At 63.4% G+C, this 57,671-nt stretch carries 25 protein-coding genes and 4 pseudogenes (2 of these 29 only partly in view); 5 read left to right on the top strand and 24 right to left on the bottom strand.

Features of this window, described 5'->3' with window-relative positions:
- The 3 genes and pseudogenes from BLR63_RS09975 to BLR63_RS32185 all read right to left on the bottom strand — a co-directional run.
- A protein-coding gene (locus BLR63_RS09975; protein WP_231998157.1) for a non-ribosomal peptide synthase/polyketide synthase crosses the window boundary here: on the bottom strand, nt 1-13,005 show its 5' portion. Its footprint begins 1,140 nt before the window's first position; only the first 13,005 of its 14,145 coding nucleotides appear in the window; it begins with the start codon at nt 13,003-13,005; its stop codon lies off the left edge, out of view.
- A 10-nt stretch (nt 13,006-13,015) separates the two neighbouring features.
- Nucleotides 13,016-16,342 carry a non-ribosomal peptide synthetase gene (locus BLR63_RS09980; protein ID WP_010564294.1) on the bottom strand — a complete coding sequence of 1,109 codons (3,327 nt, stop codon included), beginning with the start codon at nt 16,340-16,342 and terminating at the stop codon, nt 13,016-13,018.
- 3 nt (nt 16,343-16,345) lie between these two features.
- Nucleotides 16,346-30,375, bottom strand: a pseudogene (locus BLR63_RS32185) (non-ribosomal peptide synthase/polyketide synthase).
- A 150-nt stretch (nt 30,376-30,525) separates the two neighbouring features.
- On the opposite strand from BLR63_RS32185, the gene BLR63_RS31135 reads away from it, so the two are divergent.
- Nucleotides 30,526-30,693: a hypothetical protein gene (locus BLR63_RS31135; protein ID WP_156791900.1), complete on the top strand. Its 168-nt coding sequence runs from the start codon at nt 30,526-30,528 to the stop codon at nt 30,691-30,693.
- Here the strand turns inward: BLR63_RS31135 and BLR63_RS10000 are convergent.
- The 11 genes from BLR63_RS10000 to urtA form a co-directional block, all read right to left on the bottom strand.
- Nucleotides 30,685-31,857 carry an MFS transporter gene (locus BLR63_RS10000; RefSeq protein ID WP_010564292.1) on the bottom strand — a complete coding sequence of 391 codons (1,173 nt, stop codon included), beginning with the start codon at nt 31,855-31,857 and terminating at the stop codon, nt 30,685-30,687. The two genes, BLR63_RS31135 and BLR63_RS10000, sit on opposite strands and share 9 nt — an antisense overlap.
- Nucleotides 31,858-31,897: 40 nt before the next feature.
- A complete protein-coding gene (locus BLR63_RS10005) occupies nt 31,898-33,253 on the bottom strand; it encodes an MATE family efflux transporter (protein ID WP_010564291.1) in 1,356 nt (451 codons plus the stop codon).
- Nucleotides 33,254-33,323: 70 nt separating this feature from the next.
- On the bottom strand, nt 33,324-34,283 hold the full coding sequence (locus BLR63_RS10010; protein WP_010564290.1) for an AAA family ATPase: 960 nt from the start codon (nt 34,281-34,283) through the stop codon (nt 33,324-33,326).
- Between the two features lie 3 nt (nt 34,284-34,286).
- Nucleotides 34,287-35,330 (bottom strand): aliphatic amidase, encoded by a 1,044-nt coding sequence (locus tag BLR63_RS10015; RefSeq protein WP_010564289.1) that lies wholly within the window; start codon nt 35,328-35,330, stop codon nt 34,287-34,289.
- Nucleotides 35,331-35,345: 15 nt separating this feature from the next.
- Nucleotides 35,346-35,693 carry an FmdB family zinc ribbon protein gene (locus tag BLR63_RS10020; RefSeq protein ID WP_010564288.1) on the bottom strand — a complete coding sequence of 116 codons (348 nt, stop codon included), beginning with the start codon at nt 35,691-35,693 and terminating at the stop codon, nt 35,346-35,348.
- Nucleotides 35,694-35,695: 2 nt separating this feature from the next.
- Nucleotides 35,696-36,925: a formamidase gene (fmdA, locus tag BLR63_RS10025; protein ID WP_010564287.1), complete on the bottom strand. Its 1,230-nt coding sequence runs from the start codon at nt 36,923-36,925 to the stop codon at nt 35,696-35,698.
- Between the two features lie 229 nt (nt 36,926-37,154).
- The gene (urtE, locus tag BLR63_RS10030) at nt 37,155-37,844 is read right to left on the bottom strand and encodes an urea ABC transporter ATP-binding subunit UrtE (protein WP_010564286.1); all 690 of its coding nucleotides are present in this window, start codon (nt 37,842-37,844) and stop codon (nt 37,155-37,157) included.
- Nucleotides 37,845-37,854: 10 nt separating this feature from the next.
- Nucleotides 37,855-38,613 carry an urea ABC transporter ATP-binding protein UrtD gene (urtD, locus tag BLR63_RS10035; RefSeq protein WP_010564285.1) on the bottom strand — a complete coding sequence of 253 codons (759 nt, stop codon included), beginning with the start codon at nt 38,611-38,613 and terminating at the stop codon, nt 37,855-37,857.
- Complete coding sequence (gene urtC, locus BLR63_RS10040; RefSeq protein ID WP_010564284.1) at nt 38,610-39,764, bottom strand: urea ABC transporter permease subunit UrtC; 1,155 nt, start codon at nt 39,762-39,764, stop codon at nt 38,610-38,612. The genes urtD and urtC overlap by 4 nt, the downstream gene beginning before the upstream one ends.
- Before the next feature lie 10 nt (nt 39,765-39,774).
- Nucleotides 39,775-40,692 (bottom strand): urea ABC transporter permease subunit UrtB, encoded by a 918-nt coding sequence (gene urtB, locus BLR63_RS10045; protein ID WP_010564283.1) that lies wholly within the window; start codon nt 40,690-40,692, stop codon nt 39,775-39,777.
- Nucleotides 40,693-40,861: 169 nt separating this feature from the next.
- Complete coding sequence (gene urtA, locus BLR63_RS10050) at nt 40,862-42,070, bottom strand: urea ABC transporter substrate-binding protein (protein ID WP_010564282.1); 1,209 nt, start codon at nt 42,068-42,070, stop codon at nt 40,862-40,864.
- Nucleotides 42,071-42,317: 247 nt separating this feature from the next.
- Between urtA and BLR63_RS10055 the strand changes: the two genes are divergently transcribed.
- Both BLR63_RS10055 and BLR63_RS10060 read left to right on the top strand, forming a co-directional pair.
- The gene (locus BLR63_RS10055) at nt 42,318-45,701 is read left to right on the top strand and encodes an ATP-binding protein (protein WP_010564281.1); all 3,384 of its coding nucleotides are present in this window, start codon (nt 42,318-42,320) and stop codon (nt 45,699-45,701) included.
- Entirely contained in the window at nt 45,676-46,341 is a 666-nt protein-coding gene (locus tag BLR63_RS10060; protein ID WP_010564280.1) for a response regulator, read from the top strand. The genes BLR63_RS10055 and BLR63_RS10060 overlap by 26 nt, the downstream gene beginning before the upstream one ends.
- 36 nt (nt 46,342-46,377) lie before the next feature.
- Here the strand turns inward: BLR63_RS10060 and BLR63_RS10065 are convergent, their stop codons facing one another.
- From BLR63_RS10065 to BLR63_RS10100, 9 genes and pseudogenes are all read right to left on the bottom strand, one after another.
- Nucleotides 46,378-47,469, bottom strand: a complete 1,092-nt coding sequence (locus tag BLR63_RS10065; RefSeq protein ID WP_416376010.1) for a methyl-accepting chemotaxis protein — start codon at nt 47,467-47,469, stop codon at nt 46,378-46,380.
- Between the two features lie 201 nt (nt 47,470-47,670).
- Nucleotides 47,671-47,943: pseudogene (locus BLR63_RS32550) on the bottom strand (PAS domain-containing protein); the annotation flags it as partial.
- Nucleotides 47,944-48,303: 360 nt separating this feature from the next.
- The gene (locus BLR63_RS10070) at nt 48,304-49,407 is read right to left on the bottom strand and encodes a response regulator (protein WP_042946636.1); all 1,104 of its coding nucleotides are present in this window, start codon (nt 49,405-49,407) and stop codon (nt 48,304-48,306) included.
- A complete protein-coding gene (locus BLR63_RS10075) occupies nt 49,400-52,207 on the bottom strand; it encodes an ATP-binding protein (protein ID WP_010564277.1) in 2,808 nt (935 codons plus the stop codon). Before BLR63_RS10075 ends, BLR63_RS10070 begins: the two co-directional genes overlap by 8 nt.
- Nucleotides 52,208-52,637: 430 nt before the next feature.
- On the bottom strand, nt 52,638-53,597 hold the full coding sequence (locus BLR63_RS10080) for a quinone oxidoreductase family protein (RefSeq protein WP_010564276.1): 960 nt from the start codon (nt 53,595-53,597) through the stop codon (nt 52,638-52,640).
- A gap of 30 nt (nt 53,598-53,627) precedes the next feature.
- Nucleotides 53,628-53,801: a DUF1427 family protein gene (locus tag BLR63_RS10085; protein WP_010564275.1), complete on the bottom strand. Its 174-nt coding sequence runs from the start codon at nt 53,799-53,801 to the stop codon at nt 53,628-53,630.
- A gap of 70 nt (nt 53,802-53,871) precedes the next feature.
- Nucleotides 53,872-54,656 (bottom strand): annotated as a pseudogene (locus BLR63_RS10090) (AraC family transcriptional regulator).
- A 106-nt stretch (nt 54,657-54,762) separates the two neighbouring features.
- Complete coding sequence (locus BLR63_RS10095; RefSeq protein WP_042946629.1) at nt 54,763-55,215, bottom strand: DMT family transporter; 453 nt, start codon at nt 55,213-55,215, stop codon at nt 54,763-54,765.
- A 4-nt stretch (nt 55,216-55,219) separates the two neighbouring features.
- A complete protein-coding gene (locus BLR63_RS10100; RefSeq protein ID WP_010564272.1) occupies nt 55,220-55,708 on the bottom strand; it encodes a DMT family transporter in 489 nt (162 codons plus the stop codon).
- A 118-nt stretch (nt 55,709-55,826) separates the two neighbouring features.
- On the opposite strand from BLR63_RS10100, the gene BLR63_RS10105 reads away from it, so the two are divergent.
- Entirely contained in the window at nt 55,827-56,759 is a 933-nt protein-coding gene (locus tag BLR63_RS10105; RefSeq protein ID WP_010564271.1) for a LysR family transcriptional regulator, read from the top strand.
- 126 nt (nt 56,760-56,885) lie between these two features.
- Nucleotides 56,886-57,230: pseudogene (locus BLR63_RS10110) on the top strand (type II toxin-antitoxin system VapC family toxin); the annotation flags it as partial.
- Between the two features lie 53 nt (nt 57,231-57,283).
- On the opposite strand, the gene BLR63_RS10115 reads toward BLR63_RS10110, so the two are convergent.
- Nucleotides 57,284-57,671, bottom strand: the final stretch of a protein-coding gene (locus tag BLR63_RS10115) for an Nramp family divalent metal transporter (protein WP_010564269.1). The gene runs 932 nt beyond the window's last position; the window shows 388 of its 1,320 coding nt (coding positions 933-1,320); its start codon lies off the right edge, out of view — the gene reads right to left on this strand; it ends in the stop codon at nt 57,284-57,286.

Raw genomic sequence — 57,671 nt, forward strand, 5'->3', positions numbered from 1 at the left:
CAGACGCACCGGGTCGCGGTGTTCGCCCGGTGCCGCGATTACCACGCGGCTGCCGCTGATCAGCGGCCAGAAGCACTCCCACACTGACACGTCAAAACTCATCGGGGCCTTTTGCAACAGCACATCGTCAGCTTGCAACGCGTAAGTGTTCTGCATCCATTGCAGGCGCTGCGCCAAGGCTTCGTGGGTCACGCCCACGCCTTTAGGGTTGCCCGTGGTGCCTGAGGTGTAGATCACGTACATCAGGTTCTGGCCATTGACGGCCACCTGCGGGTCGGTCTCGGCGCAACCCTGCAACCACGCCTGATCGCCTTCCAGGCTTAGGCATTGCACGCCGTTGGCCGCCGGCAGGTTCAGATGCGACGGTGTCAGCAGCCACTTCACACCACTGTCCTTGAGCATGTAGGCAAGGCGAGCTTCGGGATAGTCTGCATCAAGCGGTACATACGCACCGCCAGCCTTGAGTATGGCCAACAGCCCCACCAGCATGTCGAAGGAGCGCTCCAACGCAATGCCCACCAGCGAATCCGGTCCAACACCCTGCTTGATCAGTCCGTTCGCCAGACGGTTGGCACGCCGGTTCAATGCCTCGTAGGTCAACTGTTGCTCGCCAAAGATCGCAGCCGTTGCCTGCGGCGTACGGCGTACCTGCTGTTCAAATTGGTGCTGGACGAGAGGGCAAAGGGTGTCGTCAAGCGGCCCTTTGCCTTGCTCCATCAGGGCCTTGTGTTCAGGCTCCGTCAACATCGTCAACTGCGCCAGGGGTGCCTGGGGCTTGGCGACCAGTTCTGCCAGCAAGTGCAGCAGGTGCTGGTTGATACGCTCGACCGTCGGGGCCTCCACCTCTGCCAGGTCATAGCTGTAGTGCAGCGTGAGCGTTTCACCGACACCGACGGCAATCGACAAGGGATAGTGCGTCTGTTCCCGGCTGCTCACATGGCCGAAGCGAACACCCTGCGGTGCCCCCTGCTCCAACACCGCTGATACGGGGTAGTTTTCAAACACCAGAATGGTGTCGAACAACGCCTCGCCACCCAGCCCCGCCAAGCGTTGCAGTTCGAACAAGGGCGTGTGCTCTTGCTCGCGCAACGCAAGGTTCTGTTGCTGGATCTGTTGCATCCATTGTGACGCTGGCATGTCCGGCCGAGGTGTTGCCACCACCGGCAAGGTATTGATGAACAATCCGACTTGCTGCTCCACCCCACGCAGCTCTGCGGGGCGCCCCGATACCGTGGCGCCGAAAGCAACGGTGTCCTGGCCGGTATAGCGTTGCAGCAGCAACAACCAGGCCGATTGCACCAGGGTGTTGAGCGTTATCTTCTGCCCCTGGGCAAAGGCCTTGAGCCGGGCCATCTGCGTGACATTCAGTTCATGGGCGTGCTCACCCAGGCCGGACGCGTCACGCTCCTTGTCGCGCGGCAGCGCCTGGAACAACCGCGTGGGCTCATCCAGCTCAGCCAACTGGCTTTTCCAGAAAGCTTCCCGCAGCGTTTTATCCTGGGCTTGCAGCCAGGCGATGAAATCCCGGTAACGCGCGACTTGGGCTGGCGGCACATGCCCGGCATACCGCTCCAGCACTTCGCCGAGCAATTGGGAGCTGCTCCAACCATCCATCAAAATGTGGTGGCTGGTGTAGATCAGGTGGCAACGCTGCGGCCCGGTATGCGCCAGCGCAATTCGCACCAGCGGCGGGCTCTCCAGGCTGAAGCCTTGCAGGCGTTGCGAGTCAGCCAACAGGTCCAACTGCTTGTTTTGATCGGCGCCCTCAGGGCACTCGGTTTCGATAAAGGGCAACCGGGCCTGGCGATGCACCACCTGCAAGGGTTGCTCAAGATCCCCGTGCCAGATAAAACCGGTACGCAGGATATCGTGATTATCCAGCGCAGCCTGCCAGGCCGCGCGGAAACGCGGGATATCCAGACCGTCCACATCCACGCGCATCTGGTTGACATAGTCACCCGCCTGCGGCTCGTACAGGGCGTGGAACAACATGCCCTGCTGCATCGGCGACAAGGGGTACACATCATCGGCGGCGGCCAACGCAAACTCGTCCAACTGTACCTGGCTGAGCCGGGCCAGCGGGAAGTCCGACGGCGTCACGCCCTGATGCGCGGCCAGGCAGCAATGCTCGATCAGCGCCTTGAGTTCCTGCTCATACGCATCGGCCAGGCGTTGTACTGTGGCCTCGCTGAACATCTCGCGGCTGAAACTCCAGCTCAGGTTCAGCTCACCGCCATACACCTGTCCGTTGATGTCCAGCCAGTTGCCCAAAGACGCGTGCTCGCTCTGGTCGGCGCCGGCACCTTCGCCCGTAGGGGTGAAGAAAGCGTGCGCGATATCGCCCTCGAAGCTGCCATCGAACTGGCCTAAGTAGTTGAAGGTGATCCTGGGTTGCGCCAACCCGCCCAGTGTCCGACGGGCCTCATCGTCTCCCAGATAGCGCAGCGCGCCGAAGCCGATGCCTTTGTCTGGAACGGCGCGTAACTGCTCCTTGATACGCTTGACCGAATCGGCCAGGGACGCAGCCGGGGTCAGCACCAGCGGGTACATGCTGGTGAACCAACCAACCGTGCGGGTCAGGTCGATATCATCGAACAGGTCTTCCCGACCGTGCCCTTCCAGCTTGACCGCCAGGAAGTCGCCGCCCGTCCAGCGCGTGATGACACGGGCCAGGGCGGTCAGCAGCAGGTCGTTGATCTGCGTACGGTAAGCCGCCGGGGCCTCTTGCAACAGGCGACGGGTCCAGGATTGGTCCAGATGCGTGCCCACGGTGATAGCCAGGGAATTCTGCCTGCCACCTTGCGGGTTATCACAAGGTAGATCGGCATCGACCCCTTGCAACTGCGCCTGCCAGAACCGCAGTTCCTCTTGCAATGCCGGGCTCTGCGCGTGGGCCTGCAACCGTTTGGCCCACGTCTGGGTCGAGCTGGTCTTGGCCGGCAGCGAGACGACCTGCCCGGCCTGAAGTTGGGTGTAGGCAGTCTGCAGGTCTTCGAGCAGAATTCGCCACGACACGCCATCCACCACTAGGTGATGGATCACGAGCAATAGCCGTTGCGATTGGTCTGGCAGCTCGACCAGCACAGCGCGCATCAACGGCCCCCCTGCCAGATCCAGGCTGCGCTGGGCTTGCAGACCCAGGGCCTCAAGCGCGTCAAGATCAGCGAGGGTGGTTTGCCAAAGCAGGCTGCCGCTCGATTCAACCTCTCGATAATGGGCCTGCCAGCCAGCCGATGACCGGGTGAAACTCAAACGCAATGCGTCGTGGTGCGAGACCAATGCCGCGAGGGCGGTGCTCAAGATCGCAACATCCAGTCGCGCACCAGGGCGCAATACCACGGATTGGTTCCAGTGATGACGCTCGGCAATGTCTTCCTGGAAAAAATACTGGTGAATCGGCAAGAGCAATGCTTCACCAGTGGCCGGCCCCTGATCGATGACAAGGCCCTGCCCGCCGGTCTGCGCGACGGCGGCCAGGCTCTGCACCGTCTGGTGCTGGAACAGGTCCTTGGGAGTAAAGAGAATACCGGCCTGGCGTGCGCGGCTGACCACTTGGATCGAGATGATCGAATCGCCGCCCAGTTCGAAGAAGTTGTCGTTCAAACCTACGCGCGGCAAGCGCAACACGTCGGCCCAGAGACCGGCGATCTTCCGCTCCAGCTCACTGCGCGGCGCCACATAGGTTTGCTGCATCAGGCTGATATCGGGTTGCGGCAGGCCCTTGCGATCGAGTTTGCCGTTGGGGGTCAGGGGCATTTGCACCAGGAACATGAAGTGCGCGGGCACCATGTAGTCCGGCAAACGGGTTTTGAGCGCTCGGCGCAGGCTGTCGCGCCACTCGGTTTCGTTGATTGCAGAGGACGCCGGCACCACATAGGCCACCAGTTGCTTGCCAGTCGGGCCTTCCTGGGCCACCACCACGGTTTCGCCGACGTTGTCCTGCTCGCGCAGACGCGCTTCGATCTCGCCCAGTTCGATACGGAAACCGCGGATCTTCACCTGATGGTCGACACGACCCAGGTAGTCCACCACCCCATCCAGGCGCCCACGGGTCAGGTCGCCGCTGCGATACACGCGGCGGCCGGGTTGGCCGAACGGGTCGGGGACGAAACGTTCGGCGGTGAGTGCCGGGCGTTCCAGATAACCACGCGCCACGCCCTCGCCGCCCAGGTACAGCTCCCCAGCGACGCCGATGGGTTGCAGGTTGAGCTGGGCATCGAGGATGTAGCCGCTGCGGTTGCCCAGCAGCGTGCCAATCGGTGCATACACGGCGCCGCACGGATCACCCTTGCGTGCCTTCCACAGCAGCGGCGTGACCACGGTTTCGGTCGGGCCGTAGCCGTTGAACAGATAAGTAGGTTTCAGCGCACGCCAGGCCAGGTCGTAGCTCGCTTGCGCCACCGCGTCACCGCCAAAGCAATACACCCGCACCTTCGGCGGATTGCCGTCGCGCTCGGCATGCTCGGCCAGTTGTTGCAGATAAACCGGCGGGAACACCGCCATGGTCACGTTGTGGCGATGCATTTGCTGGTAGGTGTATTCCGGCAACCACAGGCTGTCATCGCGGATCAGCACGCTGGCGCCGTTGATCAGTGGGTGCATCCAGCCTTCGTGGGAGCCGTCGAAGGCGAAGGACATGAAGTGCAATTCGCAATCGGCCGGGCTGGTTTCGTAGCGCTCCCCGGTGGCGATGATATGCGCCACCAACGGGCCGTGGGCCACCGCCACGCCCTTGGGCATGCCGGTGGAGCCGGAGGTGTAGATCACGTAGGCGAGGTTGTCGCCGTCGAGGTCAACCGAGGGCGCAGTGTCGCTGAAGCGGCTCCAGGTTTCGGTATGGTCGATGGCCAGCGTGTCCAGGCCTTCGGGGATCGGCAGTTGCGGCAACGCACTGGAATGGGTCAGCAGCAGTTGCGCGCGGCTGTCCTGCATCATGTACAGCAGGCGATCACGCGGGTATTCCACATCCAGCGGCACATACACGCCGCCGGCTTTCATCACCGCGAGGAACGCCACCATGATCTCGGCACTGCGCGGCATGGCAATCGCCACGCGCACTTCCGCGCCGACGCCACGGGCGATCAACGCGTGAGCCAACTGGTTGGCCTGGCGGTCCAGTTCGCCGTAGGTCAGGGTTTGCGCGTCGAACTTGACCGCGATTGCCTGCGGCGTTTCCCGCGCGCGATCGGCGACCAACTCGTGCACCAGGCGTTGGGCCGGGAAGCCGGCGTCGGATTGATTCCACACCTGCAGGATCTGCCGCTGCTCCTCCTCGTCCAGCAGCGTCAACTGCCCGATAGGCTGCTGCGGATCGGCAACCATGGCTTGCAACAGGTTCTGCCAGTGGCCGGCCATGCGCGCAATGGTCGCTGGGGCGAACAAATCGGTGGCATAACCCAGGGTGGCACTGATCCCCTCGCCCCACTCATACACGTCCAGGTCCAGGTCGAAATGCGCGGTGTGGCTGTTCCAGGCCAGTTCCTCGACGCGCAATTCACTCGACGCTTGCTCCAAGGTCGCACGACTGGCCACCTGATGGTTGAACATCACTTGGAACAACGGGTTAAGACTCAGGCTGCGCTCCGGTTGCAGCGCTTCCACGAGTTGCTCGAACGGCAGATCCTGATGGGCCTGGGCGTCCAACGCACGCTGTCTGACCTGCTGCAATAACTGGGCAACGGTGGTCCGCCCATCAATATCGGCCTTGAGCACCTGGGTGTTGACGAAGAAGCCAATGAGTCGTTCGGTTTCGGCGCGGTTGCGATTGGCAATCGGCACGCCAACGCGGATATCTTCCTGGCCGCTGTAGCGGTGCAACAACGTCTGGAACGACGCCAGCAGCAGCATGAACATCGTCACGCCTTCTTGCTGGGCCAGGGCATTGAGGCCGGACACCAGCGGTGCCGGCAACTCCACGCGCAGACGCGCGCCGCGATGGCTCTGTTGCGCCGGACGCTGGAAGTCGAATGGCAACTCAAGAACCGGCTGCTCACCGGCCAGCAGGCCGTGCCAGTAGTCGAGTTGACGCGCCTTTTCACCCGCGGCCATCCAGTCGCGTTGCCACACGGCGTAATCGGCGTATTGGATCGGCAGCGCCGGCAATTGCAGGTCCTGCCCCTGGCTGAACGCGCCATACAATTGCACCAGCTCATCTACCATCACCTGCATCGACCAGCCATCGGAGACGATGTGGTGCTGCACCAGCACCAGCACATGATCATCCTCGGCTATACGCAGTAGATCGACGCGCAGCAGTGGGCCCTGCTCCAAGTCGAATGTGCGCGCAATACTCGCTTCCACCCGAGCCTGGAGATCGGTCGCCAATACGGCGCCATGGGTGATCGCGACAGGCGCAGGCTCACCCACGACTTGCACGGCACCCGCACTGTCCTGGCGCAGCACGGTGCGCAGGCTCTCATGACGCGCCACCAGGCAATCAAAGCTGCGTTGCAGCGCGGCCAGATCCAGGCGGCCCTTCAGGCGCAGCGCGCTGGGTACGTGGTAGGCGGCGCTTTCGGGATCCAACTGCCAGAGAAACCACTGGCGTTCCTGGGCATACGACAGCGGCAACTGGCGATCTCGCGCCACGGGGACCAGCACTGGCGCGCTGACGCCGCCGGCTCCTTCGAGTGCCAGCAACGCCGCCACAAACCCTTGCAGGCGGGGCTGCTCGAACAGCATTCTGAGCGGGACTTCCAGCGCCAACACCTGGCGCAGCCGCGAGGCTACTTGCATCGCCAGCAGCGAATGCCCACCCAACTCGAAGAAGTGATCCGTGCGGCCAACCTGCACCACACCGAGGATATCCGCCCAAATTGCTGCCACTTGCTGCTCGATGGCGCCGACGGGCGCCACCCAATTGCGCAGCGAATGGCGGGCATCCGGCTTTGGCAATGCCTGGCGATCCAGCTTGCCGTTGGGGTTCAGCGGCAGACGCTCAAGGAATATCAGGTGAGCGGGCACCATGTAGTCGGGCAGCTGTTCACGCAGCGTGGTGTTGAGCACTTCACCCAGGGCGTCGGTATCGTGCTGCTCTGCAACCAGATAGGCCAGCAACTGGTTATCCGACGCCAAGACCACGGCTTCGCGGATGCCGGCTTGGGCCAGCAACAGCGCTTCGATTTCACCCAATTCGATACGGAAACCGCGAACTTTCACTTGGTGATCAACACGACCGACGTATTCGATGATGCCGTCGGCTCGGTAGCGTGCCAGGTCGCCGGTGCGATACAGGCGCCCGCCACTGCCGCTGAAGGGATCGGCGACAAACCGTTCGGCGGTCAACAATGGACGGTTCAGGTAGGCCCGCGCCAGGCCACAGGCGCTGCCAATATACAGTTCGCCAACCGTGCCCAGTGGCGCGAGGTTGAGATCGCGGTCCAGCACGTACAAACCACGCCCAGGCAACGAGCGGCCGATCGGACTGGCAGTGGTGCCGATGACCTCCTGGCCCGCCGTGCAATCCAGCGTACTGGAAACCACCGTAGCCTCGGTCGGTCCGTAGGTATTGAGCAGGCGTATATGCCCCAGGCCCGCCCGCAGCCATTGGGCCGGACCGTCCAATGGCATGGCTTCGCCGCCGATATGCACTTGTTGCAGGGCCCCATAACTACGCGGCCCGGCCGCCAGGCAGTCGAGCAGGAACAGGTTCCAATAGGCCGTCGGCAGGTCGGCCACGGTAATGCCCTGACCCAGGATCTCGATGTACAAGCGCCCACTGTCCCACAGCTCCGGACCGCGCAGCACCACAGCGGCGCCATGGATCAAGGCCGGGTACAGCTGCTCGACGAAGCCATCGAAGTTCAGCGTGGCGAACTGCAATACGCGGTCATTCGGGGTCAGCCGCGAGTAGTCGGCGGCAATATGCGCGAATTCATTCAACGCACCATGGTCGATGGCCACGCCCTTGGGTTTGCCGGTGGAGCCAGAGGTGTAAATCACATAGGCCAGGTTGTGCGGGTCGATCATTACCGCCAGGTTGTCCTCAGCATAGTGGGCCATCGGCACCCAGTCGATCGCCAACGCGGTAACGCCTTCGGGTAGCGCTATCGGCACATGCGACTGCGTCAGTACCAGGCCTACGCCACTGTCCTCAAGCATGTGGGCCAAGCGTTCACGCGGGTATTGCGGGTCGAGGGGTACATAGGCGCCACCGGCCTTGAGGATCGCCAACAGGCTGACCACCATGGCGAAGGAGCGCTCCACCGCGACCCCAACCAGCACTTCGGGGCCCACGCCCTGCTCCACCAGACAATGGGCCAGGCGGTTGGCCTGGCGGTTTAGCTCGGCGTAGCTCAGCGATTCGCCATCGAGCACCAGCGCCACGGCCTGCGGACGTTGCAGCACCTGCGCCTCGAACAGACGATGAACACCGGCCTGCCACAATACCGCCGGGCTGCTGCTGTTCCAGGCCTGTTGCAAGCGGTGCTGCTCTTCAGTCGCCAGCAAAGGCAAGCGCCCAACAGGTTGAGTGGGTGTCTTCACCACACTGCGCAGCAGGCCCAGCCAGTGGCCAGCCATGCGCTCAATGGTCCGCGCGTCAAACAGGTCCGTGGCATAGGTCAGCGATGCCCAAAGCCCGTCGGCGGATACCTGGGTGTCCAGGCTCAAGTCAAAGTGTGCGGTGTGGCTGTCCCAGGCCAGGCCTTCGACACACAGTCCCGCAATCGACTGCGCGCTCGCCTCACTGCGAGCGTCGGTCTGGTGGTTGAACATCACTTGGAACAAGGGGCTGTGGCTCAGGCTGCGCTCAGGTTGCAGCGCCTCGACCAATTGCTCGAACGGCAGGTCCTGATGAGCCTGCGCCTCCAGGGCCGCGCGCTTGACCTGTTGCAGCAGCTCGGCAAACGCCAGTTCACCGGTGATATCGGCCTTGAGCACCTGGGTGTTGACGAAAAAGCCGATCAGCCGCTCAGTCTCAACCCGGTTGCGGTTGGCAATCGGCACGCCGACGCGAACATCCGATTGGCCACTGTAGCGATACAACAACGTCTGGAACGATGCGAGCAACAGCACGAATAGGGTCACACCTTGGCTGCGGGCCAGGGTGTGCAGCGCATCGACCAACGCCGCCTCCAGCATCAGGTCCAGGCGCGCGCCACGATGGCTTTGCACCGCCGGGCGTGGATAGTCCAGCGGCAGCTCCAACACCCGCTGCTCACCGGCCAGACGTTCACGCCAATAGGTCAACTGGCGTGCCTGTTCGCCCGCCGCCATCCAGTCGCGCTGCCATACCGCGTAGTCGGCATATTGAATCGGCAACGCCGGCAGATGGGGCTCTAGGCCCTGGCTGAACGCGGCATAGCCTTGCACCCATTCTTCGACCATCACCTCCATCGACCAGGCGTCGGAGATGATGTGATGCAGCACCAGCACCAGCACGTGATCGTCCGCCGCCAGGCGCAACAGCTTGACCCGTAGCAGTGGTCCTTTGCACAAGTCGAATGGCCGGGCGATTTCCTCTTCAATCCTGGCCTTCAACGCGTCGGGGTCATCGCTGTACAGCACCTCTTCGTCGATCAGCAACCTTGCCGACGCGACGAGATGCTGCACAGTGCGCTCGCCCTCGACGGCAAACACGGTGCGCAGGGTTTCATGGCGCTCGATCAAACAGTCGAAGCTGCGTTGCAGGGCCTGGCGATCGAGTGCACCGCGCAGGCGCAGGGCGACCGGGATGTGATACGCGGCGCTCTGCGGCTCCAGTTGCCAGAGGAACCACTGACGTTCCTGGGCAAAGGACAGGGCCGATGAGCGATCGGGCGCCGAACGGGTAATCGGCAACATGTCATGGGCAGTGCCCGACAACGACTGCACAAAACGGCCAAGCACCGGCTGTTCGAACAGGTTTTTCAACGGTACATCGATACCGAGCGCCTGGCGTACGCGAGACACCACGCGTGTGGCCAGCAGGGAATGCCCGCCGATTTCAAAGAAGTGATCGTCCTGGCCAACCTGCGGCATACCCAATACTTGCGCCCAAATGGCCGCGACCTGGCACTCACGCTCAGTGACGGGCGCAACATAACGCTTTTGCAGCACACCGGCATCGGGCTTAGGCAGCGCCTTGCGATCCAACTTGCCATTGGGGGTCAAGGGCATCCGCGGCAGAAACACCAGATAAGCCGGCACCATGTATTCCGGCAACTGCTCACGAAGGGCTGCCTTGAACTGCTCACGCAATCGGGCCTGTTCGTCCTCGGGTATCGGCTGCCCGGTAACCAGATAGGCGAGCAGTTGATCGTGATCCGCCACCACGGCGGCCTCGCGCACGGCAGGCTGCTCGCGCAAACACGCCTCGATCTCTCCCAACTCAATCCGGAACCCCCGCACCTTGACCTGATGATCAACACGCCCGATGTACTCGACCACGCCGTCCACGCGATACCGCGCCAGGTCGCCGGTGCGATACAGCCGCTCGCCGTGACGGGCAAACGGATTGGGCACAAAGCGCTCGGCGGTCATCGCCGCACGGCCGTGATAACCCCGGGCCAGGCCGACGCCGCCGATCAACAGCTCGCCTGAAGCCCCGACCGGGCACGGGGTGAAGTCAGCATTGAGAATAAACAGGGAGGTATTGGCGATCGGACGACCGACAAAAGGCAGCGGCTCGAGCAATTCGTGGGCGGCCGACCAAATGGTGGTTTCGGTCGGGCCATACAGGTTCCACACCGAGCCCTGCTGGGCCAACATGCGTTGGGCCAGATCGGCCGGCAGCGCTTCGCCACCGCACAAGCACTTGACCCCGCGCAGCAAAGCACCGCGCTCGCTGTCCAGGAGCATGCGCCAGGTCGACGGCGTGGCTTGCACCACACTGATCGCTTCGCGCTGCACCAGGCTCAGGATCGCTTCAGGGTCCAGGGACACGTCCTTGTCGGCCAGCACCACGGTCGCGCCTGCGGCCAGGGGTACGTAGAGCTCCAGGGCGAAGATATCGAACGAGAACGTGGTCAACGACAACAGGCGCGCGTCAGCGCCGATGACCAGGGTGTCGGCCATGCCATGGGTGAAGCTGCTCAGGGCAGCATGACGCACCATCACCCCTTTGGGTTTGCCGGTGGAACCGGAGGTGTAGATCACATAGGCCAGATGCTCACCCGTCAACTCGATGTCGGGATTGGCGTGGCTGTAGCGCCCATCTTCCTGCGCGTCCATGAACAGCACGTGCTGCTCGACGGCCAGAGACAACCGTTGGTGCAGGTCGCCGGCAGTCAGCAACACGTGGGCCCGACTGTCTTCGAGCATGAAGGCCAACCGATCCGCCGGGAACTGCGGATCGAGCGGCACATAGGCACCGCCCGCCTTGAGGGTTGCCAGCAAGGCCACCACCATGTCTACCGAACGGTCCAGCGCCACGGCCACCAACACATCGGGACCGACTCCGGCGGCGCGCAGACGGTGGGCCAGGCCATTGGCGCGGCGGTTCAGCTCACCGTAACTGAGCGCCTGGCCGTTGCAGACCAATGCCGTCGCGTCCGGCCGCACGTGGGCCTGGGCTTCCAGCAGGCAATGCACACCCACGTCCTGAGCGAAGGCTTTGTGCGTGTCGTTCCAGCCGTGCACCTGCTGCTGCCACTGGGCATCGTCCAGCAGCGGCAGCTCGCCGATGCGACCACTGCAATCTTTGGCCACCCGCTGCAGCAAGCGGTGCCAATGCGCAAGGAAACGTTCAAGGCTCGGGGCGTCGAACAGGTCGGTGGCGTAAGTCAGGGAGGCCTGGATACCGTAAGCCGACTCCTGAGTGTCGAGGCTGAGGTCGAACTGCGAGGTCTTGCTGTCCCACTCCAGCCCCTGCACATGCAGGCCGGTCACGCTAGCGCCGGTAAGCCGGGTGTCGGTCTGGTGATTGAACATCACCTGGAACAACGGGTTGTAGCTCAGGCTGCGCTCCGGCTGCAGCGCTTCCACCAACTGCTCGAATGGCAAGTCCTGATGAGCCTGGGCTTGCACCGCGCGCAGACGGGTTTGCTGCAGCAGTTCGCGGAAGGTCATCTGGCCGTCGATATCGGCCTTGAGGATCTGCGTGTTGACAAAAAAGCCGATCAGGCGCTCGGTTTCCACGCGGTTGCGGTTGGCCACCGGCACGCCGATGCGAATGTCGTTCTGGCCGGTGTAGCAATGCAGGACCGCCTGGAACGACGCCAGCAACAACATGAAAACCGTCACGCCTTCGCGCTGCGCCAGCGTCTTCAGGCCCTCAACCAGAGAGGCTTCCAGGCTCAGGTCCAGACGCGCACCACGGAAGCTCTGCACCGCAGGCCGTGGGCGATCCATGGGCATTTCCAATACCGGCTGCACACCGCCGAGCATGCCTTGCCAGTAATCCAGTTGACGCTCACGCTCGCCGGCTTCCATCCAACTGCGCTGCCACAGCGCATAGTCGGCGTACTGGATCGGCAAAGCCGGCAATTGCAGGTCGCGCCCCTGAACATTGGCGGCATACAGCTGCACCAGCTCGTCGACCATCACCTGCATCGACCAGCCATCGGACACGATGTGATGCTGCACCAGCACCAGCACATGCTCCTGCGGGGCCAGGCGCAGCAGCTTGACCCGCAACAGCGGGCCTTGCTGCAAATCGAACGGCTGGGCGATTTGCGCCTCGACCAGCGCCTTGAGTTCCGACTCTTCGGCCTCGACCAGCGCGATATCCACCTGCGCCCGATCGGCGATGACCTGCAAAGCACTGTCGCCGTCCTGCTGCACATGCGTGCGCAGGCTTTCATGGCGCATCACCAATGCGTCAAAGCTGCGCTGCAACGCGGCCACGTCCAAGTGACCGCTCAGGCGCAAAGCCCGGGGCACGTGATAGGCCGTGCTCTGCGGCTCCAACTGCCACAGAAACCACTGCCGCTCCTGGGCATAAGAGAGTCGAAGCGGCTCGCCTTCCTGGCGCTTGAAAACCGGGGCAATCTCAAACAGGTTGATGCCTTGCTGCTTGAGCATTACCGCCAACGCTTTCTTCTGTTGCGCAGAAAGTGAACCTACCGACTCGATTAATGCTTGCACGCCACGCCCCTCAGGAAATCAATTTATCCAAATCTTCTGCTGATAGACGTTTGAGGGCCTCCAAGGATTTAGCCAATGCGTCCTGCACCGGCGAATTATTTGTCTGCCGGGCCGCCACATAGGCGCTGAAATCAGCCAGAGTCGGGGTGCTGAACATCGACTTCACATCGAACTCGGCATGCAACTGCTCACGCAGGCGCACCACCACCTGGGTGGCCAGCAGGGAATGCCCGCCCAGTTCGAAGAAATTGTCGTCAAGCCCGACCCGCGCGACGCCCAGCACCTCGGCCCAGATCGCCGCGATCTGCTGTTCCAGCGCACTCTGCGGCGCCACGTACGCCCGCGCCTGCAGGCTGGCATCGGGCTTGGGCAGGGCCTTGCGGTCCAGCTTGCCGTTGGGGCTCAGGGGCATCTGTTCCAGCCGTACCCATAGCGCTGGCACCATGTAGTCCGGCAGATGGATCGCCAAGTGGGCGCTGAGGGTTTCACGCCAGTCCTCGCGCTGCTCCTGCAAAACCAGGTAACCCACCAGGTATTGGCCATCGACCGCCAGCACAGCGGCCTCACGAACCAGAGCGTGCTCCAGCAGGCGCGCTTCGATTTCGCCCAGCTCGATCCGCAGGCCACGCAGTTTGACTTGATGGTCGATACGCCCCGCGTATTCGATCACGCCGTCTTCGCGATAGCGCGCCAGGTCGCCGGTGCGGTACAGGCGCTCGCCCTTGACGAACGGATGGGCGATAAAACGCTCGGCAGTCAACGATGGACGGCGATGGTAACCACGCGCCAGGCCGACACCGCCCAGGTACAGCTCGCCGAGCACGCCGAGCGGCACCGGCTCGAAGTTGCTGTCGAGGATGTAGCAACTGAGATTGGCGATCGGACGACCTATCGGCACCGCATCGCGGCCTTCGTCGATGCAGGTCCAATGCGTCACATCAATGGCCGCCTCGGTCGGGCCGTAGAGGTTGTAGAGCCCGGCTTGCGGCAGGTGGGCGAAGACTTGCTGTTGCGCGTCCACCGGTAAGGCTTCGCCGCTGCACACGATGCGTTGCAGGCTCTGACAACTGCCGACTTCCCGGTCTTGAAGGAACGCCTGCAACATCGAGGGCACGAAATGCAGCGTGGTGATCCGTTCGGCCTTGATCAGCGCAATCAACTTGGCCGGATCGCGGTGATCACCCGGCGCGGCAACCACCAGGCGCGCGCCGGTCAGCAGCGGCCAGAAGAACTCCCACACCGACACGTCGAAGCTGAACGGGGTCTTTTGCAGCACGCTATCGCCGGCATTCAGGCCGTAGGCTTCCTGCATCCATTGCAGGCGGTTGAGCAACGCTGCATGACGGTTGCCCGCGCCCTTCGGCTGGCCGGTGGAGCCCGAGGTGTAGATCACGTAGGCAAGGTTTTCGCCGTCCACTGCGACATCCGGGTTTTGCTCGCTGTAGCCGGCAAACGTCGATTCGCCCAGCACTAGGGTTTCCACGCCGGGTGGAACCGGCAGTTGCGCCAGCAGAGGCGCTTGGGTCAGCAGCAGTTTCACGCCGCTGTCGTCGAGCATGTAGGCCAGGCGCTCGCGCGGGTATTCCGGGTCCAGCGGCACGTAGGCGCCGCCAGCCTTGAGCACCGCCAACAACCCCACAACCATGTCGACCGAGCGCTCCACGGCCAGGCCGACCAGCACGTCCGGGCCGACACCGGCTTCGATCAAACGATGGGCCAGGCGGTTGGCGCGGCGGTTCAAGTCGGCATAGTCCAGGCGTTGATTGCCAAATACCAATGCGGGGGCATGCGGCTGTGCTTGCACCTGCTCTTCGATCAACTGATGCACCCAACGCCCTTGCGGGTAGTCGCGCAGGGTGGCATTCCATTGCTCGACCATGTGCCGGCGTTCTTCGGAGGCCAATACTGGCAGGTCCTGCAACGGCCGCGCCGTGTCGGCAACGGCCGCTTGCAACAGGCCCAACCAATGCCGGGTCATGCGCGCGGCCGTCGCGGCGTCGAACAGGTCAGTGGCATAGGTCAAGGAAGCCCACACACCGTCCAAGGTTTCCTGGGTATCCAGGCTCAAGTCGAACTGAGCGGTGCGGGTCTCCCACTCCAGATTGGCCACACGCAGCCCTGGCAGTTGCTGCACCGGCGTCTGGGCCTTCGCCTGGTGGTTGAACATCACCTGGAACAGCGGGTTATGGCTGAGGCTGCGCTCGGGCTGCAGCGCTTCCACCAGGTGTTCGAAGGGCAAATCCTGATGGGCCTGGGCTTGCAGCGCCCGCTGCTTGGTGTGCTGCAGCAACTCGGCAAAGGACATTTGCCCGTCGATATCGGCCTTGAGGACCTGGGTGTTGACGAAGAAGCCGATCAGCGACTCGGTCTCGACGCGATTGCGATTGGCAATCGGCACCCCGACACGGATGTCTTGCTGGCCGCTGTAGCGATACAGAAATAGCTGGAACGATGCCAGCAACAGCATGAACAGGGTGACGCCTTCGCGTTGCGCCAAGGCTTTGAGTTGCGCGACCAGTGCCGGCTCCAGGGCGATATCCTGGCGTGCGCCGAGGAAACGCTGCTGCGCCGGGCGCGGATGATCGAGCGGCAACGCCAATACCGGTTGCGTACCACCGAGCAACGCTTGCCAGTACGCCAGTTGACGCGTCTTCTCCCCCGCTTCCATCCAGCGGCGCTGCCACAGTGCGTAGTCGGCGTACTGGATCGGCAGTGGTGCCAAGGTGCATGCCTGGTCCTGGCTATAGGCGCTGTACAGTTGCATCAGCTCTTGCACCATGACGCCCATGGACCAACCGTCGGAAACGATATGGTGCTGCACCAACACCAACACATGCTCTTCTTCGCTGAGGGCCATGAGGCTGACCCGCAATAATGGACCTTGCTGCAAATCGAACGGCCGGGCGATTTCAGCCTCGACCCGCGCCTTGAGCCGGGCTTCGTCAACCGCGCTTTCGGCGATCTCAATCACACCGTGGGCGAGCAGGTGTTGGGAGCGCTGCTCTTCCTGCAGATCTAAGCGCGTGCGCAGGCTTTCGTGGCGCGCCACCAGCGTGTCGAAGCTGCGTTGCAGGGCAGCCTTGTCCAGCCGCCCGCTCAGACGCAGGGCACCGGGCACGTGATAGGCCGCACTCTCCGGGTCCAACTGCCACAGAAACCACTGGCGCTCCTGAGCGTAGGACAGCGGCAGCGCTTGGCCGTCCTCGCGGATCGAGGCGATCGGCAGTTGGGCGAAGCTCATGCCGCGGCTTTGCAGGCGTTGGTAAAACTGCTGGCGCTGTTCCAGGGGCAGGCGAAGAAAGCGCGAAACCAAGTCGATATTAGGGTTGGAAAGCATGGGTCAAATCGCCTCTAGTTCGCTCAAAAAGTCACGAAGATCGTCGAAATCCTCCGCGCTGCCGGCGCGGAAGGTGGCTGCGGCCTGCACGTAGGCGCGCAGGGTTTCGGTCTGGAACACTTCCACCAGCGGCACTTCCAGGCCCAGTTCGGCCTGGACCCGCGAGGTGATCTGGATCGCCAGCAACGAGTGGCCGCCGACCTCGAAGAAGTTGTCGTTCAGACCCACGCGCGGCAGGCGCAGCACCTCGGCCCAGATCGCGGCGATGTGCTGCTCCAACTCGGTTTCGGCGGCGACGTAGGCCTGTTGCATCAGGCTCGCGTCCGGCTCGGGCAGGCCCTTGCGGTCAAGTTTGCCGTTGGGGGTCAGCGGCATGCGCTCCAGGAACATGAAGTGCGCGGGCACCATGTAGTCCGGCAGATGGGCTTTCAGGGCACGGCGCAGGCTGTCGCGCCACTCGGTTTCGTTGATTGCAGAGGACGCCGGCACCACATAGGCCACCAGTTGCTTGCCGGTCGGGCCGTCCTGGGCCACCACCACGCTTTCGCCGACGTTGTCCTGCTCGCGCAGACGCGCTTCGATCTCGCCCAGTTCGATACGGAAACCGCGGATCTTCACCTGATGGTCGACACGACCCAGGTAATCCACCACCCCATCCGGGCGCCCACGGGTCAGGTCGCCGCTGCGATACACGCGGCTGCCGGGTTGGCCGAACGGGTCGGGGACGAAGCGTTCGGCGGTGAGTGCCGGGCGTTCCAGATAACCGCGCGCTACGCCCTCGCCGCCCAGGTACAGCTCCCCAGCGATGCCGATGGGTTGCAGGTTGAGCTGGGCATCGAGGATATAGCCGCTGCGATTGCCCAGCAGCGTGCCAATCGGTGCATACACGGCGCCGCACGGATCACCCTTGCGCGCCTTCCACAGCAGCGGCGTGACCACGGTTTCGGTCGGGCCGTAGCCGTTGAACAGATAAGTAGGTTTCAGCGCACGCCACGCCAGGTCGTAGCTCGCTTGCGCCACCGCGTCACCGCCAAAGCAATACACCCGCACCTTCGGCGGATTGCCGTCGCGCTCGGCATGCTCGGCCAGTTGTTGCAGATAAACCGGCGGGAACACCGCCATGGTCACGTTGTGGCGATGCATTTGCTGGTAGGTGTATTCCGGCAACCACAGGCTGTCATCGCGGATCAGCACGCTGGCGCCGTTGATCAGTGGGTGCATCCAGCCTTCGTGGGAGCCGTCGAAGGCGAAGGACATGAAGTGCAATTCACAGTCGGCCGGACTGGTTTCGTAGCGCTCCCCGGTGGCGATGATATGCGCCACCAACGGGCCGTGGGCCACCGCCACGCCCTTGGGCATGCCGGTGGAGCCGGAGGTGTAGATCACGTAGGCGAGGTTGTCGCCGTCGAGGTCAACCGAGGGCGCAGTGTCGCTGAAGCGGCTCCAGGTTTCGGTATGGTCGATGGCCAGCGTGTCCAGGCCTTCGGGGATCGGCAGTTTCGGCAACGCACTGGAATGGGTCAGCAGCAGTTGCGCGCGGCTGTCCTGCATCATGTACAGCAGGCGATCACGCGGGTATTCCACATCCAGCGGCACATACACGCCGCCGGCTTTCATCACCGCGAGGAACGCCACCAAGCTCTCGGCACTGCGCGGCATGGCAATCGCCACGCGCACTTCCGCGCCGACGCCACGGGCGATCAACGCGTGGGCCAACTGGTTGGCCTGGCGGTCCAGTTCGCCGTAGGTCAGGGTTTGCGCGTCGAACTTGACTGCGATTGCCTGCGACGTTTCCCGCGCGCGGTCGGCGACCAACTCGTGCACCAGACGCTGGGACGGGAAGCCGGCGTCGGCTTGGTTCCATAGTTGCAGGATGTGCCGCTGCTCCTCCTCGTCCAGCAGGTGCAACTGGCCGATGGTTTGTTGCTGATCAGCAACCATGGCTTGCAACAGGTTCTGCCAGTGGCGGGCCATGCGGGCGATGGTCGAGGCGTCGAACAGGTCGGTGGCGTAGCTCAGGGATGCACGCAGCTGCGTCTGGCTCTCCTCCACGTCCAGCGCCAGGTCGAACTGGGCGACGCCCTCATCCCAACTCAGCACCTCGACGTCGAGGTCGGCCAGGTGTTGCAAATGGCGCTCGGCCGACGTCACGCGGTGGTTGAACAACACCTGGAACAGCGGGCTCAGGCTCATGCTGCGCTCGGGCTGCAAGGCCTCCACCAGTTGCTCGAAGGGCAAGTCCTGATGGGCCTGGGCCTCGAGGCACCGTTGACGCGCCTGGTGCAGCAAATGCTCGACGCTCATCTGCCCGTGGATATCGGCCTTGAGCACCTGGGTATTGACGAAGAAGCCGATCAGCCCTTCGGTTTCCAGGCGATTGCGGTTGGCAATCGGCACGCCGACGCGCACATCTTCCTGGCCGCTGTAGCGATGCAGCAAAGCCTGGTAAGACGCCAGCAACACCATCGGCAACGTCACCCCGGCGCGCTGTGCCAGACGGCGCAAGTCGGCGAGCAGCGGCGCCGGCAGTTCAATCCCCAGGCGTGCGCCGCGATGGCTTGGCAGCGCCGGGCGTTGATAGTCCAAAGGCAATTCCAGCACCGGCTGCACACCGCCCAGTTGCGCGCGCCAGTAGGCAAGTTGGCGCTCTTTTTCACCGGCCTCCATCCAGCCGCGCTGCCACAGGGCATAGTCGGCGTACTGGATCGGCAATGCCGGCAGCTGCGGCGTGCGCCCCTGGCTGAACGCGGCGTAGAGCTGCACCAGTTCCTCGACCATCAGTTGCATCGACCAGCCATCGGAGACGATGTGGTGCTGCACCAGCACCAGCACATGGTCGTCGTCGGCCAGACGCAGCAACGTGACCCGCAGCAACGGCCCGCGCAGCAGATCGAACGGGCGCGCGACCTCGGCCGCGACCTGTGCTTTGAGCCCGGCTGCGTCGTTGTCGAGCTGCTCGACGTCGATCAGGCCCGACTCTTCAATCACTTGCCAGGTGCCGCCGGCGTCCTGGCGCAGATGGGTGCGCAAGCTTTCGTGGCGCGCGAGCAAGGTGTCGAAACTGCGTTGCAACGCGGCCAGGTCCAACCGGCCTTTCAGGCGCAGGGCGCTGGGGATGTGGTACCCGGCGCTATGCGGGTCGAGTTGCCAGAGGAACCATTGGCGTTCCTGGGCATAGGACAGTGGCAAAGGTCGAGTGCGGTCAGCCTTGAGCAGGGTCGGAGCGACCACGCCCTCCTCGCCCAGCGCCGCGACGAAGTCACCCAGCGCCGGGTGTTCGAACAGGGTCTTGAGCGGCACCTCCAGCGCCAGCGACTGGCGGACCCGCGATACCACGCGGGTGGCCAGCAGTGAATGCCCGCCCAGTTCGAAGAAGTGGTCCTCGAGGCCGACCTGGGCCACGTCCAGCACCTCGGCCCAGATCGCGGCGACCTGCTGTTGACGCAAGGTGACGGGGGCGACATGGCCTTTGCGCGACAGGCTGGCGTCCACGGCGGGCAGGGCCTTGCGGTCGAGTTTGCCGTTGGGGGTCAGCGGCAGGCTGTCGAGGCACATCAGGTGCGCCGGCACCATGTAGTCCGGCAGGCGCTGGCGCAAAGCGGCCTGGTAGACCTGCGGCGTGTGTGGCGTCGAGGTCACCAGGTAGGCGATCAAGCGGTCGTTGTCGGCCAGCACCACAGCCTCGCGCACGCCCGGCTGTTGGCGCAGGCAGGCTTCGATTTCGCCCAGTTCGATACGGAAACCGCGAACCTTGACCTGATGGTCGACCCGGCCGATGTATTCCACCACGCCGTGGTCGCGGTAGCGCGCCAGGTCACCGCTGCGGTACAGGCGTTCGCCCGGCGCGCCATAAGGGTTGGGCACAAAGCGTTCGGCGGTGAGGGCCGGCCGCGCATGGTAACCACGCGCCAGGCCGACACCGCCGATCAGCAGCTCACCGGCAGCGCCCAACGGGCATGGGCTGAGCCCGGCATTGAGGATGAACAACGCGGTATTGGCAATCGGCCGCCCGACAAAAGGCTGCGGCGCCAACAGGCGATGGGCCGCCGACCAGATGGTGGTTTCGGTGGGGCCATACAGGTTCCATACCGGGCCTTGCAGGTCGAGCAGGCGCTGGGCCAGGTCAGCCGGCAGCGCTTCGCCGCCGCACAGTGCCTTGATGCCATGCAGCCGCTCGGCACGCGGGCTGTCCAGCAGCATGCGCCAGGTCGAGGGCGTGGCTTGCAGCACGTTGGCGCACTGGCGCTGAGCCAGGTCGATAATCGCCTCCGGGTCGAGGGCCAGAGACTGATCGCTCAGCAGTACGGTGGCGCCAACCGTCAGCGGCACGTATAGCTCCAGGGCAAAGATGTCGAACGAAAAGGTGGTCAGCGACAGCACCCGCGCCTCACCGCCGATGTCCAGGCTGGCGGCCATGCCGCAGGTGAAACTGCACAGCCCGCGGTGGCGCACCATCACGCCCTTGGGCTGGCCGGTGGAGCCGGAGGTGTAGATCACGTAGGCCAGGTGTTCCGCAGTGACATTCACCTGCGGGTTGCGCTCGTCGCCACTGGCGTCATCGACCAGCAGCACTTGCAGGCCTTGGGGTTGCGCCAGTCGGCCGCTAAGCGCTGGCTGGGTCAGCAGCACCCGGGCGCGGCTGTCTTCGAGCATGAACGCCAGGCGCTGCGCCGGGAACTGCGGGTCGAGCGGCACATAGGCGCCGCCGGCCTTGAGGGTGGCCAGCAGAGCGACCGCCATGTCCAGGGAACGCTCCACATGCACCGCCACCAGCACGTCTGGGCCGACACCCGCCGCGAGCAGGCGATGGGCCAGCCGATTGGCGCGGCGGTTGAGTTCGGCGTAGCTCAAGGCGTCGTCGTTGAATTGCACGGCGATGGCATCGGGATGGGCCAGGGCCTGCGCTTCGAACAGCTGATGCACACAGCGCTCGCGGGGGTAATCGAAGGCCGTGTGGTTCCACGCTTCGAGCATCTGCCGGGACTGCGGCGCGCTGAGCAGCGCCAGTTCATCCACGGGCAGGGAGGCATCGCGCACCACGGCGCGCAGCAGGTTCTGCCAATGCTCGGCCAGGCGCTCGATGGTCAGCGGTTCGAACAGGTCGGTGGCGTAGGTCAGCCCGGCCCAAAGGCCATCGGGCGATTCTTCGGTTTCCAGGTTGAGGTCGAACTGGGTGCTGTGGCCGGCCCAATCCACCGGTTGCAGGTCCAGGCCAGGCAATTGCAGCGGGCCGGCACGCAGGTTGTCCTGGTGATTGAACATCACTTGGAACAACGGGTTATGGCTGAGGCTGCGCTCCGGTTGCAGCGCTTCCACCAGTTGCTCGAAGGGCAAGTCCTGATGGGCCTGGGCCTCCACCGCACGTTGCTTGACCTGGGCCAGCAAGCGGTCGAAGCCCATCTGCCCACGCAGCTCGGCCTGCAGCACCTGGGTGTTGACGAAGAAGCCGATCAGCCCCTCGGTTTCCAGGCGATTGCGGTTGGCGATCGGCACCCCGACACGGATCTCGGACTGGCCGCTGTAGCGAAACAGCAAAGTCTGGAACACCGCGAGTAACAGCATGAATAGGGTCACGTCCTGACGCTGGGCGAGGGCCTTGAGTTCAGCGACCAGTGCGGCGTCCAGATGCAGTTGTCGGCGCGCGCCGCGATGGCTTTGCACGGCCGGGCGCGGGTGGTCCAGGGGCAGCTCCAGCAGCGTATGCTCGCTGCCCAGTCGGGCGCACCAGTAATCGAGTTGGCGCCGTTTCTCCCCGGCCGCCATCCACTCGCGCTGCCACACGGCATAGTCGGCGTATTGAAGTGGCAACACTGGCAGCGGCGCACGCCCCTGATACAGGGCCAGCAGTTCGTCGACCATCACCTGCATCGACCCACCATCGGAAATGATGTGGTGCTGGGTGATGACCAGCACGTGGTGTTCGGCGGCAATCTCCAGCAGTTGCACGCGCATCAACGGACCATTGACCAAGTCGAACGGGCGCTGGATCTCCTGCGCCACCGTCGATTCGATCGCTGACGTGTCGACGCACTGGCGGTCGATAACAATCGCCAGCTGGGAGTGGATCACCTGCCAAGCCTGCTCGCCCTCCTCCACAAAGCTGGTGCGCAACGGTTCATGGCGCTGCACCAGGGCGTGGAAGGCCTGTTCCAGCGCGGCAATGTCCAACTGGCCGCGCAGGTGCAGGGCGACGGGGACGTGATAGGCGGCGCTGGTCGGGTCCAGTTGCCAGAGAAACCATTGGCGCTCCTGGGCGAAGGACAACGCCAGCGGCCGGTCGCGCCCCACGGCCCTCAACGCCGGTGCCGTGTCGGCCTGCATGCCGGCGCACGCGGCGGCGAAGGCTTCCAGCGTCGGCTGTTCGAACAGCGCGCGCAATGGCACTTCCAGCTTGAGGTCATGGCGCACGCGGGAGATCACCTGGGTGGCCAACAACGAGTGGCCGCCACGTTCGAAAAAGTGGTCATCGAGCCCCACGCGCTCGACCTGCAACACCGCTTGCCAGATCGCCGCCAACTCCATCGCCAGCGCGCTGTGCGGGGCGCGATAAGCCTGTGGGGGCTGGTTCAGGTCCGGTGCCGGCAGTGCGCGGCGGTCCAGCTTGCCGTTGTTGTTCAGCGGCAAGGCATCGAGCACTACCCACTGGGCCGGCACCATGTAGTCCGGCAACGTACGCTGCAAGGTGGCCGCCAGTGCCTGGGTGTCCAGGCACTGGCCGTCGGCCGGCACCACGTAGGCCACCAATTGCGCACCGCTGGCGCCCGGCTGCGCGATGACCGCCGCTTCGCGCACCTGCGGCACGCCTTGCAGGCTGGCTTCGATTTCGCCGATTTCGATACGGAACCCGCGAATCTTCACCTGATGGTCGATGCGCCCGACGTACTCCAACGCTCCGGCCTGGTTGTAGCGCGCCAGGTCGCCACTGCGGTAGAGCCGCGCACCGGGCACGGCGCAAAACGGGTCGGGCAGGAAGCGTTCGGCGGTCAGCGCCGGACGCTCGAAATAGCCCTGGGCCAGGCCATATTCGGCGCCAATGCACAGTTCGCCGACGCCCTCGGTGGCCAGCAGTTCGAACCCACTGTCGAGCACATACAGCGAACGACCTTCAATGGCCTGGCCAATGGGCACGCCGAACGCGTCACTGGCATCCGCCAGCTGGCAGTCGTGCACGCTGGACACCACCGTGGCCTCGGTCGGCCCATAGGTGTTGACCAGCCGCACATGGCCCAGGCCAGCAGCATGCCAGGCGCGCAGGCCTTCCACCGACATGGCCTCGCCGCCCACATGCACCTGGCGCAGATGGCCCAGGGTGCGGCGGTCGATTACACATTCCTGGGCCAGCAGGTACCAGTACGCCGCCGGCAAGTCGGCGAGGGTCACGCCCTGCTCGACGATTTCCCGCGCCAGTTGCCCGGCGTCCCACAGCTCATCGCCACGCATGATCAACGCAGCGCCCACACACAACGGCGGGTAGCACTGCTCGACAAAGCCGTCGAAGCTGAACGTGGCGAATTGCAGCACCCGGTCCGCTGCATCCAGCCGGCTGTAGACCTCGGCGCTGTCGCAGAACTGACCGAGGGCAGCGTGATCGATGGCCACACCCTTGGGTTGGCCGGTGGAGCCGGAGGTGTAGATCACATAGGCGAGGTCGGCGGCGGATACATGGCTGGGTGGATTGGCGCTCGGGTAAGCGGCCAACTCAGCGCCGGCTGCGCTGAAGTCCACACGGACCAGGCCTTGGGGCAGCGGCAGGTCGGCCAGCAGCCCGGTTTCGCTGAGCAGCAGGTCCACACGGCTGTCCGCCAACAGGTAAGCCAGGCGTTCGTTGGGGTATTTCGGGTCCAGCGGCACATAGGCGGCGCCGCTTTTCAGCACCGCCAGCAGGCTGACGATCAACTGCGGGCCGCGCCGGCAGGCCAGCCCCACGCGCTGCCCAGCCCCTACGCCCAGCGCCAGCAGGCGATGGGCCAGGCGGTTAGCGTGGTCGTTGAGCTGGGCATAGCTCAGGCACGCTTCGCCGGCCTGCACCGCCAATGCATCCGGGGTGGCGGCGGCCTGGGCGGCGATGCGTTGATGCACGTGCAGCTCATGCGGGGCTGCGGCGGGCGATTGGCCGAGGGCGAGCATATTGCGCTGCGCGGTGGGGTCGAGCAGGCGCAGGTTACCGAGGGGCGCCTGGGCATCGGCGAGCAGTTGCACCAGCAAGTGCTGCAGGTTGGCGCTCAACCGCGCGACCTGATCGGCACTGAACCGCGCGCGGTCGTAGCTCCATTCCAGGCGCAGGCTGGCCCCCAGTTCGATCCCCAGGGTCAGCGGGTAATGGGTGCGTTCATGGTTGTGCAGCCGGCCGAAGGTCAGGCCTGCGGGCGCACCTTGCTTGAGGGCTTCGGCCACCGGGAAGTTTTCGAAGACCAGCAAGGTGTCGAACAACGCCCCTTGCTGGCCGGCCCAGCCCTGGATGTCGTAGAGCGGCACATGTTCGTGATCGCGCAGGCTCAGGTTCAGCGCTTGCAGGTCGCTGAGCCAACGGGCGGCCGATTGGGCCGGCGCGGCCACGCTGACGATCGGCAAAGTGTTGATAAACAGCCCCAGTTGCTGCTCGATCCCCGGCAACGGCGCCGAACGCCCGGCGACGGTGGCACCGAACGCCACGCAATCCTGGCCGGTGTAGCGTTGCAGCAACAGGCTCCAGGCGCCTTGCAGCAAGGTGTTGAGGGTGATTTTCTGGCGGCGGGCAAATTCGCCGAGGGCTTGGGTGAAGTCACTATCGAGCACGACGTGATGCTCGGCCATCCCCGCACCGTGAGCCGGTACGCGCAGTGCCTGCGCCAGTAAGGTGGGCGCTTGCAATGGCGCCAGCGCAGCTTTCCAGAAGGCTTCGCCCGACCCTTGCCGTTGCAGCCAACCCAGGTAGTCGCGGAACTGTCCCAGGGGGCCGGCACCTGATGGCCGGCATAGTGGGCGATGACTTCGCCGAGCAACTGGGCGTTGCTCCAGCCATCCATCAGGATGTGGTGGCTGGTGAAAATCAAGTGCCAGGTCGCGCCGGCACCGCGCACCAGCAGCAGGCGAAACAACGGCGCCGCGTCAAGCGCGAAGCCCTTGTCGCGCTCGGCAGTGGCGAGGGCCTCGACGTCGGCGTCGAGGGTTTCAATCACGTGCAACGGCAAGTCGACCTGCCGCTCGATCAACTGATGGGCGCTGTCCAGGCCCAGCCAGTGGAAGCTGCTGCGCAGGATGTCATGGCGGTCCAGCGCGGCCTGCCAGGCGCGAGCGAACGCCAATCGATCGAGGCCGTCGATGTCCAGGCGCAACTGGTTGATATAGGCCTGGGCCTCGGGCTCGTAGAGGCTGTGGAACAGCATGCCCTGCTGCATCGGCGACAGCGGGTAGAGGTCGGCAATCGCCGGTCCCGCCACGGGCAGCCAGTCCAACTGGCGCTGGGTCACACGCGCCAGCGGGAAGTCCGACGGGGTCACCTGCCCTGCCGGCGTGGCACAGCAATGCTCAATCAACGCCTCGAGTTCCGCCCCATAGTCATCCGCCAGGCGCTGGATCGTCGCCGCCTCGAACATCTCACGGCTGAAGCCCCACTGCAGGGTCAATTCGCCGCCGTACACCTGCCCTTCCAGCGTCAGCCAGTTGGCCAGCGGCGCTTCGCGGTCCTGGGCCTGGCCGCTGCCGCCGGTGGCGGGCACGAACAGTGCCGATTCGTTGAACTGGCGGTCGAACTGGCCCAGGTAGTTGAAGGTGATGCGCGGCGCGGCAAGGCGCGACAGGGCTTCACGGGCGTCCGGTGTGCCGAGGTAACGCAACAGGCCGTAGCCGATGCCTTTATCGGGCACGTCACGCAACTGTTCCTTGACCGCCTTGATCCCATCCGCCAGCTCGCCATCGGCCCGCAGGCGCAGCGGGAACAGGCTGGTGAACCAACCGACGGTGCGGCTCAGGTCGACGCCGTCGAACAGCTCTTCACGGCCATGGCCTTCCAGTTGGATCAGCGCCGCCGGTTGGCCGCTCCAGCGGCAGATCACCCGCGCCAATGCGGTCAGCAGCAGGTCGTTGACCTGGGTGCGATAGGCCGCCGGGGCGTCTTGCAGCAGTTGGCGGGTGAGTTCGGCGTCCAGGCGGGTTTCCAGCTTGGCGCCCAGGCGGTTTTGCAGGCCGCCTTGCGGGTTGTCACAGGGCAAGTCGGCATCGACCGTCTGCGCCTGCCAGTACGGCAGTTGCGCGTCGAGGGTCTGGGCATGGGCCTGCAACTGTCTGGCCCACACTTGGTAGGCGCAGGTCTTGGCCGGCAGCGGCGCGGCGCCGTAGGCCTGTTGCAGGTCTTCAAGCAGGATGCGCCAGGACACGCCGTCCACCACCAGGTGATGGACCACCAGCAACAGGCGCTGGGTGCCGTCCGCCATGTTCACCAGAGCGGCGCGCAACAGCGGGCCTTGTTCAAGATCGAGGCTGCGCTGGGCTTTATCACAGAGCGCGGTCAGTTCGGTGTCGTCGGCCGCGTGGGCTTGCCATAGTCCGGGCGCGGTGATCGGCGCGGCATGGGTTTGTTGCCAGCCGTCGGCCTGCTCGACAAAACGCAGGCGCAGGGCGTCGTGGTGATTGATCACCTGGGTCAAGGCCGCTTCGAGACGCGCAGGTTCCAGGGCTTCACGGGGGGTCAGCAGCAACGACTGGTTCCAATGCGCGCGTGCCGGAATGGCCTGGGCGAAAAAACCCCGCTGCACCGGGGTCAGCAGCACTTCACCGCTGACCGGGCCCTGGTCGATGGCCGCGGCCTGCTCGAAGGTCGCCACCAGCGCCAGGCTGCGCACGCTCTGGTACTGGAACAGGTCGCGCGGGCTGAGGCGCAGCCCCGCCTGACGCGCACGGCTGACCACCTGGATGGAGATGATCGAATCGCCGCCCAGCTCGAAAAAATTGTCATCCAGGCCGACCTGCGGGATGCCGAGCACATCGCTCCAGATCGCGGCCAGCGCCTGTTGCGCGGGGGTTTGCGGCGCGCTGTAGGCCTGCTGCGCGGCGGCGTCCGGCACGGGCAGGGCCTTGCGGTCCAGCTTGCCGTTGGCGGTCACCGGCAACCTGTCCAGGTAGAGCATGTGGGTGGGCACCATGTACTCCGGCAGGCTACCGAGCAGCCACGCCTTGAGGTCGGTGGGCGCTTCATCCTGCGGCACCAGATAGGCCACCAATTGCTTGCCGCCCTGCACCAGCACCACCGCCTCACGCACACCGGGATGTTGCAACAGGCGCGTCTCGATTTCGCCCAGCTCGATGCGCAGGCCGCGCAGCTTGACCTGATGATCGAGACGGCCAAGGTACTCGATCACGCCGTCAGCCCGCTGGCGCACGCGGTCGCCGGTGCGGTACAGGCGCACGCCGTCCGCGAACGGGCTGGGCACGAAACGTTCGGCGGTCAGGGCCGCACGCCGGTGGTAACTGCGCGCCAGGCCGCTGCCGCCCAGGTAGAGTTCGCCGGCCACGCCGGCCGGCACCGGGTTGAGCTGGGCGTCGAGCACGTAGGTGTGCAGGTTGGCGATCGGGCGGCCGATGGGCACGCTGTCGGCGCCTTCGTCGATACAGGTCCAGTGGGTCACGTCGATAGCCGCTTCGGTCGGGCCATAGAGGTTGAACAGAGCGGCCTGTGGCAGCTTGGTGAACACTTGGACCTGCGCATCCAACGGCAGGGCTTCGCCGCTGCACACGATGCGCTTGAGACTGGTGCACGCCTGCACGCCTGGCTCATGGATAAACGCCTGGAGCATCGACGGCACGAAATGCACGGTAGTGATCCCGTGACGCTCGATGGTCTCGATCAGGCGCGCCGGCTCGCGGTGTTCGCCAGGGGCCGCGACCACCAGGCGCGCGCCGGTCATCAACGGCCAGAAGAACTCCCACACCGACACGTCGAAGCTGAACGGGGTTTTCTGTAGCACCCCATCGCGGGCCTCCAGCGTGTAGGCCTGTTGCATCCAGCACAGGCGGTTGACCAGCGCGCGATGGCTGTTACCGGCGCCCTTGGGTTGGCCGGTGGAGCCGGAGGTGTAGATCACGTACGCAAGGTTCAGCCCGTGGACTGCCACGGCGGGCGCTTCGCGACTGTAGCCGTCGAGCCACCGCGCGGGCGGGTCGAGGGCAATCACGCGGATACCGGCGGCAGGCAGAGACGGCAGCAGGCTTTGCTGGCTGAGCAGCAGTTGGATGCCGCTGTCTTCAATCATGTAGGCCAAACGATCCTGGGGATACTCAGGGTCGAGGGGGACGTAGGCACCGCCGGCCTTGAGAATCCCCAGCAGGCCGACCACCATTTCGATGGAACGCTCGAGGCAAAGACCCACCAGGGCATCGGGGCCAACTCCCTGCTCGCGCAAGGCATGGGCCAGCTGATTGGCGCGGGCGTCGAGCTGGGCATAGGTCAGCGTGATCGCGCCGAACACCAGCGCCGGCGCATCCGGCGTGGCGCGCACCTGGTCTTCGATCAACTGATGAATGCCGCGCTCGGTCGGATAGGCCTGCGCGGTCTGATTCCAGGCGCTGACCAGAACCTGCTGCTCATCGGCGGCGAGCATCGGCAACTCACCGATACGCTGTTCGCCATCGGCGACCATGGCCTGCAACAGGCTGATCCAGTGCCGGGCCATGCGCGCGATGGACGGCGCGTCAAACAGGTCGTTGGCGTAGGTCAGCGCGGCCTGCAGGGTGCCGGATTGTTCGTAGGTGTCGAGGGTCAGGTCGAACTGGGTGGTGCGGCCCTGCCACTCCACCGCCGCCAGTTCCAGGCCGGAGGCGGTGCGGATCGAGGCAATGTCGGCCACCACCGGCTGATGGTTGTACATCACCTGGAACAACGGCGTATGGCTCAGGCTGCGCTCGACGTTCAGCGCTTCCACCAGGCGCTCGAAGGGCAAGTCCTGGTGGGCCTGGGCGCCCAGGGCATGTTCCTTGATGGCGCGCAGCAACTCACTGACGCGGGTTTGCCCGGTCAGTTCGGTGCGCAGCACTTGGGTGTTGACGAAGAAACCGATCAGCCCTTCGACTTCGGTGCGGTTGCGGTTGGCGATGGGCACGCCGACGCGGATATCGCCCTGGCCGGTGTAGCGATGCAACAGCACATTGAAGGCACCGAGCAGCAGCATGAACAGCGTGACGTTGTGTGCTTGCGCGCAACTGCGCAGTTGCGCGGCCAGATCCGGATCGATCGCGAAGGTGTGACGCGTGCCCCTGTAGCTGGGCGTGGCCGGACGTGGGCGGTCAGTGGGCAGTTCCAGCAGCGGGTGCTCATCGCCCAGGCGCGCTTGCCAGTATTCCAACTGACGCGCCTGCTCCCCGGCTTCCAGCCAGCGACGCTGCCACAGGGCGTAGTCGCTGTACTGGATCGGCAACGCCGGCAGTTGCGGCGTTTCGTTGCGGTCGTGGGCGTCGTAGAAACGGATGAATTCGTCGATCAAAACGTTCATCGACCAGCCATCAGAGACGATGTGGTGCAGGGTCAGCAGCAGCACGTGTTCCTGCGCGTCGAGCTTCAACAACTGCACGCGCAGCAGCGGGCCGTGCTCCAGGTCGAACGGCAACAGTGACTGGCGGGTGGCCGCATCATTGACGGCCTGCTCGCGCTCGGCGGGCGCCAGGTCGCTCAGGTCGCGTTGCTCGACTGCCAGCGCCGGCGGTGCCGCCACCTGCGCCAGACGCTCGTCGGCCTGGCGCTGGAACACCGTGCGCAGGGTCTCGTGACGCGCCACCAGACTGGCGAACGCCTGCTGCATCGCGCCAAGGTTCAGCGCGCCCTTGAGCCGCACGGCGCCGGGCAGGTTGTAGGCGCCGCTGGACGGGTCCAACTGCCAGAGAAACCACATGCGTTGCTGGGCGTAGGACAGCGCATCGCGGTCCTCCGCATCCACCCCGGCCGGAATCGGAAAACGTGAAAAATCCACCCCTTCCTTCTGCAACGCCTGGAGGAACAGCTGGCGTTTTTCCAGGGGCAACCCGATAAACCGGCGAGCAAGTTTCAAGGAGTCTTCAGCATTCATTTCTTGGAGTCCGGAGCAGTAGGCGGGAAGCACAAAGGCACGTCGTCCCTATGAAACGAACCGGAGAGGGAAAAATTAGCGGGGGGGGGATGGGAGGCTGTTGACTGCGAGGAATGCGGGCTGCCGGGAAATGCCCTACACGAAACCCGTATGCAATTGATATTTCTTAAAGCGCTTCGGGCCCAGGTTAAACGGCGCCAGGTCCTCGACCCACTGGTCAGTTATGAAGGGCAAACCGAAGAGGAGCTGGAGGCCGCCTTTCGCCAGGCGGTGGATGACCTCGTCAGCGGTGAGTACAGCGCTCATCCATCACCCTAACCGCCGATACCCCAACACCGCCGACCCCATCACCACCGCCCCCGCCGCCAGCGCCACCCAGAACCCGCTGGCGTCGCCGAAGTGGTCGATCATCCAGCCGGAGCTGGCGGCGCCGATGGCCACGCCGATGCTCAGGCCGGTGATCAGCCAGGTCATGCCTTCGGTCAGGCGGCTGGGGGGGACGATGCGCTCCACCAGGCCCATGGACACGATCAGGGTCGGGGCGAAGAACAGCCCGGAGATGAAGATCGCCACGGCCAGGCCGGGGATGTTGGTGACCAGCAGCAACGGCAAGGTGGTCAGCGCGGTAGCGACCCCGCAGCACAGGAGCTGCCGGGGCAACGGTGCCGTGAGTTTGAACGTACCGAACGCCAACCCCGCCAGGCACGAACCGATGGCGTACACCGACAGCACGATGCTCGCCGCCGCCGGCTGGCCCTGATGCTGGGCGAAGGCCACGCTGACCACCTCCACCACGCCGACGATCACGCCCATGGCCAGCAGCAGAATCATCAGGATCAGCACCGAGGACGAGGCGATCAGCCAGCGGCCGTGGTGATCGTGATGTGCATGCACTGGCGGCTCGGTTTCGCGTTGCAGCACAAAGGTGGTCACCCCCACCGCCAGCAACAGCGCCGCGACCAACGGCCCGGCCTCCGGAAACAGCACCACGCTCAAGCCCACCGAGATCGGCGGGCCGATGATAAAGCACACTTCATCGAGCACCGATTCGAGGGCAAATGCGGTTTGCAGCCTGGGCTCGCCGCGCAGCAACTCGGTCCAGCGTGCGCGCACCATGGCCGACATGTTCGGCATGCACCCGGCCAGGGCGGCGAACAGGAACAACGTCCAGTTCGGCGCCTGCAAACGGGTGCACAGCAATAACAGCAGTAATGCGCCGCCGCCGATCAGCGCGGCAATCGGCAGCACCCGGCCCTGGCTGTAGCGGTCCACCCAGCGTGACACCTGGGGCGCGCAAAACGCCGTGGCCAGGGCGAACACCGCCGCCACCGAACCGGCCAGGCCGTAGCCGCCATGTACCTGCGAGAGCATGGTGATCAGGCCGATGCCGGTCATCGACACCGGCATGCGCGCGAGCATACCCGCCAATACAAAGGCCCGGGCGCCAGGGACCTGGAACAACGCGGCGTAAGGGTTCGCCATGACTTAACTGCCTTGCACGCTTGAATTGTGCATCCTTTTATCACACCAACCGCGTGATCTGTTTATGCCGCCACACCAGCCGGTAATACGCGATCTGCAAGCCGAGCATCGTCAGGTACGTCACCGGAAAGGCCATCCAGACGCCTTCCAGGCCGAAGTGGACGTTGAACAGATACGCCATCGGCAACTCGACGCACAGCACACAAAAGATCGTAATGATCACCGGCATCAGCACCACGCCGCTGGCGCGCATGATCCCGCCGAACACCGCCTGGAAACCGAACACCAGAAGGCTCCAGAGCATGATGTGCAGCAGGTGCTCGGCATTCGCCCGCGCCACGTCGTCGGTGATGAACAGCCCAAGCAGCCAGTGGGACGAGCCATAACCCAGCAGGATCAGCGCACCGGTCAGGCACAGATTGATCAACAGGCCAGTGCGCAGGATCGGGCCGATGCGCTCCAGACGCTCGGCACCAATCGCCTGGGCCCCGAGGATCGAGGCGGTGATGGCAATGGACAGCGCCGGAAACTGCACGTAGTTGACGATCTGCGTCACCGCGCCATAGGCCGCCGTGGCTTGGGAGCCGTGGCTGTTGACCAGGGCGAGGATGACCAATTCCGACAGCGACAGCACCACCATCTGCAGGCCGGTAGGCAGGCCGATGCGCAGGACTTTGGCCAGGATCACGCGATCCAGGCGCAACGCCGCCAGCAGTTCCCGATCCGGCGCCATCACATGCTGCTTATGGCGTAGACGCAGGACCAGAAACAGCATGGCCGCCGCGTTCCCCGCCAGCCCTGCATACGCCGCGCTCTGGATGCCCATGGGCGGCAGGCCGATCCAGCCGCGGATCAGCGCCGGGGTCAGCAGCAGGCCGACCAGCGTGGACACGATCAGCGCCAGCAACGGCGAAACCGTGTCACTGACCCCACGCAGCAACTGGGTATACAGGATGAACACCAGCAGCAGCGGCATGATCAGCATCATCATCTGGGCATAACCCACCGCCTCGTCGAGCACATCCAAGGGCGTCCCCAGGACCTGCAACGCCGGGCGCGCGAACAGGCTGCCCAACACGGCCGCGATCAACCCCACCAGCGCCCCGAGGGTCAGGGTCGCGCCGGTAATCGCCTTGACCATCGCGGTTTCGCGGGCGCCCCAGGCCTGGCCGATCAACACCGAGGCGCCCGCCCCCAGGCCGATCACCAGGGCGATGAAGAAAAACACGATAGGAAACATGCCCGACACCGCCGCCAGCGCGTGGGTCCCGAGCATCTGTCCGATGTAGATGCCGTTGAGGGTGCCGGAAAAGCCTTGCAGGAAGTTGGACAGCACCATGGGTGCCAGAAAGATCAGGTAAACCTGCCACAGAGGACGTTGCACAGGGCTTTGCATGAAAAACGGGGCCTCGAAGACTAGACGCGTCCGAGGGTTATACCGTAATTGGATCCTATCTTCCCGTGCTTTAACCGCCCAACGCCTCCACCACCAGGCCAGCGCCCCGGACCGTCGCCAGCAGACGCCGGGCATCGGCCTGCAGGACACACTCGGCAATCGCCGGTTCCAACTCGACCCGCAGACGCCGCCCCAAGGCCCGCGCACCAAACCGCGCATCGTGGTGACGGCACAACCACGCCCGCGCCTGCGCGTCCACCGCCAAAGAGCGCTGCTGCGCCGCCAAACGCTGATTGAGCTTGCCCAGTTCGACGTCCAGCAACGCCTGCAACCACTGGGCGTCGATGGGTTCGAACATCAGGATGCGGTCGATACGGTTAAGAAACTCCGGCTCGAAATGCCCGTGCAAAGCGTCCTCCAGCACTGCCGCTTCGTCCCGCACAAAACCACGCAGCAAGCGTCGCCAGCCGTGGGCAAAGCGCTGGCGATGGCGACGCGCCTGGTGCGCGCCGATGTTGCTGGTCATGAAGATCAGGCTGTTGCGAAAGTCCAGGGTGCGCGTACCGCCGGCCAGGGTCAGTTGGCCGTTTTCGAGGATGCCCAACAGGCTGCGCACCACTTCCTGGCTGGCTTTTTCCAGCTCATCGAACAACACGATCCCCGGCCGGCTGTAAGTGCCTTGGATCAATTCGCTGTCGAACAGGCTGATGCCCTCCTTGCTGCCCACGTAGCCAGGGGGTGCGCCGGTGAGCGCGGCGGCGTAATGCTCCTGGGCCAGGGTGTGCATGTCGATGCGGCAGAAAGCGTCGGCGCGACCATGCAGCGCCTGGGCCAGCAGGCGCACGATTTCAGTCTTGCCGACACCGGTGGGGCCCATGAACAGGTTGACGCTCAAGGGCCGGTCACGCTCGCCGATATCGGCCTTGACCACCTTGAGCAAACCTTCCACCTGGGCCAACGCCGCCACCTGGCCGACGATACGACTGCGCAGCAACGCCATCACCTGCGCCGGTTCGAAGGTAAAACGCATGCACTACCCCGCGGTTTTTTCATGGCCGCCATGGGGCAATTGCCCCACCGGGCATTCGGCGACACCCACGGTGCTGCGGGTGATTTTTTCCACGTTTTCCTGGGCTTTCTGCGCATCCAGCACCCAGGTGCGGTAGAACTCGAACGGGCAATCGGCCACGCCCTTGTCGCCGTCGCCCGAGGCGTGCATGCCGGTGTAGCCGCGGTGCAGCAGCTTGAACAGGTGGTTCTGCGACTGGTCGTTGGCCCGCGCATCGCGGATCTGCGACACCGACAGTTGGGCGTACTGGATGCCCATTTCCTCTTCACCGCATTCGCCCAGGGTGCGCCCATCGAAGCCGATGATCGCCGAGTGGCCGAAGTAGGAATACACCCCATCGAAGCCCGCCGCGTTGGCCACCGCCACGTAGCAGTTATTCGCCCAGGCCATGCTCTTGGACATCAGCACCTGTTGCTCCTTGGCCGGGTACATGTAGCCCTGGCAGCGCACGATCAACTCCGCGCCCTTCATCGCACAATCGCGCCAGATTTCCGGGTAGTTGCCGTCGTCGCAGATGATCAGGCTGATCTTCATGCCCTTGGGGCCGTCGCACACGTAAGTGCGATCACCGGGATACCAGCCTTCGATGGGGCACCAGGGGATGCACTTGCGATAGCGCTGCACGATCTCGCCGAGGTTGTTGATCAGCACCAGAGTGTTGTAGGGCGCCTTGTGGGGATGCTCTTCGTGACGTTCGCCGGTCAGGGAAAACACGCCCCAGGTGTTGGCCTGGCGACACGCGGCGGAAAAGATCGCGGTCTCCTCGCCGGGGATGCTTGCGGCGGTGGCCATCATTTCGTCGTGGTCGTACATGATGCCCATGGTGCTGTATTCCGGGAACACCACCAGGTCCATGCCGGGCAGGCCCTGTTTCATGCCGACAATGATGTCGGCGATCTTCTTCGCGTTGTCGATGACCTCGGCCTTGCTGTGCAGGCGCGGCATCTTGTAGTTCACCACCGCGATACCGACGGTGTCCGGGCTGCTGGAAATATCGCCATGACGCATTGCAACGCTCCTGGTCTAGTGACTGATCATCCACGGACGTGGACCGGTCTTGGTCTTGAGGCCCAGCGGGTTGGCCTTGCTCGGCAGCACCTGTTTGCTGGTGCCGCAGCAACTGCACCCGGCCGGATGGCGGCGATTTTCCTGGTACTCGCCGACGGTCTGCGGCGCGTGGGCGCTGCGCTCGTTGCCGGCGATAGCCTTGCGCTGGTTGGTCGACAGCAACTGCAAGGCCGGGGCCGACACCTGCAACGGCCCTCCCGGCCCTGCACAGTACGGGCACTGGCTGGGTTCGTTGCGCTGGGCGATCGGCCGCAACATCGTGAACGTGCCGCACGCCTCGCAGGCGTATTCGTAGGTCGGCATGGCTACAGGTCCGGTGCAATGGGCAGGTCGATGCTGCCGTCGAGGAACTTGGTGGGGCCGTTGGCGTTGGGGTTGATATCGAACTCGAAGATTTCGGTGGGCAACCACAACGTCGCGCAGGCATTCGGGATATCCACCACGCCGCTGATATGCCCTTGCACCGGCGCCGAGCCGAGCAGCGCATAGCCCTGGGCCGGCGAGTAGCCGAACTTGGTCAGGTAGTTGATCGCATTCAGGCAGGCCTGGCGGTAGGCGATGTTGACGTCCAGGTAGTGCTGCTGGCCCTGCTCGTCCACCGAGATGCCTTCGAAGATCAGGTAGTTCTTGTAGTTCGGCGTGATCGGGCTTGGCTTGAACACCGGGTTCTTGATCCCGTACTTGGCCATGCCGCCCTTGATCAGCTCGACCTTCATGTGCACCCAGCCGGCCATTTCGATGGCGCCGCAAAAGGTGATTTCGCCGTCACCCTGGCTGAAGTGCAAGTCGCCCACCGACAGCCCGGCGCCCTTGACGTACACCGGGAAAAAGATCTTCGAGCCACGGGACAGATCCTTGATGTCGCAGTTGCCGCCATGCTCGCGCGGCGGCACGGTGCGCGCACCGGTGGCGGCGGCATCGTCGCGGGCCTGGCCCTTGAGTTTGCCCATGTGCGCGGTGGCGGCCAGCGGGGCGTTGGCCAGCGGCGGTACGCGGGTGGGGTTGGTGTCGATCAGTTCCTGCTCGCGGCGGTTCCAGTCGGCGAGCATCACCGGGTCCGGCAGGCAGCCGATCAGGCCGGGGTGGATCAGGCCGGCGAAGTTCACCCCTGGGATGTGCCGCGAGCTGGTGAACATGCCCTTGAAGTCCCAGATGGCTTTTTGTGCGCTGGGGAAGTGATCGGTGAGGAAGCCCCCACCGTTCTGCCGCGAGAAAAAGCCGTTGAAGCCCCACTGGGAATCGGCCTTGGCGCCGATATCGAGCAGGTCCACCACCAGCAGATCGCCCGGCTCGGCCCCGTGCACGCCCACCGGGCCCGACAGGTAATGCACGGTGGACAGGTCCACATCGCGCACGTCGCTGGCATCGTCGTTGTTCTTGATCGCGCCGGCGGTCCAGTCGTAGGTTTCAAGGATGAAGTCATCGCCCGGCTTGACCCAGCACGCCATCGGAATATCCGGGTGCCAACGGTTATGGATCTGCTCGTTCTCGGTGACGGGTTGGTTGAGGTCGACTTTGATCAGCGTTTCGGTCATGGACTGGCTCCTGGACGGATGGTTTGGTGCGTTGAAACCAGTCTCGTGGAGCGGGGTAAAACGGGAAATACGTTGGATGACGTATAAACAAAAGCACCTGAACATGTGGAAGGGGGCTTGCTCCCGATAGCGGTGTGTCAGTCATGAATGTATTGACTGACACACCGCTATCGGGAGCAAGCCCCCTCCCACAATTGACTGCATTTCAAGGTTGGATTGGCGGTGTTGTTTAGACGGACAGGTAGCGGCTGATGGTTGCTTCGTCCACCCGGTCCCGGGTCTCTTCGATGACGAAGCGGCCCTTTTCGATCACCAGGAAACGGTCGGCGATTTCCAGGGTGAACGACAACACCTGCTCGGACACCACGATGGTCAGGTCCCTTAGGTTGCGAATCTCCTTCAGCGTGCGTGCGATGTCCTTGATGATCGACGGCTGGATGCCCTCCGTCGGTTCATCCAGCAGCAGCACCTTGGGGTTGGTCGCCAGCGCCCGGGCAATCGCCAGTTGCTGTTGCTGGCCACCGGAGAGGTTGCCGCCCTTGCGCGACTGCATGTCGTAGAGCACCGGGAACAGCGCATACAAATCCTCCGGCACCTTGCCCCGCGCCGAGGCCGGCAGGCCGGTCTGGATGTTTTCCAATACGGTCATGCTCGGGAAAATCATGCGCCCCTGGGGCACATAGGCGATCCCGCGCGCGACCCGCTCATGGGTTTCCAGCGCCGACACATCGTGGCCGTCCACGCTGACTTGGCCCTTCCACTGCGGCAGGATGCCCATCAGGCTCTTGAACAAGGTGGTCTTGCCCATGCCGTTGCGGCCCATCACCGCGACGATCTCGCGCTTGGCCACGTTGAGATCCAGGTCGTGGAGGATCTGGCTCTGCCCGTAGCCGCAGGACAATTGGTCGATCTTGAACATGCCTGCTTCCTCAGTGGCCCAAATACACTTCGATGACTTTAGGGTTGCTTTGCACCGACTCCATGCTGCCCTCGGCCAGCACCTTGCCCTGGTGCAGCACCGTGACCTTATGGGCGATGCTTTTGACGAATTCCATGTCGTGCTCGATCACCAGTACCGAACGGCCCTGGCTGATGCGGTTGAGCAGCTCGGCGGTTTGCGCGCGTTCGTTGACGCTCATGCCGGCCACCGGTTCGTCGAGCATCAGCAACTCGGGGTCCTGCATCAACAGCATGCCGATCTCCAGCCACTGCTTTTGCCCGTGGGACAGCAGGTCCGCCTGTTGTTGCAGCAAGTCGCCGAGGAAGATCTCCCGCGCGACTTCCTCCACCCGCGCGATCACCTGGGCACTGCGCTTGAAAAACAGCGCACCCCAAACCTTGCGCCCGGCCGGGTAAGACATCTCGAGGTTCTCGAACACCGTGAGGTTCTCGTAGATCGACGGGTTCTGGAACTTGCGCCCGACCCCGGCGCGCACGATGTTGTACTCGCGCATCTTGGTCAGTTCCTGGCCGTCGAACTGGATGCTGCCGCTGGTGGCGCGGGTCTTGCCGCAGATCAAGTCGAGCACCGTGGTCTTGCCCGCACCGTTGGGGCCGATGACCACGCGCACTTCATTGCGGTCGATATACAGGTTGAGGTTGTCGACCGCCTTGAAGCCGTCGAAGGACACGGTGAGGCCTTCGATGGCCAGCACCGGTTTGTTCATTTCAAAGCCGACGGCGGTCATGGCTGGGTCTCCAGGATTTTGGTTTTGGCCTTGGCTTTAACCGGGGCTTTCGCCACGGGCGGTGTGCGCCGCAGCAGTTTCGCCAACGCCTGGCGCCCATGACTGTCCCACAAGCCGGCCAGGCCATTGGGGAAGTACATGACCACGGCGATGAACAGCCCGCCCATCAGGTACAGCCACAACTCGGGAAAGGATTCGGAAAAGTAGGTCTTGCCGTAGTTCACCAGCAGCGCGCCATACACCGCGCCAAGCAGCGACATGCGCCCGCCCACCGCCGCGAAGATCACCATCTCGATCGACGGCACGATGCCCACGAACGACGGCGACATGAAGCCCACCTGCAAGGCGAACATCGCCCCGCCAATCGCCGAGAACGCCGCCGCCACGCAGAACACGAAGATCTTGAAGCTGGCCACGTCATACCCGGAGAAACGCACGCGCTCCTCCTTGTCGCGCATGGCCATCAACAGCCGGCCGAGCTTGGAGGCAAGGATGAAACGCCCGATGAAGATGCAGCCGAACAGCAACCCGGCGTTGATGAAGTACAGGATCAGCTTCGCGCTGTCGGTGCGCAGCTCCCAGCCGAGCAGGGTCTTGAGGTCGGTGATGCCGTTGACGCCGCCGGTCAGGCCTTGCTGGCCAACGATCAGCACGGTGAGGATCAGCGCAATCGCCTGGGTCACGATGGAGAAATACACATCGCCCACGCGCCGCTTGAACAGGGCCATGCCGATGATGAACGCGAGCAGCACCGGCACCGCGATCACCGCCACCAGGGTGAAACTGAAACTGTGGAACGGTTGCCACAACAGCGGCAGTTCGGTGATCTGGTTCCAGTCCATAAAGTCCGGGATGCCCGGCGTGGACTGGATCTTGGTGCTTTCAGGGTCGGACGCCTCCAGCTTGAGGAACATCGCCATGCAGTAGCCGCCGACGCCAAAGAACACGCCCTGCCCCAGGCTGAGAATGCCGCCATAGCCCCAGCACAACACCAGGCCCACGGCGACGAATGCGTAGGTCAGGTACTTGCCGACCATGTTCAGCCGGAACGCATCCAACGTCAGGGGGAACACCACGAGAATCAGCAGCGCCAGCAACACGATGCCGATCAGGTTTTGCTGGCCGCCCAGCAGCTTGTCTAAAGCCTTCATCTGCTCGCCTCTACTTGCGCACTTTGATGGAGAACAACCCTTGCGGGCGCAGCATCAGGATCAGGATCACCGAGGACAAGGTCAGCACCTTGGCCATCGAGCCACTGAGGAAAAACTCCGACAGCGATTGGGTCTGGGCGATCACGAACGCCGAGGCGATGGTGCCGAACAGGCTTTGCGCGCCGCCGAACACCACGACCAAAAAGGTGTCGACGATGTACTGCGAGCCCGCCGTCGGCCCGGTGGAGCCGATGGTGGTGAACGCCGCGCCCGCCACGCCGGCCACGCCGCAGCCGAGGGCGAAGGTCATGCGGTCGACCTTGCGCGTATTGATGCCCACCGCGCGGCTCATCAAGCGGTTCTGCACGGTGGCACGCACCTGCAGGCCCCAGCGCGAGCGGTAGAGCATCAGGAAGATCGCCGCCGTCAGCAGCACGGTCAGGGCCATCATGAACAGGCCGTTGCGCGGGATCTCGATGGCATCGGTGAAGTTCACCGAGCCCATCAGCCAGGCTGGCGGTTCGGCGCTGACTTCACGGGCACCGAACACCGAGCGGAAGGTTTGCTGCATCACCAGGGACAGGCCCCAGGTGGCGAGCAAGGTGTCCAGCGGGCGCTTGTACAAGCGGCTGATCATCGCCCACTCCACCAGCCAGCCGACGGCGCCGGCAACGAGGAATGACAGGGCGATGGCGAAGAAGAAGTAATAGGGTTGGAAGCTTGGCGCAAAGTGCGCGGTGAGGCTGGAACACACGTAGGTGGTGTAGGCGCCGATGGTCAGGAACTCACCGTGGGCCATGTTGATCACCCCCATCTGGCCGAAGATGATCGCCAACCCCAATGCCATCAGCAGCAGCACGCAGAACACGGACAAGCCGTTGAACCCCTGCATTGCCGCGATGGCCCCAAATTCCGATAGCCATTCCATGATGATGGTCTCCTGAGAGCGGGAGGTGATAGTTGGAATGCGATGTGCTTTTGCTCTATGTGGGAGGGGGCTTGCCCCCGATAGCGGTGGCTCAGTTATAGAGATGTCGACTGACACTCCGCCATCGGGGGCAAGCCCCCTCCCACATTTGAATCGGTGTGCTTGAAGGTTATTGGTAACCCTTTGGAAACGGATTTGGCTCGATCAGATCCGACTCGTAGATCACCTTGAACTGGCCGTTCGGCTGCACTTCACCGATGCGCGACTTGCTCCACAGGTGATGGTTCTCGTGGATCTTCACGTAGCCTTCCGGCGCGGTTTTCAGCTCGATGCCAGGGGATGCGGCGACGACTTTGTCCACGTCGAAACTGCCGGCCTTCTCCACTGCCGCTTTCCATAGCCATGGGCCGAGGTAGGCGGCCTGGGTCACGTCGCCGATCACCGCATCCTTGCCGTACTTGGCCTTGAAGGCTTCGACGAAGGCTTTGTTGTTGGGGTTGTCCAGGCTCTGGAAGTACTTCATCGAGGCATAGAAGCCGGCCATGTTTTCGCCGCCGATGCCGAGCAATTCGTCTTCGGTCACCGACAGGGTCAGCAGGGTCTGCTTGGAGGCGTTCACGCCCGCCGCGTTGAGTTGTTTGTAGAACGCCACGTTGGAGCCACCCACCACGGCGGCGAACACCACGTCAGGCTTTTTCAGCTTGACCTTGTTGATCAGCGAACCGAACTGGGTGTTGCCCAGCGGGTAGTAGTCTTCGCCCACCACGGTGCCGTGCAGCACGTTCTCGATGTGCTTGCGCGCGATCTTCATCGAGGTGCGCGGCCAGATGTAGTCGGAGCCGACCAGGTAGAAGGTTTTCGCGCCCTTGGTCTTGGCGATCCAGTCGAGGCTGGCGAGGATTTGCTGGGTCGCTTCCTGGCCGGTGTAGATCACGTTTTTCGACTGTTCCAGGCCTTCGTAGAAGGTCGGGTAGTAGAGCAGGCCGTTTTCTTTCTCGAAGATCGGCAGCACGGCTTTACGCGACGCCGAGGTCCAGCAGCCGAACACGGCGGCGACCTTGTCGTTGACCAGCAGTTTCTTGGCCTTTTCGGCGAAGGTCGGCCAGTCGGACGCGCCGTCTTCCTGGATCACCTTGATCTGCCGTCCCAGAATCCCGCCCGAGGCGTTGATCTGCTCGATAGCCAGGCGTTCGGCCTGGATCGAACCGGTCTCGGAAATGGCCATGGTGCCGGTGGCCGAGTGCAACTGGCCGACGGTGACTTCGGTCGGGGTGACGGCGAGGCCTTCGTTATCGGCCAGCACGCCCTGGCTGAACAGTGCGGCCGCCAGTAATGACAGGGCCAACAGCGGTTTGGAGCGGATCAATCGTTGTGCCATGGGGCGACTCCTCTGCAATGAGGGGTCCAGCATGGCGGCAGCGGGTCAGCGCGGGTATACGCAGCCTGACGTAACGGCATACGTCATTTGACGTATGCCGCTGCGCACCAATGCAGGGCAGGATCGCGCTCGCCCAGCCGCCACTGACCAATGTGGAAGGGGGCTTGCTCCCACATTCGCCGCCCAGCGCATTTGAGGGCATGGAACTTGCTCACTCCCTTCGTCCACTCTGCGGAGCCTCCCCACCGTGCAATCCCCACCCGGCACCCAGCGCATCGTCAAGATCCGCCGCGACTACAACTCCTGGGTCGCCGACGAGACCATGGAAGACTACGCCCTGCGCTACACCCCCAAGTCGTTTCGCAAATGGTCGGAGCTGCGTATCGCCAACACCGCCCTGGGCGCGGTGTCATTCCTGGCGCTGGAGGCCATCGGCGGGGTATTGGCCCTCAGTTACGGCTTCACCAACACCTTCTGGGCGATCCTCACTATCAGCCTGGTGATCTTCCTCACCGGCCTGCCCATCAGCTATTACGCCGCGCGCTATGGCGTGGACATGGACCTGCTGACTCGCGGCGCCGGCTTCGGTTATATCGGCTCCACCATCACTTCGCTGATCTACGCCAGCTTCACCTTTCTGTTCTTCGCCCTGGAAGCGGCGATCATGGCCCTGGCGCTGGAGCTGTATTTCCATATCCCGCTGGCCTTCGCCTATGTGATCTGCTCGCTGCTGGTGATCCCGCTGGTGGCCTATGGCGTGACCCTGATCAGCCGCCTGCAACTGTGGACTCAACCGCTGTGGCTGTTCTTGCTGGTATTGCCCTACGGCTTCGTGTGGTGGAAAAACCCCGACGCCTTCAGCGACTGGACCAGTTTTGTCGGGCGCAGCGGCGATGGCGGTGGCTTCAACCTGCTGGCGTTCTGCGCCGCCTGCACCGTGGCGCTGTCGCTGGTGACGCAGATCGGTGAGCAAGTGGACTACCTGCGCTTCCTGCCGGAAAAGACCGCTGCCAATCGCAAGCGCTGGTGGGCCGCCCTGCTCTGCGCCGGCCCCGGCTGGATCATCCCCGGCGCCTTGAAGATGTTCGCCGGCGCGTTCCTGGCGTTCCTGGCCCTGCAACATGAAATCCCCATGGAGCGCGCCGCCGAGCCGACGCAGATGTACCTGGTCGCCTTCCGCTATGTGTTCAGTTCGCCGGAATGGGCGCTCGGCGCCATGGTGCTGTTCGTGTTCATCTCGCAGATGAAGATCAACCTGACCAACGCCTACGCCGGCTCCCTGGCCTGGTCGAACTTCTTCGCCCGCGTCACCCACAGCCACCCTGGGCGCGTGGTGTGGCTGGTGTTCAACGTGGCGATTGCGCTGATGCTGATGGAGCTGGGGGTGTTCGATGTGATCGACCAGGTGCTGGGCCTCTACGCCAATATCGCCATCGCCTGGATCGGCACGCTGGTGGCGGACCTGGTGATCAACAAGCCCTTGGGCCTGTCGCCGGCACACATCGAATTCAAGCGCGCGCACCTCTACGACATCAACCCGGTGGGCGTCGGCTCGATGTTGATTGCCTCGTTGCTGTCGATCCTCGCCCACTTCGGCCTGTTCGGCGCCCTGGCCCAGGCGGCGCCGCCCTTCGTGGCGCTGGGCACGGCCTTGATCATGGCGCCGCTGCTGGCCTGGCTGACCAAGGGCAAGTACTACATCGCGCGCACCAGCGACGCCCAGTTGATTCACCCGGTGGCGCCCGCCACCCACGCGGTGTGCGGGCTGTGCAGCAACCCGTTCGAGACCGCCGACATGGCGTTCTGCCCGGCCTACAGCACGCCGATCTGTTCGCTGTGCTGTTCGCTGGATGCGCGCTGCGGCGACCGTTGCAAACCTCACGCCCGCCTGGTCAGCCAGTTCGAAGGTGCGTTGCGCTGGTTGCTGCCCAACACCCTGATGCCACGCCTGCATACGCGCCTGGCCCATTACCTGGGGCTGCTGTTGGTGTTGGTGCTGCTGCTCGCTGGCGCCCTGGCCTTGATCTACGTACAGGCGGCCCAGGGCTTGCCCCATTCCGAGACGTTGTACCAGGCGTTCTTCAAAGCCTTCCTGACCCTCTCGGTGCTGGCCGCCGTGCTCGCCTGGTGGGTGGTGCTGACCCGCGAAAGCCGGCGCGTCGCCCAGGAAGAATCCGACCGCCAGACCCTGCTGTTGATGCAGGAGATCGACGCCCACAGCCTCACCGACCAGGCCCTGCAACAAGCCAAGGAGGCTTCGGAAGCGGCGAATGCCGCCAAGAGCCGCTACGTCACCGGGCTGTCCCACGAACTGCGCACGCCGCTGAACAGCATCCTCGGTTTCACCCAGATTCTGCAGCGCGACAGCGCCATGCCCGAACAGCATCAGGACGCGCTGGCGACCATCCTGCGCAGCGGCTCGCACCTGCTGTCGCTGATCGACGGCCTGCTCGACGTGGCCAAGATCGAGGCCGGCAAGCTGCGCCTGGAACTCACCGAAATCCCCTTCCCCGAATTGATCCGCGACTTGGAACAGATGTTCACCCCGCAAGCCCAGGACAAGGGCCTGCGCTTTCGCCTGGACTGCGTGGGCAAGATCCCGGCGGTGGTGCGCGGCGATGAGAAACGCGTGCGCCAGATCCTGATCAACCTGCTGGGCAACGCAGTGAACTTCACCGACAGCGGCGAGGTGTGCCTGCGGGTCAGCTACATGCGCGAAACCGCCAACTTCGAAATCATCGACACCGGTATCGGCATTGATCCGGGGCAACTGGAGCGGATCTTCCAGCCGTTCGAACGCGGCGACCTGATGCGCCAGGACAAGGGCGTGGGCCTGGGGCTGACCATCACGCGCATGCTCACCTCGCTGATGGGCGGTGAGTTGCGCGTCACCAGCGAACTGGACAAGGGCACCTGCTTCCAGGTACGGCTGTTCCTGTCACAAGTACGTGCACCCCAGGCGGTGGTGCATGTGGAGCACGACATCATCGGCTACCACGGCGAGCGCCGACGCATCCTGGTGGTGGACGACCATGTTGACCACCGCAAGGTGCTCAGCGGCATGCTCACGCCATTGGGTTTTGAAGTGGTCCAGGCCAGCAATGGCCAGGATGCGATCCGCCAGGTGGCGCTGCTGGCGCCGGACCTGATCCTGATGGACCTGTCGATGCCGACCCTGGACGGTTACGAAACCAGCCGGCTGATCCGCCGCAATGCGCTGTCCACCGCGCCGATCATTGTGATCTCGGCCAACGCCTTCACCGACGACCGCGAACGCAGCATCGCCGCAGCCTGCAACGACTACCTGGCCAAGCCGGTGCGCACCCCGGAACTGCTCGGCCGCCTGCAACAGCACCTGGGCCTGCAGTGGCTGCGCCGCACCAAGACCTTCGTCGCGCCGCCGCCACCGGGCGTGCTGCCGAGCCCCGAAGACCTCGCCGCGCTCGCCGAACTCAGCGCCATCGGCTATGTGCGCGGGCTGCACGAAAAACTCGACACGATCCTTGAATACCGACCCGACACCGAACCTTTCATCAGCAAGGTGCGCGGGCTGCTCAAGGGTTTCCGCCTGGATGAACTGAACCGAACCCTCAAGGAGGCCGAAGATGAATGCACTCACCCACAGCACTGAACCTGGCGTCGTGCTGATCGTCGACGACACCCCGGACAACCTGGCCATGCTCTCCGACGCCCTCGACGACGCCGGCTACATGGTGCTAGTGGCCCTCGACGGTCTCAGCGCGCTGAACCGCGTGCAGCGCCGGCGCCCGGACCTGATCCTGCTGGACGCGATGATGCCCGGCCTGGACGGTTTCGAAACCTGTCGCCGGCTCAAGGCGATGCCGGCCAGCGCGGACATCCCGGTGGTGTTCATGACCGGGCTGACCGACAGCAAGCATGTGGTGCAGGGCTTTGAGGTGGGCGGCAGCGACTATGTGACCAAGCCGATCCAGACCGATGAAGTGCTGGCGCGGGTCGCGGCCCATCTGCGCACCTCGCGCATTCTGATGTCGGCGCGGGCGGCCATCCAGCCGAGTGCCTTGACGCTGGAGGATGAATCGGCGCACCGGCTGCTGTCGGCCCGGTTCCAATTGACCGAACGCGAGGTGGAAGTGTTGCGTTGGGTGGCCTGCGGGAAAACCAATCGGGACATCGGCGACATCCTCGGGTTGAGCCCAAGGACGGTGAACAAGCACCTGGAGCATGTGTATGTGAAGCTGGGCGTCGAAACCCGCACGGCGGCTACGTCAGTCGCCCTGGCCGCGATCTGATTGACGCTGCGCAAGCCAGGGAAGGCGCAATAGGGCCTAACTGTTGAAACGCGTCACCAAGGTGTTGAGTGCATGGGCGGTCTCTTGCAACTCGTCTCCCACATTCGAGGAGTGCTGCGCGATATCGGCGTTCTGATCGGAGACCTGGGCGATCCGGGTGATCTGTTGGGAGATCTCTTCCGCCACGCTGGCTTGTTCTTCCGACGCGGTCGCCATTTGTTGCGCCATTTGATGAATGCGCTCCACCGCGCCATTGATCCCGTCCAAGGCGTCTTGGGTGCTGATCACCTGAGCCACCCCGGACAGCGCTTCCACGCTGCCCTGTTTGGCGACGTCCACCGCCTGGTTCGCCACTTCCTGCAGCGTCAGGATGATCCGCTGAATGCTCATGGTCGACTCTTGCGTCTTGGACGCCAGGGCACGCACCTCGTCGGCAACCACGGCAAAACCGCGCCCCTGCTCGCCGGCACGGGCGGCTTCGATGGCGGCGTTCAAGGCCAGCAGGTTGGTCTGGTCGGCGATGGACCGGATGATGTTCGCCGCCTGTTGGATCGACTGGGTTTCCTCGGCCAACCCCACCACCGAACGACTGATGGCCTCGACGGTATCAGCGAGTTTTTCGATCACCTGGCGGGTTTTCTGGGCTTCCTGGGAGCCGGTATGGGTCAAGGTGTTGACCTCGTCAGCGGCGGTGGCGGTATCACTGATGTGCACCGCCACTTCGGAAATGGACGCCGCCATCTGATTCATCGCCGTGGCGGCCATATCGGCTTCGTCGCGCTGCTGGCCGAGCGCCAACTCCGATTGCTTGGAGAGAGACTGACTCTGGCTGGCCAACGTCGCGGCCTGATGGGCGTAGTCACCCAGGCGGCTCAGGGCGGTCCTGATCTTCGCGTTTTCACTGATCAGCACCATTTGCAACTGAGCGGCCTGCCCGGTCTCGTCGGAATAGGTGCGGGCGATCAATTCGCTGTCGAAACACCCTTGCGCCACCGCGACGACACGCTTGAGCGTATTGCGCGACTGGACAACGCCAATCCCTTGCAGCGCAAAGAGCCCGGCCACGGCGACCAGCGCACTTATGCCGGGCCCCGCCCACTGGAACGCGGCGACGCAGGCGATTGCAATCGCGCCCGGCGCGAACAAAAAGCGTGCCGCCGACATCAGGCGGCGCTTGAACGTCCCGGTGGCGTTTTCTCCGCGCATCCCCGCGTAAAGCGCCGACGCCCGCTCGACTTGCCGCCGATCTGGCTTGACCCGCACCGACTCGTAGCCGGTGAGCTGTCCCTGCACGAAAATGGGCGTGACATAGGCATCGACCCAGTAGAAATCGCCGTTGCTGCATCGATTCTTCACGATGCCCATCCAACTTTTACCGTCCTTGAGATAGGACCACATATGCGCAAATACCGCTTCGGGCATATCGGGATGACGGACGATATTATGCGGCTGCCCAATCAACTGTTCACGACTGAAACCGCTGATCGCCACAAACTCATCATTGCAATAAGTGATATTGCCCTGCCTGTCGGTGGCGGAAATCAAACGCTGACTGTCGGAAAACACCAGTTCCTTTTGCGAGACCGGAAGATTATTTCTCACTGCAAGACCTCACGCACCAGACAATAACAATTGCCCTTGCTCGACTGTATAAAACTTTAATTATAGGAAAATCAAACAATCGTTCGGCACGTGACACACTGCATTTCGGATGTTTAACCTGAAGAAATGTTTGCACACACAAAAAACGCCGTCAACACTAAAAGCAGTGAACGGATACTTCCTTAGTCTTAAATTAGTTAGTCGAAGGCGAATAACCACACTAATTTTATTGATAAATAATTTCATCAGAACTTTGGGAATTACTTACATTCCCCGCACTGTTTTTTCACACTTTTTTCACGCCACATATTATTCAGGCGTTATAACTTCGGCGCCCCCTCCTTTTTTGCCATACGCGACTCAGGCCGCCGGGTCTGCGCGAAGATTATCGCGAGCCCGCGCGGCACGATGAGCGGCATCTTCTTCGATAAGTCGCTCTATCGCGGCAAAACAACGGCTCATGATGGTGACCAGCGTCGGATCGAAATGCCGGCCCGACTGCTCCAGGATATAAGCCTGCGCACGCTCGGGGCTCCAGGCACTTTTGTAAGGGCGATCCATGCGCAATGCATCATAGACATCGCACAACGCGACGATCCGCGCAGAGAGTGGAATCGCCTCGCCCGACAAGCCTCTGGGATAGCCGCCGCCCTCCCACTTTTCATGATGGTTATAAGCAATTTCCGCCGCCATATCGGTGAGGTCGGTGGAGTGTTCGTCCTTCAGGATGGCGTGCCCTATGCTCGGGTGCTCCATCATTTGTTGGCGCTCCTCGGGCGTTAATGTGCCTTCTTTGAGCAGAATGCGATCAGGAATGCCGATTTTTCCCAAGTCATGCATGGGGGCCGCCATGAGAATCAGGTCACACCATTGCTGGGGCATACCGATCGCCTCCGCCATCAGGCAGGCGGTCTTGCCGATACGCAGCACATGGTCGCCGGTTTCGTCATCGCGATAGCAGGCGGCGCGACTCAGGGCCCTGATCATGGCGCAAAAACTGTCTTGCAACTGAAGGGTGCGCTCAAGCACCCGTTGTTCAAGCTCTTTGTTCAGGTCCTGCAGTTGCCCGGTCGCATGGGACAGGCGCAGGGCATTGCGCATCCTGAGGATCAGCTCGGGCAAATCCAGGGGTTTGGTCAGGTAGTCATTGGCGCCCAGTTCCAGGCCCAGGCGACGACTCTGCGGCTCGCTCAATGCCGTCAGGATGATCACCGGCGAGCGCGAGCGATCGCGTCCGCTGAGCTGGCGCAAAATCTCAAAACCATCGGGTGCAGGCATATCCAGATCCAACAGCAGCAAATCCCATGGCTGTTCTTTCAGCCAGGCCAGGCCGGTGGCTGAGTCGGCAAAACTCTTGACCTCGCGCAACCCGAAGGCTTTCAGGCTTGACTCGAGCAAGCGCAGATTGGCGGCGACATCGTCGATGATCACAATCCTGACATCAGCGGGAATATCTCTAAACATTCGGCTTCTCCACTTGCAACATCGCGTGAATCAGTTCGCGCAGCTCATTGGGCTCCAACGGTTGCTTGAGCACCGCTTGAAACTCGCACCCCAGCGTCGCGATCATCCTGGGGGACGTGCACAGCAGAATCAGCGGGATCTGATCGCCTCCCGCCACGCGCCGTAGCGCGTATAACGCATCGACCAAGTCATCGCCCAGGGCATCGCAATCAATCAACATGATGTCCGGGGCGGTGTCGCTCTGTAGCTGCGCCAGGCAGTGCGAAAGCAGCCCGTGACTCAGTTGCACCAGGCCCGCCAAGCTGTGTTCGAGGCAGCGCAGGGTGGCTTCGTCATTGCCCACGAAGCACAGGGATAACAAGCGCTTGCGAACGGCTGGCGCGGAATTGCCTTCGGGGAGATCGACCCAGAAGCGGCTGCCGACCCCCGACTCACTGACCAGGCCCATGCTGCCGTTCATCAACGTCGCAAGCTCGCGGCACAAGGCAAGACCGATACCGGTGCCCTGGATGGCGGTGTTCTCCTGGCCCAGCCGCTGGAACGGCTCGAACAAGGCGCCCTGCAACTCGGCGGATATACCCGCCCCGCCGTCCTCGACAAACAGTTCGACGCGCCCCTCGCCCCCCAGTACCGCGCCCATGAGCAGCCTGCCGTGGGGACGGTTGTACTTGATGGCGTTGGACAGCAGATTCAACAGAATCTGGCGCAGGCGTCGAGCGTCGGCCAGCACGCTCAGGGCCGGCGAAGTGATCTGCAATTGAAGATCCAGGCCCGCCGCTTCGGCTTGGGAACGGACCATTTCGGCACATTCGCGCATCAGCCCGTTGACCTCCAGGACACGCATCTGCAAGCGCGGGGTCTCGGCCTGCAAACTCGACCAGTCCAGCAAGTCATCGACCAAATGGGCCAGGTGCTGGCTGGCCGCGAGGATTTCATCCAGGGACTTGGCGTCCTCCTGATCATCGGTCGTTTGCAAACGCAGCAGTTGGGCAAACCCGTGAATGGAGTTCAGCGGTGTGCGCAATTCGTGGCTCATGCTGGAGATGAAGCGCGACTTGGCCTTGCTGACGCCTTGCGCCTCCAGGGTGCGCCGGCGTAAATCCTCTTCGACCTGTTTGAGCGTGTCGATATCGACAAAGGTACCGGCAGCCAGGCTCACCTTTTGGTCGGGGGCATCGATCAAGCGCCCTCGACACAGAAACCAGATAGAGGAGCCGTCGGGCCGCAATAACCGTAGCTCCAAATCGATAACCGACGCGCTGCCGGATCGCAGCGCCTCCAGGGCCAGGTCCAGTGCCGAAACATCCTCCCTGTCGACATGCTCATAAAAGCGTGGACGCTCCAGCAGGGTGGCCGGTACGCCAAAACGCTTGCAGAACTCTTCGCTCAACGACAGGCAGTCCGTATCGAGGCGGTACTCCCAAAGCCCGGCCGTCACACTTTCAACCACCAGGTTCAAACGGCTCTGAGCGTTGTTGCGGCGTATCTCACTGAACGACAGTTGAGCGCCCATGGCGAGCACACTGCCCGCCATTTCATCCAGCTCGTGGATAGTGGATCGGGCGCGCACGGGGAACCACTGGCCATTACCGATCTCCCCCAGCATCGCACCGATATCGCGGATGGGCCGCCGCAGGCTATGGCTCAATTTGCGTGCCCGCACCCACATGTAGGTGAAAAAGGCCAGGTAAAACATCACCAGGCCGGCAATCATCAGATAGCCGATATTGCGGTAATGGCTGGCCAAACTGTTCGTGGCCGCCATGACGTCTTCCTCATCAGCGACAGCCAACAGTCGCCAGCCCGCAGGTTGCACCTCGGCCCAGGAAATCAGATGGGTTCGCCCCCTGAGGACGATTTCGCTGCTGCCGCGAGGGTGCTGTGCGAGCGCCGCGGCCAACTCGCGGGTGTCACGTGCCTTCTTGAGGTCCAGCCCTTCGGCCTTGACCTCGCCGCCGCTCGACAGGTTCGAGGTGGCGGGAAGGCTCAACGCGTGCACGTCGAAATCGTGTTCGGCTTCGGGCGATAACACCATGATTTTCATATCATCACTGACCAGAATCAGATAACCGCCCCAAGGCACCTTGAGCGTGGAGATATCTTTCAGCAGGTCACCGACGGTGATATCCACCCCCACCACACCTTCGAGAAAGTCCTGGCGATAAACGGGTGCGATAGCCGACATCATCCAGCCATGCCCCGCCGGATCAAGATAAACATCGGTCCAGCGCACCCCGCGCGTGGGGTTATGCTCGGCATCGGCCAGGTAATAAAAGTTATAACTGGGTATCGCTATATTCGACGGATACTGCGCGTTGGTCTGAATCCACGGGTAAATCCGGTTGTAGCTGTCCCAACTGTTGAAATAAACACTGGCGATCATCGGCTCACGCTCTTTGAGCCCACGCATCAAGGGATCGAGGGTTGATAACTTCCCGACTTTAACCAGGTCGCGTTTATCGGCGGGGGTGATCGAAGAATAAAAAGAGGCCGCCCCGCCGGTGTCTTTTTCACTAAAAAGCGCGCCTTCGGGGGTAGAACGCAATGTTTCGTCGGAGGAAGCCGCCGCGCCGAGAAGTGCATGGGCGGTCATGTCAGCGAACAGTTGGGTGACACCGGCAATATGGGTTAACTGATCCCGAATGATCCGGCTGTTCTGCTCGGCGGTTGCTGCCAGGCTGTCAACGGCACTGCGTTCCAGATAATCGACTTGGGATTCGCGAATGGCTTGATTGGTCAGTAAGTAGCAAGCTATCAGTATTGTCTCTACCAGCACCAACGGGATTAATGCACTTTGCATAAACCCACGCCAGATCCACTGACGCAGTCCTATTTGAGAAGGGCTTTCATTCAAGTTAATGCTCCCGCGAATGGCACCCGCTGTTTTTTGAATAATGGCAAAGTGACTGCAAAAAACGATAGCTTATCCAACAAGCGCTTTCCATACGTTTTATGCAGCCCACATCAACGAAAGTATTCAAAGAATCGCAGACCCTTGTTTTAGGGCGCTCGGTGCCGAAAACACTGTTGCATTCGACTAAAGTCCAGAAGAAATAACTTGCTAATTCGCGGTCGCTATCCAGCAAATAAAGTTGCAATAACAAGCACATTGAAAACAGTAAGTTAGTTGGCCTGTGCCATTGAAGAGTGCCACTCCGCCAAAATTCCCTCGTCGCCTCAGGAGGACTGGTCCAGGGCGACGAAGGAGAAGCTGATGCTGATCGCGGGGATCAAGGCAGGAAGATGATCTTGTCCGCAGTGCCTTGATTCACCTCTTCATAACACTGCAAGCCCTCGGCCAGCGCCACTTCGCGCAGGCCGGTGGGCAGCGGCAGCGAGCCCTCATCGAAGAAGCGTCCGAACTGTTCCAGCATCACCGCGCATTGCTCGCAGTTGTAGAGCAACGAGTTGATCCCCACCACCGAACCGCCCTTGCGGTACAGGGCCAGGGCCGGCAGTTGGACGTGGCCGTCCGCCGGGGCGGCGATGATTGCGATGCGACCGAACGGCGCCAGGCCTGCCACCGCCGCCGGCAGCCAGAAGCCGGTGGTGTCGAAGATCACGTCGGCGCCGCCCTTGAACACGGCATTGACCTGCGCCCCCAGCTCTTGCGGCGTGCCCAGGGCTATCGCGTCGATACCCTGAGCCCGCAACACTTCAACCTGATCAGCCCTGCGCACCGCCGCCAACACCTGGGCGCCGCGGATTTTCGCCAAGGCCAAGGCCGCGCTGCCGACCGCACCATTGGCGCCAATCACCAGCAACCGCGTGCCTTGCCCCACACCGCTGCGCTCCAGCGCGTCCCAGGCGGTGGTGTACGGCACGCCGAGGCTGGCGGCCTGGGCGAAACTCAGCAGAGCCGGTTTAGGCGCTACGCCCTTGGCCGACACGCTGAGGTACTGGGCGTGGGAACCGTCGGCGAAAAAGCCCAGGTCGCGACCGGTGCCCCAGACGGCCTGGCCCACCAACGCCTGCGGGCCCTCCACGACGACGCCGGCGAAGTCGCGGCCGGGAATGCGCGGCAAGGTGGTGTAGGGAAAACGGCCGAGGACGTTCTTCACGTCGCTGGGGTTCAAACCCGCTGCCTTGATCTGTACCAGCACCTCACCGGCGGCCGGCACCGGGGTGGCGACGTCGACGAAGCTCAGGGCGGCGAGATCGCCGGTGGCGGAAAATTGCAGTGCTTTCATAGCCAATATCCATCGGAGGGAAATAAGGGATCAGGACAACCAACCACTGACCAGCTGCCGCCCCATGGGCCAGAGCTTTTCGCCGAGCAGCATGCCCATCAGGCCGACCAGGGCGATGGCCGGCGGGGCGGGCGAGCGGAAGTCCAAGGCGCCGTAGATCACGCCGACAAACAGACCGATAGCCAGGGAAATCAGATAATTCATGGGAGTGGGCACCTGATGGGTCGATGGGCCAAGTGTAGAGAGCCCCTTCCCACGGCATCGGCCAAGTGCTTCAGGATTTCGGCCAACCCCTCAACCGCTGTATTGCGAGGGCGCCACGCCCAGCTCACGGCGGAACATATCGCTGAAGCTGCTGGGCGAATACCCGAGGGCGCGGGCAATACCGCTGACGGACTGGCCCTGGATCAACGCCGCCACCGCCGTGGCCAATTGCACCTGCCGGCGCCATTCGGCGAAACCCATGCCCAGGTTGTTCTGGAACAGCCGCGCCAGGGTGCGCACGCTGGCCCCCGCAGCTTCGGCATGTTGCTCGAAAGGAATCGCCAGGGACGGCGCGGCCATGACCGCCTGGCACGCGCTGGTCAGTCGGCGGTCGGCGTCCACCGGCATGGCGATGCGGATCTGCGAGCGGCGCGCCCGTTGCAACTCCAGCAACGCCAGGCCGACCACCGCGTCGTAATACCCCGCGTCAGCGCCGTCGCCCTGCTCCACCAGCGTGACGATCAGCTCGCGCAGCAACCCACCGACGTCGATCACTTGCACCTGGCTGTCCAAGGTCGCGGCCAAGGCCGGGCGCAGGTAGATGTTGCGCATCTGCAAATCCGACACCACACGAATCCCATGTTCCACCCCCGGCGGCAGCCACACGGCCCGTTGGGGTGGCACCACCAGGGCTTCCCGGGGCGTTTCGACCCACATGACCCCGCTCATGGCGTAGAGCAATTGGCCCCAGTCGTGGCTGTGGGGTTCGACATACCAACCGCGCGGGTACGTGCGCGCCAAGGGTTGCACGGGGACGGCGTGATCACTGAGGTCGGGGGGCGCAGCCAGGGCCATGGGGGTGTACATCAGTCAAGGACGGGTCGCCATGGTAATCAGCGCGGCGCGACAATCCGAGTGATTTTTCAGCAGCCGCAGCGATCACTGGCCGAGGTTCAAACCGTCAGTCGGCGCGTGTATTGCTGCGGTACATGAACACCAGCGCCAGGGCCAGACAGGCCATCGCCACGATACGGCTGCCCGACAGTTCGATCGCCGGGTTGCCCAGCCAGCCGAAGTTGTCGATCAGCATGCCCATGCCCAATTGCCCGACGATCACCGCCACGGTGGCGACCGCCGTACCGACCACCGGCACCGCGCCAACCATCACCAGCATGTACACCACGCCGAACAAGGCGCCGGTCAACTGCCATTTGGGCACGTCCAGCAGGCTCACGGCCTGGGCCGGTTCAAAGAAGAAAATCAGCAATGCCGTGACGAGCGCGCCCACCGCAAAGGTCAGCAAGCTGCTGCGCAATACGCCCACCGTCTGGCCCAAACGCCCGTTGATGGCTGCCTGCACACTCAAGACCGCACCTGCGGCGATCACTAAACCCAACAACATCATCACATTCATCGTCTTAACCCCGCGCAATCAGAACAAGTGCCGCCACAATCAACGCCAGTGCAATCCAGCGCTCGCCATTCACGCGTTTGCGCGCCGTGCCGAACCAGCCGAAATGGTCGATCAGCACGCTCTTGCCCACCTGCCCGGACAAGATCGCGATCATCGTCATGGCAATGCCGATATGCGGCGTGGCCAAGGTCAGCACCACCACGTACATCGGCCCCAGGAACCCACCGATCAACTGCCAGCGCGGCAGGTCGGTCAGCGCCGGGCCTTTTTGCGGGCCGCTGAACAGCAGCAGCAGAACCAGAATCGCCGTACCGACGCCAAAGATGCTCAACGTCGCCCATAAATGCCCCACCTGCACACCCAGCGGCCCGAGCAGACCGGCCTCCACCGACAGGCCCATGCCGGCCAGGATCACCAGCGGCAACAACAGCAGCCGGAGCAGGTTTTTTTTCGGCGTAGCCTGGGCTACACCCGCGATAGAACTGGCCTGCATACATCACCTGCGCGTCAATAAAGGATTGAATGGCGCGCATTATCCGGTGGCCGCGCTGTGCGATAAATGGGAGCATGCGGACAACACTTTTGCGCATTACGCACAGCCTGGAGACCGCATGCAGGGTTTGAATGAATTGAGCTTCAAGGCGCTGCGCCTGTTCGTCGCCGTGCTGGACCTGGGCAGTTTCTCCGAAGTGGCGCGTCGTGAAGGCCTGGCGCCCTCCTCGATCTCGCGACAAATCCAGCTGATGGAACAGGCCCTCGGCCAGCAATTGCTCTATCGCCACACCCGTGCGGTCAGCCCCACCGAAGCCGGGCGCCTGCTGGGGCGGCACGCACGGGTGATGCTGGAACAACTGGAAGCCGCTGGCCAGGCCCTGCAGGAACAGGAAAGCGAACCCAGCGGCCTGGTGCGCATCAACGCGCCGATGGTGTTCGGCCAGCGTCACCTGTCGCCGTGGCTGGGCGAGTTGTGCCGGCGGTACCCGAAGCTGCAATTGGATATCCAGCAGACCGACACCTACGTCGACCCGCTGCAAGACGGCACCGACCTGCTGTTCCGCATCGGCGTGCTCAACGACTCCAGCATGCAGGCACGTATCTTCGCGCCCCAGCGCTTTCGCCTCGCCGCCAGCCCCGCCTACCTGGCCCGACACGGCACGCCCCGCCACCCTGAAGAACTGCTCCAGCATCAGTGCCTGGCCTACAAGGGCATCACCGGCCAACAGCGCTGGTTCTTCCGCAAAGGCCAGGGCGAGTGGACACCCTACAGCGTCAAGGGCCCGATCACCGGCAACCACGCCGACACCCTGACCGACGCCGCCGAACAAGGCCTGGGGTTCGTGGTATTCCCGTCCTGGTTGATCGGCGAAAGCCTGCGCGCGGGCACCTTGCAGGCGGTGCTGAGCGACTATGAGGTGGCGACCACGCTCGAACCGCAGCAGATCGCGGCGTTGTGGCCGGGCAGCCGCCGGTTGTCACTGAAGGTGCGCACGGTGATCGACTACTTCGTGGCGTGTTTCGGGGAGGTGCCGTATTGGGATCGATGAGCGACGCAGCGCCGGGGCGAGGGAAAATTCCTTATTGAAAAACGTAGGGCCGTTCTGATGTTACGGGCCAGTATTTGCGGGCACGGCAGGCTGCGGCAGACTCCGACGCACTCTTTTTTTGGAGAAATGCCATGGAAGTCACGTACCCCAAAAATCCCGCGATTGACGGACGACCCCAGGCCATCGAGCAAAGCCCGGAAGCTGATTGAACAGGCCGCGGATATTTACATCAGCGCTGCAACATTCTGGGAGATGGCGATCAAGGTCAGCCTGGGGAAATTCACGGTCGACCTGGATGAAATTCGTGAGTCCTGCCTGGAAAGCGGATTTGTCGAACGGCCCATCACCTCGGAACATGCCATTGCGGTAAAGGATCTCGAGCACCATCACAAGGCCCCGTTCGATCGGCTCATCGTGGCGACGGCCATGAGCGAACCAATGAAACTGTTGACGGCCGATCCACAGCTCGCGCACTCCCCCCCTGGCGATCCTGGTTTAGCGCCCCCGCAATCACACGCCTTGGGTCAAAACACCCACTGCCCGATCAGCCACGCATTCGCGCCACTGATCAGCGCAAACAGAAACCACGCCAACACTTGCGTATGCAGCCGGTTGACGAATGGCCCCATCAGTTGCTTGTCGCCGGTCATGCGGATCAGCGGGTACAGCGCAAACGGCAACTGCAGGCTGAGCACGACCTGGCTGAGGACCAGCAGCTTGCCGATGGCGGCATCGCCCATCAGCCACACCCCCATGAACGCCGGGATCAGCGCCAGCCCGCGGGTGATCAGGCGCCGTTGCCAACAGGGAATGCGCAGGTCCAGGTAGCCCTCCATGATCACTTGTCCGGCGATGGTGCCGGTGAAGGTCGAGCTTTGCCCGGACGCCAGCAAAGCGACGCCGAACAGGATG

Source organism: Pseudomonas extremaustralis (assembly GCF_900102035.1).
Taxonomy (GTDB): domain Bacteria; phylum Pseudomonadota; class Gammaproteobacteria; order Pseudomonadales; family Pseudomonadaceae; genus Aquipseudomonas; species Aquipseudomonas extremaustralis.

What these genes read in the sequence shown, in the direction of transcription:
- fmdA (WP_010564287.1), bottom strand. Translation starts at nt 36,925, where the DNA reads ATGACCGAAACGCTGATCAAAGTCGACCTCAACCAACCCGTCACCGAG.
- BLR63_RS10015 (WP_010564289.1), bottom strand. Translation starts at nt 35,330, where the DNA reads ATGCGTCATGGCGATATTTCCAGCAGCCCGGACACCGTCGGTATCGCG.
- BLR63_RS09980 (WP_010564294.1), bottom strand. Translation starts at nt 16,342, where the DNA reads ATGCTTTCCAACCCTAATATCGACTTGGTTTCGCGCTTTCTTCGCCTG.
- BLR63_RS10000 (WP_010564292.1), bottom strand. Translation starts at nt 31,857, where the DNA reads ATGGCGAACCCTTACGCCGCGTTGTTCCAGGTCCCTGGCGCCCGGGCC.
- urtA (WP_010564282.1), bottom strand. Translation starts at nt 42,070, where the DNA reads ATGGCACAACGATTGATCCGCTCCAAACCGCTGTTGGCCCTGTCATTA.
- BLR63_RS10075 (WP_010564277.1), bottom strand. Translation starts at nt 52,207, where the DNA reads ATGCAAAGTGCATTAATCCCGTTGGTGCTGGTAGAGACAATACTGATA.
- BLR63_RS10010 (WP_010564290.1), bottom strand. Translation starts at nt 34,283, where the DNA reads ATGCGTTTTACCTTCGAACCGGCGCAGGTGATGGCGTTGCTGCGCAGT.
- BLR63_RS10060 (WP_010564280.1), top strand. Translation starts at nt 45,676, where the DNA reads ATGAATGCACTCACCCACAGCACTGAACCTGGCGTCGTGCTGATCGTC.
- BLR63_RS10085 (WP_010564275.1), bottom strand. Translation starts at nt 53,801, where the DNA reads ATGAATTATCTGATTTCCCTGGCTATCGGTCTGTTTGTCGGCGTGATC.
- BLR63_RS10005 (WP_010564291.1), bottom strand. Translation starts at nt 33,253, where the DNA reads ATGCAAAGCCCTGTGCAACGTCCTCTGTGGCAGGTTTACCTGATCTTT.
- BLR63_RS10100 (WP_010564272.1), bottom strand. Translation starts at nt 55,708, where the DNA reads ATGCAGGCCAGTTCTATCGCGGGTGTAGCCCAGGCTACGCCGAAAAAA.
- urtE (WP_010564286.1), bottom strand. Translation starts at nt 37,844, where the DNA reads ATGTTCAAGATCGACCAATTGTCCTGCGGCTACGGGCAGAGCCAGATC.
- BLR63_RS10080 (WP_010564276.1), bottom strand. Translation starts at nt 53,597, where the DNA reads ATGAAAGCACTGCAATTTTCCGCCACCGGCGATCTCGCCGCCCTGAGC.
- BLR63_RS10105 (WP_010564271.1), top strand. Translation starts at nt 55,827, where the DNA reads ATGCAGGGTTTGAATGAATTGAGCTTCAAGGCGCTGCGCCTGTTCGTC.
- BLR63_RS10095 (WP_042946629.1), bottom strand. Translation starts at nt 55,215, where the DNA reads ATGAATGTGATGATGTTGTTGGGTTTAGTGATCGCCGCAGGTGCGGTC.
- BLR63_RS31135 (WP_156791900.1), top strand. Translation starts at nt 30,526, where the DNA reads ATGCAATTGATATTTCTTAAAGCGCTTCGGGCCCAGGTTAAACGGCGC.
- BLR63_RS10020 (WP_010564288.1), bottom strand. Translation starts at nt 35,693, where the DNA reads ATGCCGACCTACGAATACGCCTGCGAGGCGTGCGGCACGTTCACGATG.
- BLR63_RS10070 (WP_042946636.1), bottom strand. Translation starts at nt 49,407, where the DNA reads ATGTTTAGAGATATTCCCGCTGATGTCAGGATTGTGATCATCGACGAT.
- urtB (WP_010564283.1), bottom strand. Translation starts at nt 40,692, where the DNA reads ATGGAATGGCTATCGGAATTTGGGGCCATCGCGGCAATGCAGGGGTTC.
- urtD (WP_010564285.1), bottom strand. Translation starts at nt 38,613, where the DNA reads ATGACCGCCGTCGGCTTTGAAATGAACAAACCGGTGCTGGCCATCGAA.
- urtC (WP_010564284.1), bottom strand. Translation starts at nt 39,764, where the DNA reads ATGAAGGCTTTAGACAAGCTGCTGGGCGGCCAGCAAAACCTGATCGGC.